The sequence below is a fragment of the Pseudomonas sp. Q12-87 genome (assembly GCF_001269755.1).
GTDB lineage: Bacteria > Pseudomonadota > Gammaproteobacteria > Pseudomonadales > Pseudomonadaceae > Aquipseudomonas > Aquipseudomonas fluorescens_S.
The window spans coordinates 1-56427 of record NZ_LHVI01000024.1 but is presented as its reverse complement, the minus strand read 5'-3'; the positions used below and the strand labels follow the sequence as shown (position 1 = coordinate 56427).

General features: G+C 60.8%; 53 protein-coding genes and 1 pseudogene (1 of these 54 only partly in view). 25 read left to right on the top strand and 29 right to left on the bottom strand.

Annotated elements, in window-relative coordinates; genetic code table 11:
- Positions 1 to 456: the 3' portion of an elongation factor P gene (locus AD663_RS18605; RefSeq protein WP_003183761.1), read on the top strand. Its footprint begins 114 nt before the window's first position; only the last 456 of its 570 coding nucleotides appear in the window; the start codon falls outside the window, past its left edge; the stop codon is at positions 454 to 456.
- Between the two features lie 102 nt (positions 457 to 558).
- Here AD663_RS18605 and AD663_RS18600 read toward each other — a convergent pair whose 3' ends face one another.
- The 3 genes and pseudogenes from AD663_RS18600 to AD663_RS18595 all read right to left on the bottom strand — a co-directional run bounded on the left by AD663_RS18600 (position 559) and on the right by AD663_RS18595 (position 2559).
- A complete protein-coding gene (locus AD663_RS18600; RefSeq protein WP_003183760.1) occupies positions 559 to 1572 on the bottom strand; it encodes an alpha/beta hydrolase in 1014 nt (337 codons plus the stop codon).
- A gap of 47 nt (positions 1573 to 1619) precedes the next feature.
- Positions 1620 to 1718: pseudogene (locus tag AD663_RS28535) on the bottom strand (organic hydroperoxide resistance protein); the annotation flags it as partial.
- Positions 1719 to 2097: 379 nt separating this feature from the next.
- On the bottom strand, positions 2098 to 2559 hold the full coding sequence (locus AD663_RS18595; protein ID WP_053214321.1) for a MarR family winged helix-turn-helix transcriptional regulator: 462 nt from the start codon (positions 2557 to 2559) through the stop codon (positions 2098 to 2100).
- 146 nt (positions 2560 to 2705) lie between these two features.
- Between AD663_RS18595 and AD663_RS18590 the strand changes: the two genes are divergently transcribed.
- Positions 2706 to 3455 (top strand): sulfite exporter TauE/SafE family protein, encoded by a 750-nt coding sequence (locus AD663_RS18590; protein WP_003183756.1) that lies wholly within the window; start codon positions 2706 to 2708, stop codon positions 3453 to 3455.
- Here AD663_RS18590 and AD663_RS18585 read toward each other — a convergent pair.
- Positions 3445 to 4299 carry a LysR substrate-binding domain-containing protein gene (locus tag AD663_RS18585; RefSeq protein WP_172680617.1) on the bottom strand — a complete coding sequence of 285 codons (855 nt, stop codon included), beginning with the start codon at positions 4297 to 4299 and terminating at the stop codon, positions 3445 to 3447. The two genes, AD663_RS18590 and AD663_RS18585, sit on opposite strands and share 11 nt — an antisense overlap.
- 97 nt (positions 4300 to 4396) lie before the next feature.
- Between AD663_RS18585 and AD663_RS18580 the strand changes: the two genes are divergently transcribed.
- Positions 4397 to 4615, top strand: a complete 219-nt coding sequence (locus AD663_RS18580) for a DUF1127 domain-containing protein (RefSeq protein ID WP_003183751.1) — start codon at positions 4397 to 4399, stop codon at positions 4613 to 4615.
- Between the two features lie 64 nt (positions 4616 to 4679).
- Positions 4680 to 5909 (top strand): winged helix-turn-helix domain-containing protein, encoded by a 1230-nt coding sequence (locus AD663_RS18575; RefSeq protein WP_053214319.1) that lies wholly within the window; start codon positions 4680 to 4682, stop codon positions 5907 to 5909.
- 133 nt (positions 5910 to 6042) lie between these two features.
- On the opposite strand, the gene AD663_RS18570 is transcribed toward AD663_RS18575, so the two are convergent.
- Complete coding sequence (locus AD663_RS18570; protein ID WP_003183746.1) at positions 6043 to 7389, bottom strand: class II 3-deoxy-7-phosphoheptulonate synthase; 1347 nt, start codon at positions 7387 to 7389, stop codon at positions 6043 to 6045.
- 155 nt (positions 7390 to 7544) lie between these two features.
- On the opposite strand from AD663_RS18570, the gene AD663_RS18565 reads away from it, so the two are divergent.
- Positions 7545 to 8300, top strand: coding sequence for a spermidine synthase (locus tag AD663_RS18565; protein ID WP_003183744.1), 756 nt, complete (start codon positions 7545 to 7547; stop codon positions 8298 to 8300).
- Between the two features lie 369 nt (positions 8301 to 8669).
- Positions 8670 to 10343: a DEAD/DEAH box helicase gene (locus AD663_RS18560; protein ID WP_053214318.1), complete on the top strand. Its 1674-nt coding sequence runs from the start codon at positions 8670 to 8672 to the stop codon at positions 10341 to 10343.
- 215 nt (positions 10344 to 10558) lie between these two features.
- Here the strand turns inward: AD663_RS18560 and AD663_RS18555 are convergent, their stop codons facing one another.
- Positions 10559 to 11326, bottom strand: a complete 768-nt coding sequence (locus AD663_RS18555) for a class III extradiol ring-cleavage dioxygenase (RefSeq protein ID WP_053214317.1) — start codon at positions 11324 to 11326, stop codon at positions 10559 to 10561.
- Positions 11327 to 11430: 104 nt separating this feature from the next.
- On the opposite strand from AD663_RS18555, the gene AD663_RS18550 reads away from it, so the two are divergent.
- Positions 11431 to 12084, top strand: a complete 654-nt coding sequence (locus AD663_RS18550) for a thiopurine S-methyltransferase (RefSeq protein ID WP_053214316.1) — start codon at positions 11431 to 11433, stop codon at positions 12082 to 12084.
- A gap of 79 nt (positions 12085 to 12163) precedes the next feature.
- Here AD663_RS18550 and htpX read toward each other — a convergent pair whose 3' ends face one another.
- Entirely contained in the window at positions 12164 to 13051 is an 888-nt protein-coding gene (gene htpX / locus AD663_RS18545; protein ID WP_003183732.1) for a protease HtpX, read from the bottom strand.
- A 304-nt stretch (positions 13052 to 13355) separates the two neighbouring features.
- Positions 13356 to 14567 carry a pyridoxal phosphate-dependent aminotransferase gene (locus AD663_RS18540; protein ID WP_003183730.1) on the bottom strand — a complete coding sequence of 404 codons (1212 nt, stop codon included), beginning with the start codon at positions 14565 to 14567 and terminating at the stop codon, positions 13356 to 13358.
- A 220-nt stretch (positions 14568 to 14787) separates the two neighbouring features.
- On the opposite strand from AD663_RS18540, the gene msrB reads away from it, so the two are divergent.
- The 3 genes from msrB to AD663_RS18525 all read left to right on the top strand — a co-directional run bounded on the left by msrB (position 14788) and on the right by AD663_RS18525 (position 16379).
- Positions 14788 to 15183, top strand: coding sequence for a peptide-methionine (R)-S-oxide reductase MsrB (msrB, locus tag AD663_RS18535; RefSeq protein WP_003183726.1), 396 nt, complete (start codon positions 14788 to 14790; stop codon positions 15181 to 15183).
- 252 nt (positions 15184 to 15435) lie between these two features.
- Positions 15436 to 15921: a glutathione peroxidase gene (locus AD663_RS18530; protein WP_003183724.1), complete on the top strand. Its 486-nt coding sequence runs from the start codon at positions 15436 to 15438 to the stop codon at positions 15919 to 15921.
- Positions 15918 to 16379, top strand: a complete 462-nt coding sequence (locus AD663_RS18525; RefSeq protein ID WP_003183721.1) for a MarR family winged helix-turn-helix transcriptional regulator — start codon at positions 15918 to 15920, stop codon at positions 16377 to 16379. Before AD663_RS18530 ends, AD663_RS18525 begins: the two co-directional genes overlap by 4 nt.
- Here AD663_RS18525 and AD663_RS18520 read toward each other — a convergent pair.
- Complete coding sequence (locus AD663_RS18520; RefSeq protein WP_053214315.1) at positions 16363 to 18684, bottom strand: response regulator; 2322 nt, start codon at positions 18682 to 18684, stop codon at positions 16363 to 16365. The two genes, AD663_RS18525 and AD663_RS18520, sit on opposite strands and share 17 nt — an antisense overlap.
- Positions 18685 to 18847: 163 nt before the next feature.
- Between AD663_RS18520 and AD663_RS18515 the strand changes: the two genes are divergently transcribed.
- Together AD663_RS18515 and AD663_RS18510 are read left to right on the top strand one after the other, a co-directional pair.
- Positions 18848 to 19738: an ATP-binding protein gene (locus tag AD663_RS18515; RefSeq protein WP_003183717.1), complete on the top strand. Its 891-nt coding sequence runs from the start codon at positions 18848 to 18850 to the stop codon at positions 19736 to 19738.
- The gene (locus AD663_RS18510; RefSeq protein WP_003183714.1) at positions 19735 to 20217 is read left to right on the top strand and encodes a GAF domain-containing protein; all 483 of its coding nucleotides are present in this window, start codon (positions 19735 to 19737) and stop codon (positions 20215 to 20217) included. Before AD663_RS18515 ends, AD663_RS18510 begins: the two co-directional genes overlap by 4 nt.
- Here AD663_RS18510 and AD663_RS18505 read toward each other — a convergent pair whose 3' ends face one another.
- From AD663_RS18505 to AD663_RS18470, 7 genes are all read right to left on the bottom strand, one after another.
- Positions 20218 to 23166 (bottom strand): HD domain-containing phosphohydrolase, encoded by a 2949-nt coding sequence (locus tag AD663_RS18505; protein ID WP_053214314.1) that lies wholly within the window; start codon positions 23164 to 23166, stop codon positions 20218 to 20220.
- 114 nt (positions 23167 to 23280) lie between these two features.
- Entirely contained in the window at positions 23281 to 26910 is a 3630-nt protein-coding gene (locus tag AD663_RS18500; protein ID WP_003183711.1) for a transporter substrate-binding domain-containing protein, read from the bottom strand.
- An 8-nt stretch (positions 26911 to 26918) separates the two neighbouring features.
- Positions 26919 to 27545, bottom strand: a complete 627-nt coding sequence (locus AD663_RS18495) for a response regulator transcription factor (RefSeq protein WP_053214313.1) — start codon at positions 27543 to 27545, stop codon at positions 26919 to 26921.
- Positions 27546 to 27970: 425 nt separating this feature from the next.
- Complete coding sequence (locus tag AD663_RS18485; protein WP_003183707.1) at positions 27971 to 29299, bottom strand: deoxyguanosinetriphosphate triphosphohydrolase; 1329 nt, start codon at positions 29297 to 29299, stop codon at positions 27971 to 27973.
- 137 nt (positions 29300 to 29436) lie between these two features.
- Positions 29437 to 29772 carry a hypothetical protein gene (locus AD663_RS18480; RefSeq protein WP_003183705.1) on the bottom strand — a complete coding sequence of 112 codons (336 nt, stop codon included), beginning with the start codon at positions 29770 to 29772 and terminating at the stop codon, positions 29437 to 29439.
- Complete coding sequence (locus tag AD663_RS18475; RefSeq protein WP_003183703.1) at positions 29769 to 30158, bottom strand: phage holin family protein; 390 nt, start codon at positions 30156 to 30158, stop codon at positions 29769 to 29771. Before AD663_RS18475 ends, AD663_RS18480 begins: the two co-directional genes overlap by 4 nt.
- A gap of 2 nt (positions 30159 to 30160) precedes the next feature.
- Complete coding sequence (locus tag AD663_RS18470) at positions 30161 to 30475, bottom strand: YqjD family protein (protein ID WP_003183700.1); 315 nt, start codon at positions 30473 to 30475, stop codon at positions 30161 to 30163.
- Between the two features lie 340 nt (positions 30476 to 30815).
- Here AD663_RS18470 and AD663_RS18465 point away from each other — a divergent pair, with 340 nt between their 5' ends.
- Positions 30816 to 32024, top strand: coding sequence for an ammonium transporter (locus tag AD663_RS18465; RefSeq protein WP_003183698.1), 1209 nt, complete (start codon positions 30816 to 30818; stop codon positions 32022 to 32024).
- 8 nt (positions 32025 to 32032) lie between these two features.
- Here the strand turns inward: AD663_RS18465 and AD663_RS18460 are convergent, their stop codons facing one another.
- Entirely contained in the window at positions 32033 to 33745 is a 1713-nt protein-coding gene (locus AD663_RS18460; RefSeq protein WP_053214312.1) for a monovalent cation:proton antiporter-2 (CPA2) family protein, read from the bottom strand.
- 189 nt (positions 33746 to 33934) lie between these two features.
- On the opposite strand from AD663_RS18460, the gene AD663_RS18455 reads away from it, so the two are divergent.
- The 3 genes from AD663_RS18455 to AD663_RS18445 all read left to right on the top strand — a co-directional run bounded on the left by AD663_RS18455 (position 33935) and on the right by AD663_RS18445 (position 35548).
- Positions 33935 to 34174: a glutaredoxin family protein gene (locus AD663_RS18455; protein WP_003183694.1), complete on the top strand. Its 240-nt coding sequence runs from the start codon at positions 33935 to 33937 to the stop codon at positions 34172 to 34174.
- A 91-nt stretch (positions 34175 to 34265) separates the two neighbouring features.
- Complete coding sequence (locus AD663_RS18450) at positions 34266 to 34586, top strand: hypothetical protein (RefSeq protein WP_033046175.1); 321 nt, start codon at positions 34266 to 34268, stop codon at positions 34584 to 34586.
- Positions 34587 to 34657: 71 nt separating this feature from the next.
- Complete coding sequence (locus AD663_RS18445) at positions 34658 to 35548, top strand: pseudouridine synthase (RefSeq protein ID WP_003183691.1); 891 nt, start codon at positions 34658 to 34660, stop codon at positions 35546 to 35548.
- A gap of 88 nt (positions 35549 to 35636) precedes the next feature.
- On the opposite strand, the gene AD663_RS18440 is transcribed toward AD663_RS18445, so the two are convergent.
- Entirely contained in the window at positions 35637 to 35858 is a 222-nt protein-coding gene (locus AD663_RS18440) for a YgdI/YgdR family lipoprotein (RefSeq protein WP_003183689.1), read from the bottom strand.
- Between the two features lie 75 nt (positions 35859 to 35933).
- Complete coding sequence (gene mobA / locus AD663_RS18435) at positions 35934 to 36536, bottom strand: molybdenum cofactor guanylyltransferase MobA (protein WP_003183687.1); 603 nt, start codon at positions 36534 to 36536, stop codon at positions 35934 to 35936.
- Positions 36537 to 36614: 78 nt separating this feature from the next.
- Here mobA and moaB point away from each other — a divergent pair, with 78 nt between their 5' ends.
- Together moaB and glp are read left to right on the top strand one after the other, a co-directional pair.
- A complete protein-coding gene (gene moaB, locus AD663_RS18430) occupies positions 36615 to 37154 on the top strand; it encodes a molybdenum cofactor biosynthesis protein B (RefSeq protein ID WP_003183685.1) in 540 nt (179 codons plus the stop codon).
- A 22-nt stretch (positions 37155 to 37176) separates the two neighbouring features.
- Positions 37177 to 38364, top strand: coding sequence for a gephyrin-like molybdotransferase Glp (gene glp / locus AD663_RS18425; protein ID WP_172680615.1), 1188 nt, complete (start codon positions 37177 to 37179; stop codon positions 38362 to 38364).
- A 58-nt stretch (positions 38365 to 38422) separates the two neighbouring features.
- Here the strand turns inward: glp and AD663_RS29385 are convergent, their stop codons facing one another.
- Positions 38423 to 38728, bottom strand: a complete 306-nt coding sequence (locus tag AD663_RS29385; RefSeq protein ID WP_256217228.1) for a hypothetical protein — start codon at positions 38726 to 38728, stop codon at positions 38423 to 38425.
- Between the two features lie 346 nt (positions 38729 to 39074).
- On the opposite strand from AD663_RS29385, the gene yegS reads away from it, so the two are divergent.
- Positions 39075 to 39992 (top strand): lipid kinase YegS, encoded by a 918-nt coding sequence (yegS, locus tag AD663_RS18415; RefSeq protein WP_053214309.1) that lies wholly within the window; start codon positions 39075 to 39077, stop codon positions 39990 to 39992.
- Here yegS and AD663_RS18410 read toward each other — a convergent pair.
- The 3 genes from AD663_RS18410 to AD663_RS18400 all read right to left on the bottom strand — a co-directional run bounded on the left by AD663_RS18410 (position 39976) and on the right by AD663_RS18400 (position 42229).
- Positions 39976 to 40635, bottom strand: a complete 660-nt coding sequence (locus tag AD663_RS18410) for a response regulator transcription factor (protein ID WP_003183677.1) — start codon at positions 40633 to 40635, stop codon at positions 39976 to 39978. The two genes, yegS and AD663_RS18410, sit on opposite strands and share 17 nt — an antisense overlap.
- Entirely contained in the window at positions 40632 to 41525 is an 894-nt protein-coding gene (locus tag AD663_RS18405; RefSeq protein WP_003183675.1) for a sensor histidine kinase, read from the bottom strand. The genes AD663_RS18410 and AD663_RS18405 overlap by 4 nt, the downstream gene beginning before the upstream one ends.
- Positions 41526 to 41758: 233 nt before the next feature.
- Positions 41759 to 42229 (bottom strand): hypothetical protein, encoded by a 471-nt coding sequence (locus AD663_RS18400; RefSeq protein ID WP_003183673.1) that lies wholly within the window; start codon positions 42227 to 42229, stop codon positions 41759 to 41761.
- A gap of 479 nt (positions 42230 to 42708) precedes the next feature.
- Between AD663_RS18400 and AD663_RS18395 the strand changes: the two genes are divergently transcribed.
- Together AD663_RS18395 and AD663_RS18390 are read left to right on the top strand one after the other, a co-directional pair.
- Positions 42709 to 43632 (top strand): chemotaxis protein CheV, encoded by a 924-nt coding sequence (locus tag AD663_RS18395; RefSeq protein WP_003183670.1) that lies wholly within the window; start codon positions 42709 to 42711, stop codon positions 43630 to 43632.
- Positions 43633 to 43703: 71 nt separating this feature from the next.
- Positions 43704 to 44513, top strand: a complete 810-nt coding sequence (locus tag AD663_RS18390) for an MOSC domain-containing protein (RefSeq protein ID WP_003183666.1) — start codon at positions 43704 to 43706, stop codon at positions 44511 to 44513.
- Positions 44514 to 44580: 67 nt separating this feature from the next.
- On the opposite strand, the gene AD663_RS18385 is transcribed toward AD663_RS18390, so the two are convergent.
- The 6 genes from AD663_RS18385 to AD663_RS18360 all read right to left on the bottom strand — a co-directional run bounded on the left by AD663_RS18385 (position 44581) and on the right by AD663_RS18360 (position 52363).
- Positions 44581 to 44865: a pyrimidine/purine nucleoside phosphorylase gene (locus AD663_RS18385; RefSeq protein WP_003183665.1), complete on the bottom strand. Its 285-nt coding sequence runs from the start codon at positions 44863 to 44865 to the stop codon at positions 44581 to 44583.
- Between the two features lie 93 nt (positions 44866 to 44958).
- A complete protein-coding gene (locus AD663_RS18380) occupies positions 44959 to 45501 on the bottom strand; it encodes an exonuclease domain-containing protein (protein ID WP_003183663.1) in 543 nt (180 codons plus the stop codon).
- Positions 45502 to 45563: 62 nt separating this feature from the next.
- The gene (locus AD663_RS18375; protein ID WP_003183661.1) at positions 45564 to 47534 is read right to left on the bottom strand and encodes an acetyl/propionyl/methylcrotonyl-CoA carboxylase subunit alpha; all 1971 of its coding nucleotides are present in this window, start codon (positions 47532 to 47534) and stop codon (positions 45564 to 45566) included.
- A gap of 170 nt (positions 47535 to 47704) precedes the next feature.
- Positions 47705 to 48862 (bottom strand): citronellyl-CoA dehydrogenase, encoded by a 1158-nt coding sequence (gene atuD, locus AD663_RS18370; RefSeq protein ID WP_053214308.1) that lies wholly within the window; start codon positions 48860 to 48862, stop codon positions 47705 to 47707.
- A 44-nt stretch (positions 48863 to 48906) separates the two neighbouring features.
- The gene (atuC, locus tag AD663_RS18365) at positions 48907 to 50523 is read right to left on the bottom strand and encodes a geranyl-CoA carboxylase subunit beta (protein ID WP_053214307.1); all 1617 of its coding nucleotides are present in this window, start codon (positions 50521 to 50523) and stop codon (positions 48907 to 48909) included.
- 49 nt (positions 50524 to 50572) lie between these two features.
- On the bottom strand, positions 50573 to 52363 hold the full coding sequence (locus tag AD663_RS18360; protein WP_053214306.1) for an acyclic terpene utilization AtuA family protein: 1791 nt from the start codon (positions 52361 to 52363) through the stop codon (positions 50573 to 50575).
- A 176-nt stretch (positions 52364 to 52539) separates the two neighbouring features.
- Between AD663_RS18360 and AD663_RS18355 the strand changes: the two genes are divergently transcribed.
- The 4 genes from AD663_RS18355 to AD663_RS18340 all read left to right on the top strand — a co-directional run bounded on the left by AD663_RS18355 (position 52540) and on the right by AD663_RS18340 (position 56398).
- The gene (locus AD663_RS18355) at positions 52540 to 53163 is read left to right on the top strand and encodes a TetR/AcrR family transcriptional regulator (protein ID WP_003183653.1); all 624 of its coding nucleotides are present in this window, start codon (positions 52540 to 52542) and stop codon (positions 53161 to 53163) included.
- 112 nt (positions 53164 to 53275) lie between these two features.
- Positions 53276 to 54058 carry an ABC transporter substrate-binding protein gene (locus AD663_RS18350; protein ID WP_053214305.1) on the top strand — a complete coding sequence of 261 codons (783 nt, stop codon included), beginning with the start codon at positions 53276 to 53278 and terminating at the stop codon, positions 54056 to 54058.
- Positions 54059 to 54127: 69 nt separating this feature from the next.
- Positions 54128 to 55141: a GNAT family N-acetyltransferase gene (locus tag AD663_RS18345; RefSeq protein WP_053214304.1), complete on the top strand. Its 1014-nt coding sequence runs from the start codon at positions 54128 to 54130 to the stop codon at positions 55139 to 55141.
- Positions 55142 to 55450: 309 nt separating this feature from the next.
- Positions 55451 to 56398 (top strand): IS110 family transposase, encoded by a 948-nt coding sequence (locus tag AD663_RS18340; protein WP_003178485.1) that lies wholly within the window; start codon positions 55451 to 55453, stop codon positions 56396 to 56398.
- The last annotated feature ends 29 nt before the right edge of the window (positions 56399 to 56427 follow it).

Here is a 56427-nt window from a genome sequence, read left to right as displayed (position 1 = left end):
ACCAAGCTGAAGAACCTGCTGACCGGTTACAAGACCGAGATCGTCTACAGCGCCGACGACAAACTGGATGACGTGATCCTCGACCGCAAGGAAGTGACCCTGTCCTTCATCAGCGGCGACACCTACACGTTCATGGACACCACTGACTACACCATGTACGAGCTGAACGCCGAAGACATCGAGGCCGTTCTGCCGTTCATCGAAGAAGGCATGACCGACGTCTGCGAAGCGGTGTTCTTCGAAGAGCGCCTGGTTTCCGTAGAACTGCCGACCACCATCGTGCGTCAGGTTGACTACACCGAAGGTTCGGCTCGCGGCGACACTTCCGGCAAGGTGATGAAGCCGGCCAAACTGAAGAACGGTACCGAGCTGTCGGTAGCTGACTTCATCGAAATCGGCGACATGATCGAGATCGATACCCGCGAAGGCGGCTCCTACAAAGGCCGCGCTAAATAAGCGAAGCCTTGTGTATGAAAAAAGCCCGACCTTTGAGTCGGGCTTTTTTATTTCAGGGCTTGCCCAGCAGCTTCCTCACCGCAAAGGCTGTGCCTGACACCATCATTTCAAATGTTGCTTGAGCTCTTCGGACGCCTGCAACATGGCCGAACGCACCGCTGGCACCTGGCTCACCACATTGAGCAGACCATAGTCATGGATCATGCCGTTGTAGCGCACGGCTGTGACAGGCACACCGGCTGCGTCGAGTTTGCGGGCGTAGGCTTCGCCTTCATCACGCAGCACATCGGCCTCGGCGGTCTGTACCAGCGCGGGCGGCAGGCCCTTGAGCTGCGCAGTGGTGGCCCGCAGCGGAGACGCATAGATCTCGTTGCGCTGTCCGGCGTCGGTGGTGTAGTTGTCCCAGAACCACTTCATCATGTTCTTGCTGAGGAAGTGCCCTTCGGCGAACTGGTTGTAGGACGCGGTCTCGAAGCTCGCATCAGTCACCGGCCACAACAGCGCCTGGAAGCGGATCGCCGGCGTACCTTTGTCCTTGGCCATCAGTGCCACGACCGCCGCCATGTTGCCGCCGACGCTGTTGCCCGCAACGGCCAGGCGCTTGCCGTCGACGTTGATCTGCTTACCATGTTCGGCGACCCACTTCGTTGCGGCGTAAGCTTGGTTGATCGCCACCGGGTAGTGCGCCTCGGGTGAAGGCGTGTAGTTGACGAATACCGCGACAGCCCCCGAGCCTGCCACCAGATCCCGAACCAGCCGTTCGTGGGTCGGGAAGTCCCCCAACACCCAGCCACCGCCGTGGAAGAACATGAACACGGGCAATTCGCCCTTGACCCCGGCCGGACGCACGATGGTCAAGTTGATCGGCTGGCCATCGACCTGGATGGTTTTCTCGCTGACATCCGCCTTGGGCAAGGACAGTTTTACCCCTGCCTGGGCCCCGACCAGTACGGCGCGGGCATCCTTGGGCGACAGCTGTTCCAGAGGCTTGCCGGTGCCGGCATTCAGGGCATCGAGAAACGCCTGGGTGTTGTGCTCCACGAGGTCGTCGGCGAAAGCGCTGCCGACGCTGAGGGCGAGAAGGGTACCGGTCAAAGCTTTGCTGAGCGTGTTCATGTATATCTCCTTGATGTTCGGGGTCAGGTGCGGGTTGGTCAAACAGTTGGGGTGGTCAGCTTGACGTCGAGGATGTTGTCGCTGGAGATGGCACGACCATCACGGTCGCCGGTGGAGGTTGAGATTGCGGTGTTGAGAGTTTGCATGATGAGAGCCTCGCTTCAGGGTAGGTGTTTCGCGCTAAATGTTTGCGCGCTAAGTAGGTGTGAGGCGAATGTATAGCGCTAATGTTTTGCGCGCAAGCTAAATTTTCGAAAAATTGCTGATATATAAGCTGAAGAGGCGTGTAGGCCCCTGGCTAGAGGGGTTTCATGATGCTAACGAAGTTTGTACCGAGGATAGGCAGGCAAGGGCAGCCGCTATCGCGAGCAAGCTCGCTCCTACATTGGCTGACGGGTATTTGCAGGGTCGCGTCATCCAGCAACCCTGCGGGAGTGAGCTTGCTCGCGATAGCGGAGGGGCAGTTGGCGGGGATATTGGATGTACCGCTGTGTTCGCGAACAAGTTCGCCAGAACACGGGACAGTCAGAGGCTTTCCTGCAAATGCCCACGCAGCGCTTGCAGGTCAAGTTGCAGCTTCTTCAACTGCTCCAGGGTCTGGCCGCTGGCGGCGAGGATGCATTGAGGAATGTCCAGGGCCTTTTCTTGCAGGGCGCGGCCTTGTTCGGTCAATTCGACAATCACCACGCGTTCGTCTTCACGGCTGCGGGTGCGGCTCAACAGGCCTTCGGCCTCCAGGCGCTTGAGTAACGGCGTCAGCGAGCCGGGGTCGGTGAGCAGGCGCGTGCTGATTTCTCCAACCGTCAAGCCGTCCTTTTCCCACAACACCATCATCGCCAGGTATTGCGGATACGTCAGGCCCAGGGCCTGGAGCAGCGGTTTGTAGACCTTGGTCATCAGCAATGATGTGGAGTGCAGGGCAAAACAGACCTGGTTGTCGAGCAACAGGGCTTCGCAAGCTTCGGGGGTGTTGCGCTGGGTACTCATGGCAGAACCTTCAATCAATGATTGGTACAAATCTAGCGGACGAATGTTTAATGCGCTAGATAATTCGGACGATCTGACCCGATGCTCCGTTTCCCCGCCGGCGCTGACTGCGTAGGATAAGCACCCTGATAAAGGGGGAGTGGTCTGTGTTCGAGTTTGCGATTTTTATATTGTTCGGTGCCGCTTTGGGCACCTTGGGGGGATTGTTCGGGATTGGTGGCGGGCTGATTGCCATTCCGGTGCTGGGCGTCTGGTTCGGCCTTGACCAGCAACAGGCCCAAGGCACGGCCCTGGTAATGGTGGTCCCCAATGTGATGCTCGCGCTATGGCGTTATCATCAGCGTAATCGCATCGAGTTGCGCCATGTGCTGCCGCTCGCGTCGATGGGGTTTTGCTTTGCCTGGCTGGGCTCGATCTGGGCCGTAGGCATTGATGCGCAAAACATGCGCATCGGTTTCGTGGCGTTCCTGATCGCCCTGACTGCCTATAATTTCATCCGAATGTTCGCCGCCACCGCGCCGGCTTCGGCAGAGATGCGTCATGGCTGGCCGTGGCTCGGTGTGCTGGGGGCAGCCTCGGGCACCATGGGGGGCCTGTTCGGTGTCGGCGGAGCTGTCGTCGCGACGCCAATCCTGACCAGCCTGTTCGGCACCACCCAGGTGGTTGCCCAAGGGTTGTCCCTGGCGCTGGCCTTGCCCAGTACCGGCGTGACCCTTGCCACTTACGCTTATCACCATGAGGTGGACTGGAGCATCGGCCTGCCGCTGGCCGTTGGTGGTCTGCTGAGTATCAGTTGGGGAGTGAAGGTCGCCCACGCCTTGCCGGAGCGTCTGTTGCGCGGGCTGTTCTGCGGGTTCCTGGTGCTCTGCGCGGTGCTGCTCGCCCTTAAAGTTTGAAGCCTTCGACGATGTGCTCGGCCAGGCACTCGGTGATCGGCGACGGATTGTGCAAGTTGCGGATCAGCATGATGCTGGCCTCGGGCAGTTCCGGCAGGTCCTCGGCCTCGCCCAGTACACGCATGTCCGAGGTCAGCAGGCTTTCAAGTTGCGCGGTGATCGCCAGGCCCGCGCCCACTACCGCCATGAGGGCCGACAGGCTCGAGCTGTTGTAGGCCACTCGATAATCGCGGCCCATGGCATCCAGCGCGTTGCAGGCCCATTGCCGACAGAAACAGTCACTGTTGAACATCGCCAGCGGCAGCGGCGTTTGTTCATGGACGTTGAAGCAGGCCGCTTCGGCCCAGACAAAACGTTCCTTGCGCAGCAACTGGCCGATTTCGTCCCCCGGTTTGCGGGTGACAATGGACAGGTCCAGGTCCTGGCGCAGTAATAACTGCTTGGACGATTCGCAATGCACTTCGATTTCGATCAACGGATAGAACTGGGCGAAGCGCTGCAGGATCCCCGGCAGGAACCGCATCACATAGTCGTCCGGCGTGCCGATGCGCACCGTGCCGACCATGTGGGGTTCGCGCAGGGTATTGAACACCTCGCTGTGCAGCTTGAGGATCCGTCGGGCGTAACCCAGCAACACTTGGCCTTCGGCGGTGAGCTTGACTTGGCGTCCGTCACGCTCGAACAAGCGCCGCTGCAATACATCTTCTTCCAACCGCTTCATCTGCATGCTGACGGCCGATTGCGTGCGGTTGACCAATTCACCGGCACGGGTGAAGCCGCCCTGGTCCGCGATGGCGACAAAGGTGCGCAGCACTTCGGTATCGATGCTCGGGTAACTCGACAATTGATCAATCTCCGAGATGTATTGCATAAGAAACATTCGTTGGATTGATCTTAGCGTTAGCGCGAGACTTGAGCCATCCCCAACGGAGGACATCACGATGAAAGGTCAGAAAGGTTATCTACTGATAGAAAAACTCTCCCACGGCTTCTCGGTCAGCGCCCTGTTGCACAAGTTTAGTCGCTGGTACGAATTGCACCATGAACGCGAATTACTTGCCGGTATGAGCGATGAGGCGCTCAAGGACATCGGCGTCAGTCGTGCCGACGTGGAGCAAGAAGTGGTTCGGCCATTTTGGGATGACCCAATGCACAAATGAGCCATCCTTCCCTACACAAACCCCTTATCGGTGAGGTAGGTTGCGAGCAGACAAGGAGATCTCCATGCCCGCGACTCTGTCCTTTACCCTCAAACAGGCCCGGCGTCTGGCGTTGTCCGCCCAAGGATTCGATGGGCGGTCAGCGTCGGCTTCGATCCAACCCTCTCGTCTCAATCGCCTGATCGAACGCCTCGGCGTCCTGCAGATCGATTCCGTCAATGCATTGGTGCGCTCGCACTATCTCCCGCTGTTCTCTCGTCTAGGTCAATACAACCCCGATTTGCTCGATCAAGCGGCCTGGAGCCAGGGACGCCGCCGCACGCTGTTCGAATATTGGGGCCATGAAGCGTCGCTGCTGCCGATGTCGATGTACCCGCTGATGCGCTGGCGCATGGCCCGTGCGTCCCGTGGCGAAGGTATCTACCAACAATTGGCGCGTTTCGGTCGTGAACGCCAGGACATCATTCGCCGCGTGCTGGATTCGGTCCGGGAGCAGGGCGCCATCGGTGCGGGCAGCCTTTCCACGCGTCGAGAAAAGGCCGGGCCCTGGTGGGACTGGAGCGCTGAAAAACATGCGTTGGAATGGCTGTTTGCCGCAGGCGAGGTCACGGTGGCGGGACGACGCGGGTTCGAGCGGCTTTACGATTTGCCGGAGCGGGTGTTTCCGGCCTCGGTCCTGCAACAATCGCAGCCGGACGAAGCCCAGGCTCAGCGCGCCTTGTTGCTGCACGCCGCTGAGGCCCTGGGCGTGGGCACCGAGAAAGATTTGCGCGATTACTTTCGCCTGGATCCTGCCGACAGCCGTGGGCGGCTGGCCGAGTTGGAGGAGGCCGGTGAACTGCTGCGCTGCGAGGTGCAGGGCTGGAAGCAACCCGCCTGGTGTCGACCCGCTGCGAAAATCCCTCGCAAAGTGGCGGCCAGTGCCTTGTTGTCACCCTTCGACTCGCTGGTCTGGGAGCGCAGCCGCACCGAGCGGCTGTTTGATTTCCGCTATCGGCTGGAGATCTACACCCCCGCTCACAAGCGGGTTTACGGCTATTACGTGTTGCCGTTCCTGCACAATGAACGCATCGCGGCACGGGTGGACCTGCGGGCGGAGCGGGCCTTGGGTCGGTTGGCGGTGCATGCGGTGCACGAGGAAGAGCCGGGGCTGGACGAGGAGGGGGTGCAGGCCTTGGCGATCAATCTGCGGCGCATGGCCGATTGGCTGGGGCTGGAGCGGGTTCAGCTCAATTGCCAGCGGGTGGGTGGGGTTCGGTTGGCGTTGGCGTTGGCCCAGATCGGTGGTGACTGAGCGGGCCTCTTCGCGAGCAAGCCCGCTCCCACAGTAGACCGGGTCGAACACACAAATCATATTCATCGCCGATCAACTGTGGGAGCGGGCTTGCTCGCGAAGGCGGTGGTTCAGTCGCTGCAAACTGAACGATTTACCGTCGAACCTGCTTCAACGTCTCGGCAATCAGGAACGCCAACTCCAGCGACTGATCGGCGTTCATCCGCGGGTCGCAGTGGGTGTGGTAGCGGTCCGACAGTCCGTCCTCGGTGATCGGCCTTGCACCACCGATGCACTCGGTGACGTTCTGCCCTGTCATTTCGATGTGAATCCCGCCGGCATAGGTGCCTTCGGCTTCGTGGACCTGGAAGAACTGCTTCACTTCGCCAAGGATCTGCGCGAAGTCCCGGGTCTTGTAGCCGCTGCTGGCCTTGATCGTATTGCCGTGCATCGGGTCGGAGCTCCACAGCACCTGCCGGCCTTCACGCTGCACGGCCCGCAACAGCGGCGGCAGATGGTCGCCGACCTTGTTGGCGCCCATCCGCGCGATGAGGTTCAGTCGGCCCGGGTCGTTGTCCGGGTTGAGCACATCGATCAGGCGGATCAGGTCGTCAGGGTCCATGCTCGGGCCGACCTTGACCCCGATCGGGTTGTTCACCCCGCGCAGGAATTCGACATGGGCGCCGTCCAGTTGACGGGTGCGGTCGCCAATCCACAGCATGTGGGCCGAGCAGTCGTAATAATCGTTGGTCAGGCTGTCACGGCGCACAAAGGCTTCTTCGTAATTGAGCAGCAGCGCTTCGTGGGCGGTAAAAAAACTGGTTTCGCGCAATTGCGGCGAGCTGTCCATGCCGCAGGCACGCATGAAGGCCAGGGTTTCATCGATGCGGTCGGCCAGGTGGCTGTATTTTTCCGCCAGGGCTGAATTGGCGATGAAATCCAGGTTCCACTTGTGCACCTGGTGCAGATCGGCGAACCCGCCTTGGGCGAAAGCGCGCAACAGGTTCAGCGTGGCGGTGGACTGGTGGTAGGACTGCAACAACCGCTCAGGGTCCGGTACGCGGCTTTTTTCGTCGAAACCGATACCGTTGACGATGTCGCCCCGGTAGGCCGGCAATGTCACACCGTCGATGGTTTCGTCGTTGGCCGAGCGCGGCTTGGCGAACTGTCCGGCCATGCGCCCGACCTTGACCACCGGGCAGCCGGCGGCAAAGGTCATGACGATCGCCATTTGCAGCAAGACCTTGAAGGTGTCGCGAATCTTCGCCGCCGAGAACTCGGCAAAGCTTTCGGCACAATCGCCGCCCTGAAGCAGGAAGGCCCGGCCCTGGGTTACCTCGGCGAACTGACGGCGCAACTCCCGGGCCTCACCGGCGAACACCAACGGCGGATAACTGGCCAGGGTCTGCTCCACCTGCAGCAGGTGCGCGGCATCAGGGTAGCGGGGTTGTTGCTGGATCGGCAGGGCACGCCAGCTGTCAGGGCTCCAGGGTTGGCTCATCATGATCTCTAGGTGATTTACGCTCGGAGGGCCATGTTATCAGCAATTAGTGCGTGACCTGTTTGCGTCGCTTCGCGGACAATCGCACCTTTGCCCGGTTGGCGTGCGGGTCCAGCGCGGTGCCGCAACCCGTCCGGCAGTTATCAGGAGACGAAATGACAGAGGAGCGCGACGAGCGTCTGCTCGCCGAGGTGCACGACGAGTTCGGCATGATCCGAGTCTTCGAAGTGGCCGATTACCGGTTTCTCGAGTTCGGCGATGCCATCGAGCAAAGCTGCGTGTTCACGGCGGATCCGAGCTGGCTCGAATACGATTACACCCGCGCCATGCTCATCGGTGCGTTGTGTCATGAACAGCCTGAGAGTGCCTTGTTCCTTGGCTTGGGCGCGGGGACGCTGACCCAGGCCTGCCTGAAGTTCCTGCCGCTGGAAGATGTCGAAGCCATCGAGCTGCGTCCAGACGTGCCGCGCCTGGCCATTGAATACCTGGGGCTGGATGACGACCCGAGGCTGTATATCCGCGTCGGCGATGCGCTGGAACTGCTCGAAACCGCCGAATCCGCGGATTTGATCTTCGTTGACCTATATACCGATGTCGGCCCGGGCGTCGGGCACCTGGCCTGGGGCTTCCTGGAAAACTGTCAGAAACGCCTAAATCCAGGCGGCTGGCTGGTGATCAACCAATGGGCCACCGATGATGGCAAACCGTTGGGGGCCGCGTTGCTGCGTGGCTTGTACCACCGGCACTATTGGGAACTGCCGGTGAAGGAGGGCAACGTGATCCTGATCGTGCCGGCGGATCTGGATCAGATGCTTGATCTGCAAGGGCTGGTCGCCAGGGCCGAGGCGTTGGCGCCACGACTGGGCTATTCGTTGCAGTCATTGATCAAGGCCATTCGCCCGGCGACTTGATCAGGGAAGCCAAGAAACCTGATGACCACAGGGGAAGCCGCCGCAAGGTGAACCGTTTTAGCCAACTGTCCCAAGGCCCAGGACAACGAGCCCCATAACGAGGTCTGGCGATAAAAAAAGCTCCCTTTTTGGGCGAATTCCGGTATAGTGCGCGCCGGCCTTTAGCCGGGCCGCGTCAAGGTAGCGCAATTCCCCGAAGTCAGCTTCGGTTGCATGTCCGCACAACGGATGCTTCCAGGACGTTCTTTTTTCATTCATTCGTTTTCGCAAATCCCCGCCGACAAAGCAGCCAGGGCGACTCTTGAGTCTCAACACGGCATGCGCAGCTTTGGAGCATGGGTCTTTGCGGATGCACTTAGAGGCAGACCCATGACCCAGGAAACCGGCGGCTTCGCCGCTTTTAATCTCAATCCGAATATTCTTGCCGCTGTCGCTGCGACCGGCTACGAAGAACCTTCGGCTATTCAGCAGCAATCGATCCCGATCATCATGGCCGGCCACGACATGATTGGCCAGGCGCAAACCGGTACGGGTAAAACCGCTGCGTTCGCCCTGCCGATCCTGCATTGCATCGATCCTGCCAAGCGCGAGCCGCAAGCCCTGATCCTGGCGCCAACCCGAGAGTTGGCGCTGCAAGTAGCAACCGCTTTTGAAACCTACGCCAAGCAAATGCCGGGCGTTACCGTTGTGGCCGTCTACGGCGGTGCCCCGATGGGCCCACAACTGAAAGCCATCCGTAACGGCGCACAGATTGTTGTCGCCACTCCGGGTCGCCTGTGTGATCACCTGCGTCGCGACGAGAAAGTCCTGGCTACCGTGAACCACCTGGTTCTCGACGAAGCCGACGAAATGCTCAAGCTGGGTTTCATGGATGACCTGGAAGTCATCTTCAAGGCCCTGCCAGCGACCCGTCAGACCGTATTGTTCTCGGCGACCCTGCCGCAATCGATCCGCGCCATTGCCGAACGCCACCTGCGCGATCCGCAACACGTGAAGATCCAGACCAAGACCCAGACCGTCACCGCGATCGAGCAGGCTCACCTGCTGGTTCACGCCGACCAGAAGACCTCGGCCGTGCTGAGCCTGCTGGAAGTCGAGGATTTCGACGCGCTGATCATGTTCGTGCGCACCAAGCAAGCGACCCTGGACCTGGCCAGCGCCCTGGAAGCCAAAGGCTACAAAGCCGCTGCGCTGAACGGTGACATTGCCCAGAACCAGCGTGAGCGCGTGATCGACTCCCTCAAGGATGGCCGTCTGGACATCGTGGTGGCGACCGACGTCGCGGCCCGTGGCCTGGACGTTCCGCGCATCACCCACGTGTTCAACGTGGACATGCCGTACGATCCGGAATCCTACGTTCACCGTATCGGCCGTACTGGCCGTGCCGGTCGCGAAGGTCGCGCACTGCTGCTGGTCACCCCGCGTGAGCGTCGCATGCTGCAAGTGATCGAGCGCGTGACGGGCCAGAAGGTGGCTGAAGTTCGCCTGCCGGACGCCCAGGCTGTCCTCGATGCTCGCATCAAGAAATTGACCAACAGCCTGTCGCCGCTGGTGGCTGATGCCGAGTCGACCCACGGTGATCTGCTCGATCGCCTGACCGCCGACATCGGTTGCACCCCGCGTGCCCTGGCTGCCGCGCTGCTGCGCAAGGCCACCAATGGCCAGGCGCTGACCCTGGCTGCGATCGAGAAGGAACGTCCACTGGTGCCGAACAACGCACCGCGTGGCGATCGTCCCGAGCGTACCGGTGACCGTCCCGACCGTGGTGACCGTGAGCGTCGTGCACCGGTCCCGCTGGCTGAAGGTCGTGCTCGCTGCCGTACCGCGCTGGGTGCCCGTGACGGCATCGCAGCCAAGAACCTGCTGGGTGCCATCCTCAACGAAGGCGGCCTGGCGCGTGAAGCGATCGGTCGCATTCAGGTGCGTGACAGCTTCAGCCTGGTAGAGCTGCCGGAAGATGGTCTGGAGAAGTTGCTGACCAAGCTGAAGGACACTCGCGTGGCTGGCAAGCAGCTCAAGCTGCGTCGCTATCGCGAAGATTGATCGGTTTGCGGGCTGATTGATCGAACAAAAAAAATCCCCGACTGGTTCGGGGATTTTTTTTGCCTGTTGTTTGGTATTCCGTCAGATGAGCGGTGTTGTCCCATTCGCGAGCAAGCCCGCTCCCACACGGGACCACGGTGCCCACAAGTGCTGTGTTCACCGCAATCCCCTGTGGGAGCGGGTTTGCTCGCGAATGGCGCGACTCGGTCTATCTCTCAGGCAAACCGATAAATGTCCATCCCCAACGTGCCCATTGTGAACCCTTGGTGAGCAACGCTGAATTCCCCACCCGCGCCCCGGGCAAAATACAGCGGCAACAGGTGCTCGTCGCTGGGGTGGCTGCGCACGGCATTAGGCGCCAGGCGACGATAGTCATGCAGCGCGGCTTCGTCGTTGGCCGCCAGCTTTTCAACGATCCAGTCGCGAAAGGATTTCGCCCAGGGCTCGATGCTTTCAGGGCCGGCATTCCAGTCCAGGTCGCGCAGATTGTGGGTGATGCTGCCGGAACCGATCAGCAGGATGTCTTCCTGGCGCAGGCTGGCAAGGGCTTGGCCGACCTGGGTCTGCAATGCAGGCCCCTGGCGGCTGGGCAGCGAGACTTGCACCACTGGGACGTCGGCTTCGGGATACATCAACGACAATGGCACCCAGACGCCATGGTCGAAGGGGCGTTGCGCATCGAGGCGTGCAGGCAACTGCGCAGCAGTGAGCAGGTCAGCGACCCGCGTTGCCAGCTCCGGATTACCCGGCGCGGGGTACTGCACCTCGTGCAAGGCTTGTGGAAAACCGCCGAAGTCATGCCATGTACGCGGCTGGGGGTTGGCGCTGACCAACAGTTCATCGCTTTCCCAATGAGCGGACACAATGACAATGGCTTTGGGCTTGGGCAATTGCCCGGCCAGGCGGGCCAGCGCCGGACCACTGTCACCCGGTTCCAGGGCAAGCATGGGTGAACCATGGGAGATAAACAGGCTGGGCAGCATGGACGGACTCCTGAGCGTTAAGATGTTGTCATCTTCCGCCAGGTCAATCATCTAAATCTAATATAAGTTTTAGCCCGTTTTGATCGAATTATCAGGAGCAAATCATGGAATCCGAGTTTTGGCACAAGCGTTGGTCATCGAATCAGATCGGTTTCCATTTGCCGGACGTGAACCCCTATCTTCAGCACTTCTGGCCGCAGTTGGGGTTGGCCCAAGGCACGCGGGTGCTGGTGCCGTTGTGTGGCAAAAGCCTGGATCTGTTGTGGCTTGCTCAGCAGGGATATCCGGTGCTGGGCGTGGAGTTGTCGGAAAAGGCTGTCACTGATTTCTTTATTGAGCATCAGCTTGAACCGAGCGTGAGCGAGGAGGGCGCATTCAAGGTTTTTCGTGCCGCTGAAATCGAGATTCGCTGCGGTGATTTTTTTGCCTTGGATCAGGAGGACCTGGCTGGTTGCACCGCGTTGTACGACCGCGCGGCGCTGATCGCCTTGCCAGTGCCGATGCGGGAACGCTATGCGGCCCATTTGCAGAAAATCATGCCGCAATGCATGGGGCTGTTGATTACCTTGGATTACGATCAGGCACAAATGCCCGGACCACCATTCTCCGTAGCGGATGACGAAGTGCGGCGGTTGCTGGGTGATGTCTGGCAACTGGAGGTCTTGCAGGAGCAGGATGTGCTGGGGGAAAGCTGGAAGTTCTTGCAGGCTGGAGTGACGCGGCTGGATGAACGGGTGTATCGGATCTCCAGGGGTTGAAGTGCATCCCCCATGCTGGCCTCATGAGACCCGGATAAAAAAGCCCGCATCGCTGCGGGCTTTTTTTATAAGGCTTGGATCAGCCGCGACGTCGCAATGCGTCAATTCGCTCTTCCAGCGGCGGGTGGCTCATGAACATGCGTGCCAGGCCCTGCTTGATGCCACCGTTGATACCAAAGGCATTCAAGGTGTCGGGCATATGGACTGGCAAACCTTGCTCGGCCCGCAGGCGTTGCAGGGCGCCGATCATGGCGCTGGTGCCTGCGAGGCGTGCACCGGCATCGTCGGCGCGGAATTCACGTTTGCGCGAGAACCACATGACGATGGCGCTGGCGAGGATGCCCAGTACCAGTTCGGCGAAAATGGTCGCCACGTAATAGGCGATACCCTGGCCTTCTTCGTTCTTGAAGATCACCTTGTCGACGAAGTTGCCGATGATCCGCGCAAAGAACATCACGAAGGTGTTCACCACGCCCTGGATCAGCGCTAGGGTCACCATGTCGCCGTTGGCGACGTGGCCGATCTCGTGGGCCAGCACAGCCTTGACTTCATCCGGCGAGAACCGCTCGAGCAAGCCCTGGCTGACGGCGACCAGCGCGTCGTTCTTGTTCCAGCCGGTGGCGAAGGCGTTGGCCTCGTAGGCCGGGAAAATCCCGACCTCCGGCATCTTGATACCGGCTTCGCGGGACAGCTGCTCGACGGTTTGCAGCAGCCATTGTTCATGGCGAGTGCGCGGCTGGCTGATGATCTGGGTGCCGGTGCTCATCTTCGCCATCCACTTGGAGATGAACAGCGAGAACAGGGAACCGGCGAAACCGAACACCGCACAGAAGATCAGCAGCTGATTGAGGTTGAGATCAACCCCATTGGCCGCCATGAACCCGTTGAAGCCGAAGAGGCTCAGGGTGATGCTGGCAATCAGCACGACCGCCAGGTTAGTGGCCAAGAACAGCAGGATGCGCATCATGGTTGTGGAAATCTCCTCATGCTAAAGATGTAGCGTTATGCGGGGTATATAAGGTGCTGCCGTAGGCTATTCAACTCGGCGACTATTTCAAACTGTGTCCTACAGGCGTCCCAAATGATTGAAAGACTTTTCTGAAAGTGCATGTGGAAAAAGGAATTTGGCGCCCCTGTCCCATGAACGTTGAGCCTGGATGCTCATCGTCCGCTCAGGCCCAAGTGTAGAAGGCCTGTCGGAGCTGGCCGGAACGGATATGTTGCTGAATCAGACAGCGTGCGAGGCGAGGACTCCTCGCACGCTGTCTGGCTTATTGGCGGTAGGACTTGAGGAAATTGCCGATACGGCCGATCGCCTGGTCCAGGTCATCGACCCGCGGCAGGGTCACGACGCGGAAGTGATCCGGCCATGGCCAGTTGAACGCGGTGCCCTGGACCACCAGCAGCTTTTCGGACAGCAGCAGGTCGAGCACGAACTTTTCATCGTTGTGGATCGGGCAGACCTTCGGGTCGATCCGTGGGAAGGCATACAGCGCGCCCATCGGCTTGACGCAGCTGACGCCTGGAATGTCGTTGAGCAGTTCCCAGGTACGATTGCGCTGCTCCAGCAGCCGTCCCTGGGGCAGGACCAGGTCGTTGATGCTCTGGTAACCGCCCAGCGCCGTCTGGATCGCATGCTGGCTCGGCACGTTGGCACACAGGCGCATGTTGGCCAGCATGTCGATGCCTTCAATGTAGCTCTGGGCGTGGTGCTTGGGCCCGGAGATGGCGATCCAGCCGGAACGGAAACCGGCGACCCGATAGGACTTGGACAAGCCGTTGAAGGTCAGGCACAGCAGGTCCGGCGCCAAGGAGGCGGTGCAGATGTGCACCGCGTCGTCGTAGAGGATCTTGTCGTAGATCTCGTCGGAAAACACCACCAGGTTGTGCTGGCGGGCCAGTTCCAGCATGCCCAGCAGCACTTCCCTGGAGTACACGGCGCCGGTAGGGTTGTTCGGGTTGATGATCACCAATGCCTTGGTATTGGGCGTGATCTTGGCCTTGATATCCGCCAGGTCAGGGAACCAATTGGCCTGCTCGTCGCACAGGTAATGCACCGGGTTGCCGCCGGACAGGCTGACGGCGGCGGTCCAGAGCGGGTAGTCTGGCGCCGGCACCAGCACTTCGTCGCCATTGTTGAGCAACGCTTGCATCGACATTACGATCAGCTCGGATACACCGTTGCCCAGGTAGATGTCCTCGATGCCGATGCCTTCGACTTGCTTCTGCTGGTAGTACTGCATGACAGCCTTGCGGGCGCTGAACAGGCCCTTGGAGTCGCTGTAGCCCTGTGCGGTCGGCAGGTTGCGGATGACGTCCTGGAGGATTTCGTCGGGCGCTTCGAAACCAAAGGGCGCCGGGTTGCCGATGTTCAGCTTGAGGATGCGATGGCCTTCCTCTTCCAGGCGTTTGGCGTGCTTGAGCACCGGGCCGCGAATGTCGTAGCAGACGTTGGCGAGCTTGTTCGATTTGCTGACCTGCATGGCGATGTGTTCCCGAAAATGAACGATCCAGGCGGCGTATGAACTACCGTACTGGGGATCCTGCGTCTGTGCCCAGGCCCGACGCGGTACATGCGTGACAATCCGTTTGAATGCGCATGACGTGACTGCCAGACTGGCGCCTGACGAGGCGCAATCATACGTGCCGCCCGATCTGCTTAAAAGCGTCGGATCGGGCTTTTTCAATTGCCGAGGTAGGACGATGGAAAAGTTGGAAAAAACCCTTGAAGAATGGCGCGCCATGCTTGATCCGGAACAGTACAACGTCTGCCGGCTCAAGGGCACCGAGCGGCCGTTTTCCGGCAAATATAACGACACCAAGACCGACGGTGTATACCACTGCATCTGCTGCAACGAGCCGCTGTTCGACTCGCAGACCAAATTTGACTCCGGCTGTGGCTGGCCGAGTTTCTATGCACCGATCGAAGGCAGTGCGGTGGTGGAAGTGCGGGACGTCAGTCACGGCATGATCCGCACCGAAGTGGTCTGCGCCAAGTGCGACGCCCACTTGGGCCATGTCTTCCCTGACGGCCCGCCGCCAACGGGTTTGCGCTACTGCATCAACTCGGTGTGCCTGGATCTGGTGCCTCGCGACTGAGCTTTGTGGCGAGGGGATTTATCCCCGCAGGTTGCGCAGCAACCTCTAAGGGTTGAATACGATCAGCCTGGGACACCGAAGCTATAGTTTTCTGGGGCTGCTGCGCAGCCCATCGGGGATAAATCCCCTCGCCACGGTTTTGTGCTCGGCGGCAGCTCATCGGTGACAAACTGACGGTTTGGCTAATTAAATTGCACGCAATTGAATCGCTCGCTATCTTCACCGCCTGTCCAACCCATTCGGAGCCTTGCCATGAGCGAAAACCTGCTGGATATCCCGTGCACCACCATCAAGGGTGAGCAAAAGACCCTCGCCGATTTCGCCGGCAAGGCGGTGCTGGTCGTCAACACCGCCAGCCAGTGCGGCTTTACCCCGCAATACAAGGGGCTTGAGGCGTTATGGCAGACCTACAAGGACCAGGGGTTGGTGGTGCTGGGCTTTCCATGCAACCAGTTCGGCAAGCAGGAACCGGGCAACGAGGGGGCGATCACTGAGTTCTGCGAGCTGAACTTCGGCGTGAGTTTCCCGCTGTTCAAGAAAATCGAGGTCAACGGTGCCAACGCCCATCCGCTGTTCGTCCAGCTCAAGCAACGAGCACCTGGCGTGCTAGGGTCCAAGGGCATCAAGTGGAACTTCACCAAATTCCTGATTGGCAAGGACGGTCAGGTGGTCAAGCGTTTTGCCCCGACCACCAAGCCCCAGGACCTGACCGGTGAGATCGAAGCGCTGCTCAAATGAATGATCTGTCGGCCGATTCGTTGAAGCTCGACAGCCAGTTGTGCTTCAAACTGTATGCCGCTTCGCGCGCAGTGATCCGTGGCTACAAGCCGATGCTTGATCAGCTTGGCCTGACCTATCCGCAATACCTGGCGATGCTGGTGCTGTGGGAATGGCAGGAGACCGCCCCGCAACAGCCGACGGTCAAGGCCCTGGGCGAGCGGTTGCTGTTGGACTCCGGCACGCTGACGCCGCTGCTCAAGCGCCTTGAACAACTGGACCTTGTCCAGCGCCAGCGTTCGCCGCGGGACGAGCGGGAAGTGCACTTGAGCCTGTCGGACGCAGGGCGAGCCTTGCGTGAGCAAGTGGGCCCGCTCAAGGCACGCCTGCTGTGCGACAGCGGCGTCGACCTGGACCGTCTGGGAGCATTGCGCGACGGTCTGGATCATCTGCTGGGGCAGATCAAAGCGCTGACGTAGTCGGCACCCACTGGTCCAGGACCGCCGCCAGTTCTTCACGGCGGAACGGCTTGGACAAGTAGTCGTTCATGCCGGCTGCGCGGCAGCGTTCCCGTTCCTCAGGCATGGCGTTGGCCGTCAGCGCAACAATCGGCAGATCCGACCAGCGTCCGCTGCGACGGATCTGACGGCTGGCTTCGTAGCCGTCCATTACCGGCATGTTGCAGTCCATCAGCACCAGGTCGAATGCTCGCCGTTCAAGCTGATCCAGGGCTTCAGCGCCGTGGGCCGCGACGGTGACTTCGCACCCAAGCTTCACCAGCATGCCCTTGGCGACCAGTTGGTTGACCGGATTGTCTTCCACCAGCAATACCTGGCCGCGCCTGGAGGGTGCCAGGCTTTCGATCCGTGCGTCGTTGATGGTGGTCGCCTCGCTTTGCATGGCGCGCCGCAGAATCTGATACAGCGCTTGGCGTGCCAGCGGTCGGGCCTGTTGTATCAGCGGTGCGAGGGCTGCGGCTTCTTCGCCGGGCATGAAGCTGCCATAGGCGGTCACCAGCAGGATCGGCGCATCAATGGTCGGTCGCAGATTGAACAGGCATTCCGGGCAGTCGGTGATCACGATGTCAGGCTTGAGTCCCAGCAACCCATCGTCGATGGAGCGCTGCACATAATCCAGGCCCCATCCCGGCAACAGCATGCCCAGCAGCTCGGCCAGCCCGCTGCTGCTGGCGGTGATCGCGACGACATTGCCGTGCAGCCGATCGACGGGTGCTGCCGGGGTATGGCAGGGCAGCGGCAGTTCAGCGCAGAACTGACTGCCGAAACCGGCCTCGGAACTGATCGTCAAGCGACCCTGCATGGCTTCGCAGAGGTTGTAGGTCAACGCCAGGCCCAGCCCGGTGCCTCCGAACTGGCGGGTAATGCCGGCGCCGGCCTGGGTGAACGGTTGCAGAATCCGCGCCTGGGCCTCCAGGGGGATGCCGATGCCCGTGTCGCAGACCTCGATTCGCACGCCACCTTCATAGGCACTCACTTTCACGTCGACCCGGCCGAAGCGGGTGAATTTCAATGCGTTGGATAACAGGTTGCTGACGATCTGCCGTACCCGGGTCGGGTCGCCGAGGACTTGCGCGGGGAATTGCGGATCGATCAGGCAGGCCAGTTCGACACTGGGTGCGGCGTTCTGGGAAAGCAGGTTGGCGGTATCTTCGACCAGGGAGCCGAGGTCGAAGGGGATGCGTTCGAGCTCCAGTTGGCCGGCGTCGAATTTCGACAGGTCGAGGATGTCGTTGAGCAATTCGACCAGGACCTTGCCCGAGTCATGGGCAATCGACAGCTGTTGCTGTTGTTCTGCCGTCAGCGGGCCATCCAGGGAGAGGGCGATCATCCCCAGCAAGCCATTGAGCGGCGTGCGGATCTCATGGCTCATGTTGGCCAGGAAGGCCGAGCGGGCTTCGGCCATGTCCAGGGCCGTGCGCCGCGCTACTTCCAGCTCCTCGTTGGACTGGCTGAGGCGGGCATTGATCGCCTTGAGTTCGGCGGTGCGCGCCGAGACGATATTTTCCAGTTGCGCCAGGTATTCGGTGAGGCGATTTTCAGCCGTGCGCCGTTGCTGGATTTCGGTGGAAATATTTTCGAACTGCTGGTTGGCGACCGACACCAATACGCCGATTTCATCCCGCTGGTGGCCGGCGGGGCATTCCAGGCGATTCTGTTCGGTGCTGCTGGGGTCGCGGCTGCTCAGCTCGCGAATGACCCGGACCAGGGGCTTGGTCAGCATCACGTAGAACAGCGCCAGCAGCAGGCCGGTCAGGATCAGGCTGCGGGCGAACCCGTTGAGCAGCGTGATCTCGGCCCGGCGCAGGAAACGGGTGCCGAACGCGTAGGTATCGACGTCCAGGCGCAGTATGCCCAGGGATTCGCCAGGCAAATGGTCCAGGTAGAGTCGGTCTTCGAACTGACGCTGGGCGCCGAACAGGGAATCGCTGATGAAGCGGTAGGTGCTCTGCAATTCGGGCCGCTTGACGCTGGCCAGCACGATATTGTTGTTGTCGATCAGCTCGGCGCCGATGATCGCCGGAGAGCGCAACAGGCCCATGGACAATTCCTGGGCCAGTTCGGCATCGATGTTATAGGCGATGCGCGAGGCCGGGTTGTGGCTGATTTCCAGCAACGACAGGATTTCCCGGTTGATCGAAGCGTCTTCGCTGGCATAATCGATGCCGATCTGCATCAGGCTCAGCAACGTGCCCAGCACGAAGCCCACCAGGACGGTCAGGCGTGCTTGCTTGTACGACAGCCGCTGGGTGAATCTGATGTCCATGGAATGATGAACCACTTACGTTTCCCTTCGCCGGTCAAGCATAGCTGATCGTCTCTGAATACCGGGATAACCGGTGTGTATTGTGTGGGGTAGACCCACGATTAGATATGGCGTTTCGTTGTGTGAACGCCATCATTACTGTGAACCTGCCCGAGGAGAAGTCGTGGACTCCCGATTGAATGCTTTTCTTGAGCGCGCCGATGCCGTGCTGGCCCGGATCGAGCCTTTGCTGCCGGCGCCCCGGCTTGACATCGATTGGACCCAGACCCTGGCCGCCCGCTGGCAGCGTGACGGGCGCAGCGGCTACCTGTTGCCCTTGCAGGTCAGCCTCGACATGCGCTTGTCGGACCTGATCGGCGTGGATCGCCAGGTCGAGCAGCTGGGCCGCAATACCCGTCAGTTCCTCGACGGCATGCCGGCCAACCATGCGCTGCTCTGGGGCTCGCGTGGCACCGGCAAGTCGTCCCTGGTGCGTGCCCTGTTGGCTGAGCATGCCCAGCATGGCCTGCGCCTGATCGAGATCGAGCGCGATCACCTCGCCGACCTGCCGCGGGTGGTCGAGCAGATTGCGAAACTGCCCCAGCGTTTCGTGGTGTTCTGCGATGACTTGTCGTTCGAGTCCGGAGACGGCGACTACCGCGTGCTTAAAAGTGTGTTGGACGGTTCCCTCGAACAGGCCCCGGACAACGTGCTGTTGTATGCCACTTCCAACCGCCGTCACCTGGTGCCGGAAAAGGAAAGCGACAACGAGAACTGGAAGCGGGTCGACGGCGAACTCCACCCCAGCGAAGCCGTGGAGGACAAGATCGCCTTGTCCGATCGGTTCGGCCTGTGGCTGTCGTTCTACCCGTTTACCCAGGAGCATTTCCTCAACGTGGTGGAACACTGGATCGGCGAGTTGGCGGCCAAGGCGGGGCTGGCCTGGCAGCGCGACGAAGCGCTGGATGTGCAGGCAGTGCGCTGGGCCACGGGGCGTGGCAACCGCAACGGACGTTGCGCTTATCAGTTTGCCCGCTATTGGGTCGGCCTGAAATTGCTGGAGCACAAAGCATGATCGATTTGAAAGGCACCGGCACTGGCCTCGACGGCTACGGTTTGTTATCGGCACAGTTGGAGTCCTTGCTGGCGGACGAGCGTGACTTCATCGCCAACGCGGCGCAGTTCTCGGCCTTCCTGTTCAGCCAGCTGGATGACCTGAACTGGGCTGGTTTCTACCTCAATCGCAATGATGAGCTGATCCTGGGGCCGTTCCAGGGCCAGATCGCCTGCGTGCGGATTGCGTTCGGCCGTGGCGTGTGCGGCACGGCGGCAGCGACCCGCCAGACCCAGCGTGTCGAGGATGTCCATGCCTTCGCCGGACACATCGCCTGCGACAGTGCCTCGAACAGCGAGCTGGTGGTGCCGCTGGTCAAGGACGGACGACTGATCGGCGTCCTCGACCTGGACAGCCCGAAGCTGGCGCGCTTCAGCGAACATGACCAGGCCGGTATTGAAACGTTGGCCGCGATATTCCTGCGCCTGACCGAATGCTGATCATGCCTTCAACCCCGCTTTGACCAGCAGGCTGTCCGGGTCGACTTCGTCGATCTGCCGCGGGTCGAGAAACTGCTCGGCGTAGCCCAGGTAGATTTTTTCGCCGATGAACAGCCCGAACAACTCTGGGTCGATGTGGGCGTCACGGCACATGGTGGCCATGATGCCCAGGGCCTCGCTGAGTTTCTTGGCTTTCTTGTACGGGCGGTCGGCCGCTGTCAGTGCTTCGAAAATGTCGGCAATGGCCATCATCCGGGCGGGCAAGCTCATCTGCTCGCGTTTGAGCCGCTTGGGATAGCCGCTGCCGTCCATTTTTTCGTGATGGCCGCCGGCGATTTCCGCCACATTGCCCAAGTGGGTCGGAAAGGGCAGTTGGCTAAGCATCAGGATCGTCTGCACCATGTGATGATTGATGACGTAGCGCTCCTCACGCGTCAGCGTGCCCCGCGTGATACTCAGGTTGTAGAGCTCGCCGCGGTTGTATTTCCACTGCGGTACGTCGAGCTGGAAGCCCCACGGATTGTCCGCCGGGATCAGTTCGGCCGGGTGCCGCTCGAACAGGTGCTCAGGCTTGTCCGCCAACAATGGCTCGGTTACCGGTAAGGGGGGCTTGGGGGTACGTGCCTGGCGCCGGTTCTCTTCCCAGGAAACCCCCAGGCGATCATCGAGGGTACGGGTCCACGAGCGTCGGGCGATGCTTTGCAGGCGTTGCAGATCGGCGTCGGCCATGGCTTCGGAGCCCAGGTTGCAACGGGCGACAAAGGCGAAATCATCATCGAGAGCGGTCAATGTCGCGTCGCGTTGCTGCGCCAGCGAGGACAACTCGCCACCCGTTGCCACGGCCTGCCAATAATCGACCCAGGCGTCGCGCTTGAGCACTTCGAAGCGTGTACGAATTTCGTGGATCCTGTCGTTCAGGGTCTCGAGCTTGGTGGCTTTGTCCACGACGTATTCCGGGGTGGTGACCTTGCCGCAATCATGCAGCCAGGCGGCGATGTGCAGGGCCTCCCATTCATCCTCCGTCGGTCGGTAGGCGTCGAATGCCGGCGCCTGGCTGGCGGCGGCAGCTTGGGCAAGCATCAATGTCAGGACCGGCACCCTCTGGCAATGGCCCCCTGTGTAGGGGCTCTTGGCATCGATTGCGCCGGCCAGCAACTGGATGAATGCATCCAACAACTGTTTTTGCCTGGCTTGCAGGCGCTGGCTTTCGATGCTGACGGTGGCGGCGCCGGATACGGCCTGCAGGAAGGCGATGCGGTCCGGCTGTAACTTTTCAAGGTCGGCTTCGGTGCCGCTGTCGCTGATCAGCAAGACCAATGCGCCAATGGTTTCCTGGTGGCGATTGCGCAGGCGAATACCGATCAGGTGAACCCGAGGAGAGTCCAGCGCCTGCAGGACGCCTTGGAGATCGGCCGCCTGTTCGAAGCCCAGGGATGTCACCACGTTGTCTGAAACGGCCAATTGCTTGAGCCATTGCGGGGTGTCTTGCGCCTGTAGCTCATGGTCTTGCAGTTTGAAGACCGCCAGATCCCGAGGGGTCCCATTGATGATCAAGCCACATGGCTTGACCCGATTATCGTCGTTCTCGCGCAGGTAGATCAGCCCGGCCTGGGCCTGGCCGATTTTCACGGTCTCGAACAGCACCCGTTCCAGCAACGGGGCGAAGCGGGTTTCTGCGCGCAGGCTGGCAGTGATTTCAAAGAAGCTGGCCAGGGTTTCTTTCATGCGGGCCATCGACACGCTCAACTGATCGACCTCCAGCACGGGCGAGCGGCGGGACACCGGATAATTGAAATCGAAGCTGCGAATGGCGTCGGCTTCCTGCACCAGTTCGCGTAACGGCTTGACCAGGATTCTCGACGTCAGCCAGCCGAGGGGCAGGCATAGCAGCAACGTGGCGAGGGTGATGAGTGCACCTTGCCAGCGCAGGCGATAGGCATCGTCCAGCAACTCGTCTTCAGGCACCAGCAACGCCAATTCCAGGCCCTGCGGCCCACCTTCCTGCATGTGGCTGCGTGAAACGATCCAGTGACGCCCGGCCGCCTCCAGGCGTGAAGTGTCAAGGCTTTCGTCCAGGGCGGCGTCGATGGCCGGGCTGAGGTCGCGGGCCTTGATCAGGCGCGACGACCGGGCATCGGTGACCAGCCGGCCGCTGTCGGGATAACCCACGGCGTTGCCTTCGGGGTCGAGCAAGACGATTTCGGTACCTGCAGTCACCTTGTGCTTGGCCAGGGTCTGGGACAGGGCCGCCAGGGTCAGGTCGGCCCCGATGACCGCCTGCCCGCCACTGCGCCGGGCGAGGGTGGTGCCGATGTTGCGGGTAGAGAAGAACACGTAGGGCTCGGTCGTGATCTGGCCGGCGCTGTCCAGGGCGCTGCGAAACCAGCCGCGGCTGCGGGGATCGTAGCTTTCGTCGGCGATGTCGGCGCGTCCTACGAGCGCGAGGTTCTCGTCATAGAACAGCGACTGGGAGTGTAGCGGGCCTCCGTCGTTTGCTCGCTCCACGGTCCAGACCTGATAAGCCGCTTGGTCCGGAGCCTTCAGGGCGGCTTTCAAGTCGGCGGTGCGCAACGGCCGGACCATCAGGAAGTTGCCATTGCTGTCGCCCAGGTACAACGACGCCAGGTTCGGGTTGTCCCGCAGCGCCTGGCTGAATGGTCCTAGCAGGGCCAGGCGTTGTTCCATCCGCGACTCGCGCGTCGCCGGGTATTCAGCCAGCAGGTCCAGCAGGTGGCGAATCGGCTCGTAGGTGTCATACAAGTCCAGGCGCACCTCCTGTTCAATGCGATTGAACAGTTTTTCACTGCTGGACAGGATGATTTGCGTCGTTTGTTGATAATTGAAAATGCCCAGCACCACTCCAGTCAGCAACAGGAGCAGGGTAAACATCACGCTGATATGCACATGCAGGGGAAACCGGCGCGGTTGCGGTCGCGGTGCGTTGGGCATTGCAGTCTCTCCATGGGTCAGGGGCGTTCTCGACGGGCTTTTCGCGCGCAGGGGAAACCGTTTGAGAACACCCCAGGTACGCACTGCTAAGGGGATAGCATAGTAAACGCTGGGTCATTGCGCCTTGGCGATGTCTCTTTGCAAGGCTCGTTGCAAAGCTCGCTCCAGCTCGGCCATGGCTTGGTCGAGGGCTTCGATGTGACTGATAAGGCCAGGCGCATGTGCTTGCTGGCAGACCTGTTCGAGTGCCTCGCACCGTTGGATCAAGGTGTTCGCCTGCACGATCCGGGCGACGCCTTTTATCTTATGCGCTGTTTCGGTCAGGGCCTGCCGGTTCCCGTCGCGGGCGACATCAAGCAACTCCTGGCGGTCCGAGCGGCTGCTGTTGAGCAATTCGGCCAGCAGGCGCCGGGCGGATGACGGGTCGCCGCCGGTCAGCGCTTGCAGGCTTTGCACGCTGAAGACACTGGGGCGGGACACCGTTTTGACCGTCTTGATCCATTGGCTCAGCGCGCTCAAGCTGATCGGTTTGAACAGGCAGTCGTCCATCCCCGCATCCTGGCAGCGTTGCTTTTCCTCGGGCTGTGCATTGGCGGTGAAACCCAGCACGGTGCAGGGCGGCCGTTGTTGTTCGGATTCACTGCGACGGATCGATCTGGCCAGCTCATAACCGCTCATGATCGGCATGTTGCAATCGGCGATGACCAGGTCGAAGTCCCCTGCATGCCAGACCTCGAGCCCGTGCGCGCCATCATGGGCAACCTGGTAGCGATGCCCGAGGTATTCCAGTTGCTGCGACATCAGCAGGCGGTTGGCGGGGTGATCATCCACGACCAGTACGTTGAGGACGTCTACCGCCGTTTCGAGCACCGGCTCGACCGGCACGCACGCGGGTGCCGGCGGCAACGCGCTCAATTGCAGGCTGACGTGGGCCTGGGTCCCGACGCCGGGTTGGCTGTTCATGCACAGACTGCCGCCCATCATCTGGCACAGGTTGCGACTGATCACCAGCCCAAGCCCTGCGCCTTTGCGAGCCATCCGCCCGGTGTTGTCGACCTGAGCAAACGGCTCGAACAGGCGCCGCAGGTCAGCCGGGCTGATGCCGATACCGCTGTCGCTGACTTCCAGGCGCAGGTGCACGCAGTCGGCCTGGGCGGCCCCGGTCAGCCTCGCCTTGACCAGCACCCGGCCCTGTTCGGTGAATTTCAAAGCGTTGCTGATCAGGTTCGACAGCACCTGCTTGAATCGCAAGGGGTCGATCAGCACGTCCGGGCAATCCTGGGCCGCGTCGAATTGCAGCGCCAGCTCCAGGTTTTTCTGCCGGGCCACACCCTCGAAGACCCGTATGACCGATTGCAGCAGCGCCCTGAGGTTGACCCGCTCGGGCGCCAGGCTCAGATGGCCTGATTCGATACGGGCGATGTCCAGGATGTCGCCTATCAGCTCGAGCATGCCGGAGGCCGATTCGTATGCGACTTCTATGGCCGGACGGTCCACCAGGCCCTTGTCGGCCTGCTTCAGGGCCAGTTCGAGCATGCCAATCACTGCGTTCATTGGGGTGCGGATCTCGTGGCTCATGGTTGCCAGGAATGTGCTTTTGGCCCGATTCGCGTCATCGGCACGCTTCTTCGACGCTCGCAGTTCCTCGAACAGTTGCCGTCGCTCGCTGATGTCGATCCACCCGCCGATGATGCCTTGCACCTGTGCGGCAGCGTTGCGGTAGGGGAGGATCCAGTGGTAGATCGTCAGTTTCCGGTCCCCGATGTGCAGGGGGCGATCCATGATCAGCGCGGTGCCTTCGGCCATCACGCGCTGGTAGTCCGCCTGGTACTCCTGCGCCTCGAAGGCATTGCTCATGGAACCGGGCATCACGCTCCTGCCGATGACGTCTTCACGGTTTGCGTCGAATGCTTCCAGGTAACTGTCGTTGCAGCTTTGCAGGACGCCGTCGCGATCTCTCACATAAATGGGATAAGGCGTGCCATTGAGCAGCGAATGCATGAATTCGAGCTGGTCGTTGAGCGCCAGCTCTGCCCGTTGGCGTTGCCTGATCTGTCGCTGCATATAGGCATTCCAGGCCAGGGAAAGCGCCAGTAACAGACCGACACCCGCGACAATCTGGAAAAACAGACGATTATAAGTGCGCCAAGTGTGTTCGAAGGGCGAGACGTACCCGCGCCAGCGGTTGTTGATCACACCCAGCTCATCGGGATCGATGCTGGTCAGGGCCTTGTCGAGAATGGCGCTCAACTCCGACGCGTGTTTGGCGGTGGCCAGGGCGAACATGGCCTGTTGGGTGCCGACCGTGCTGCTGATTTGCAACGTATCCCGCAGCGCCGGGGAGGACAGGAAATAATTGGCCATGACCAGCGAGTTCACTGCGCCGTCGACCTGACCCTGGGCGAGCATTTCCACGGCACGCAACGGGCCGTCCGTCTCGATTATCCTGATGCCCGGATGCTGGCGGCGTAGCCATTCGATGACGGGATTGCCCTGGGCGATCGCCAGGCTTGCGTTTGCGAACTGCTCGATCGTGGCGGGTGTATCGGATTGCTTTCGGGTCAGCAGTACAAATGAACTGTCGACGTAGGGGCGGCTGAATTTCAACTGCATTTGCCGTTCATTGCTGGGCAAAAGCGCCGCGATCATGTCGGCCTGGCCATTGAGGACCGAGGCAATCATATCGCTGTCATTCTGGCGGCGCTGGATGTCCAGGCGCAGGCCGGTACGCAGTCGGATCAGCTCCAGCAAGTCGGCGCTGATCCCGCGCAAATCGCCGTCCTGGTCGAAGAAAGTGAAGGGGGCGGACGTTTCGTTCACCACTACCCGAACCACAGGGTGCGCTGCCAGCCAGCGTTGCTCCCGGTCGGTCAGTTGGATTTTCGGGGCGTCGAGGTAGAGGTCGCTGCCGGCGCTCCAGCGCTTGGAGATGGCTGCCTGCTCGGCGACGGAAACCTGCTCCAGCGTGGCGTTGATGATCTCCAGCAAACCGGGATCGTTGCGTCGCACCGCGAAACCGAACCCGTGGGTTTCATGCTTGCCGAAGCTCGCCATGCGGATATTGCCCAGGTAGCCCTTGCTGATCATGTAGTGGGTAGAAAGGGTATCGCCGAGGAATACATCGGCCTGGCCGAAGGCGACGGCGTTCATGGCGTTCTGGTTGGAAGGGTAGGTGGTGATCTGCGCCTCGGGGTACAGCTTTTCAATGTCGCGCAGCGGCAGGTAGTGATAGACCATGCTCAAGCGCAAGCCCTTGAGATCCTCCGTCAAGGATCGGCTTTCATTCGTTCGGGTGACAAGGACCGGCTGGTCCACTGCGTACGGCGCCGATAGGGCGATGCCGGAATGACCGGCTTCAAACCCGTTGGCGGTGCCCAGCATGTCGATTTGTCCGTTCTGGAGCGCAGCGATGGCCGCCTCACGGGAATCGAAGCGCAGGACCCTCATGGGCAGGCGGGTCGCCTGGGCGATGATGTGGGCATAATCGGCGGTCAGCCCCTCGTAGTCGCGTCCGCTGGTGGACAGGTCGAACGGCGGGTAATCCGGTGCGGAGGTGCCCAGGACCAGTTCGTGGCGATCCTTGAGCCAGGCGCGTTGAACCTCATTCAGTTGGACGCCGAGATGAGCCGCAGGCGAACGACCGAGCAATGTGTACGGTTGCGGCGCACTCGATGCCGCCGCGAGGACTGCGGCATACAACCCCGCACCCAGCATTAGCAGACATTGAATTATGCACTTGAGCATGCTGTTTCTCACACCAGCGCGTTGCGCTTCGCCATTTCAATCAGATCCACCAATGACTTCACCTTGAGTTTTTGCATCAGCCGTTTCTTATAGGTACTGACGGTCTTGTTACTCAGGAACATGCCCTTGGCTATTTCCTTGTTAGTGCGCCCTTGGGCAAATAATTGCAGCACCATCAATTCCCGGTCATTGACGCTTTTGAACAGGTCCAACTCCAGGCTGCGAGGGTCATCCTGGCGCACCGGGTTCAATGCCTGGCTGGGAAAATAGTTATAGCCGGACAGCACGGCCTTGATTGCGCTGACCAGTTCACTGAGGTCTTCCTGTTTGCAAACGTAACCAGAAGCACCGGACTGCATGCATCGGATACCGAAGAGCGTGGGCGACTGCGCAGTCAGCACCAGCGTCTTGAGCGGCGTGGTCATGGCGTTGAAGCGCGAGAGAATTTCCAGCCCGTCGAGTTTGGGGATGCTGATGTCAAGAATGACCAGGTCCGGCATGCATTCGCGCACCATTTGCATCGCGTCGACGCCGTTATCAGTTTCCCCGACGACCTTATAGCCTTCATGCTCCAGCAGCATGCGGACGGCGAGGCGGATGACCGGATGATCGTCGACAATGAAAACGGAGTTCATGAATAAATATCCTGCGAGCTTAATAAAGGGCGCACCTTAGCCCAGTTACAGCCGAGGCCGTACGAAGAGACAGGTGCGCAACTTCAATTTCAGAAGTTTCCTACAAGAAAAGAGGCAAGATATTACGAAGTTATCGGTTTTTTAGTAGGTGGATGACAATTAAAAGAAGGAATGTTGGAACTATGTGAAAGGATATTTCCTTGAGCGCGTTGTTTATTCAAACAGACGGGAGAAGGCTTTATTCAATGTTTGCCCGCAGGCGCAGATTTTTTATCCACCCAATCCCTGGCCCGATGGCTGCGAGAACCACCGCCATCACCACTCCCCTGTGGCAGTGAGCTTGCTCGCGATAGCGGCGGGCCAGTTGATCTGGATATAGAAGTGCCATGCTCATCGCGTACAAGCTCGCTTGCGCGGCCATATCTTTATTGGCGCGTACGGCCCGTCATCTCCTGGGCCATTTCGCTGGCGTAGCTGTCCGTCATCCCGGCGATGAAATCGATCATTCGCAGGAAGGCACCATGCAGCGGGCCATTGGGGTCGGGCGCGTTGTTGCCCAAGAGGTCGAGGATGCGGCGATTCTTGAAGGACGGCGTACGGCCGCCATGCTGTTCGAGCGCGGCTCCGCAAAATCCGTTGAGGAGGATTTCCAGCGTCGTGTATGCGCCGATTTCGTGCAGGGTCTTGCGCTTGTCCTGGAAAATCTTCTTGCGGGCCATGTCCTTGGCGTTCAATACGCAGCGCTTGGCCGGGCCATGCATGTGTTCCACCAGGTCACCTGGCAGCGTGCCGGCCAGCAATGCTTCCTGCTGTTCGACGAACGCCCGGGCAGCGGCATTGGTGAGGTGTTCGATGGCCTTGCCCCGCAGTATCGCCAGTTTGCGCCGCCGTGAGTCCAGCGGCCCCAGTTGACGGTAGGTGTCCGGGAGATCGTCGCCCACCAGGTCCAGGAGCAGCGACTCGACCTGCGAGTATTCGAGCAATTCCATCTCTACGCCGTCTTCCAGGTCGATCAGCGCATAGCAGATGTCGTCGGCGGCCTCCATCAGGTACACCAACGGATGGCGTGCCCAGCGTTGGTCCTCGATCTGCGGGAGGCCAAGCTTATGGGCGATCTGCTCCAGCAGCGGCAGTTCACTCTGGTAGCAACCGAACTTGTGCTTCTTGTAGCCCAGGGAGTCAGCGTGACGGGCAGTCCAAGGGTACTTCAGGTAGGTGCCGAGGGTGGCGTAAGTCAGCCGTGTTCCGCCGTCGAATTGATGGTATTCAAGCTGTGTGAGCACTCGGAAGCCTTGGGCGTTGCCTTCGAAGTTCAGGAAGTCGTTGCGCTCGACTTCGCTCATGGCATCGAGCCAACCGCGTCCGGCGGCCTGCTGGAACCAGTAGCGGATGGCGTCTTCCCCGGAATGCCCAAACGGCGGGTTGCCGATGTCGTGGGCCAGGCAGGCCGATTGCACCACCATGCCCAGGTCGCTGGGTTCGCACCAGTCCGGCAGGGCGTTGCGGATAGTCTCCCCGACGCGCATGCCCAGCGACCGCCCGACGCAACTGACTTCCAGGGAATGGGTCAGGCGTGTGTGGATGTGATCGTTGCTGGAAACCGGATGCACCTGCGTCTTGCGTCCGAGGCGGCGGAAGGCGCCGGAGAAAATGATGCGGTCGTGGTCCTTGTGGAAGGGGCTACGGCCCAGCTCTTGCGGGCTGTGCAGCGGTTTTCCGAGGCGTTCGCGAGTCAGCAGGGTGTGCCAATCCAAGGCCGGGTGCTCCGTCTGATAAGGTCGAGTGCCCTAGCTTCCCGGTTAGTGGGTTGCCGTGCAAGGGCTATGGCCCTGCACAAGAACGGGATACGCAAACCTTGTGGCCAGGGAGCAAGGTGCCTGGCCACAGGGTTTCAGGGTTTGCGCAGCGTCTTGGCCAGCTTGATCAATGGCAGCAAGGTCGTTGCCAGGCGGATCAGGCCTGTTACGCCGCCACCACCGCCATGGCGGGTCCGTTTACCGGTGATGAAGCCCAGCAGGGACACCGCCGCCACGCCCCAGAGTGGCGCATGCTTGATGCCGAAACCCTCATGCCAGCTTTGCGTCAGGCCGCGCACCCGTTGCAGGGGATGCAACAACTGGCGCGTTTCCTGGCGAATTTCCTGGCGGTGCATCTCCATGCGCAGGCGTACCAGCGCCTTGCGCATTTCCTGTCGTGTCCGTGCTTGAGGAATATCTGGCAGGCTCATGGCAGCAGGCGCTCCCGGTCATTGGCGAGTTCTTCAAGGGTGGCATGGAAAGGCGAGGACTCGTCGTAGATCGCTGCCTTGAGCCGCAGCCCGCAGAACAGCGCCGCCAACAGATAGAACAGGCACAAACCGATGATGCCCGCCAGGCGATAGGTGTCCCACACCAGGATCAGGACCAGTGCCGAGAGCCCGACCAGCAGCAGCAAACCGAACACCAGCGCAAGGCCGGCGAACAGCAGCAGGCTGACGGTGCGGGCCTTCTGTTCCTGCAGCTCCATGCCGAACAACTCGACATGACTGTGCAGCAAGCCAAGAAACGCCGCGCCCAGGCGTCGCGCTGTAGGTTGCGTGCCCGATTCGGGCGAGCCGGATTCGTCGATGCCCATCATCAGCGCCGTGTCGCCAGCAGACCGATAAGAAAGCCCACGCCAGCGGCAATACCGACGGATTGCCAAGGGTTGGCCTGTACGTACTCCTCTGTGGCGACTACCGCCGCCTGGCCACGCTCGCGCACCGAATCCTCGGTCAGTTTCAGCGTTTCGCGGGCGCGCAGCAGGGTTTCGTGGATCTGGCTGCGCAGCACGTCGGCCTGATCGCCTGCCAGTGTCGCGGTATGGTCCAGCAGCCTTTCCGTGTCGCTGACCAGCGTCTGGAAATCTTCCATCAGGGTTTCTTGAGCAGTCTTTGCCTGGGTTCTGGCCATCGGTGAATCTCCGTAAGTGACGTCTGAAGCGTTCGAGTATGAGCCTTGCCGGAAGGTTCAGTGAAAGTGGCTGGTACAACTTTTGCTCAGGATTCTGCCATGTACTGGTGCGTGAGCGCGTGCCGGTGCGCTGAAGCTGGGCGCAAGCCGGCAAAACCTTAACCCAAATAATCAAAACCCGCGAAGCACCTCGAAGCGGGGCTAGCGTTTTCCCTTTTCGTTGCACCAAAGCGGTTCATGGACCTGCGCCGGGTCAAACGAGCCGTTTCAACTTGGTGCGCCTCAAGGGCGAGCGAACCGGTTTGGTGCTTTTTTCAACTTTTTCAGGTCTGCCAACCTCATGGAAAATATGCAAAGTGCCGTGGACAGTCTCGTCCACAGCTCCAACACGCTGTTCATCCTGCTCGGTGCGGTCATGGTTCTGGCCATGCATGCCGGTTTTGCCTTCCTTGAAGTGGGAACGGTCCGGTTGAAGAACCAAGTCAACGCACTGTCTAAAATTCTCAGCGATTTCGCTGTCTCGACCTTGGCGTATTTCTTTATAGGCTATTGGGTGTCCTATGGCGTGACCTTCCTGCAACCGGCGGCGGCCCTTAGTACCGATCATGGCTATAGCCTAGTGAAGTTTTTCTTCCTGCTGACCTTTGCCGCCGCGATCCCGGCCATCATTTCTGGCGGTATCGCCGAGCGTGCGCGTTTCGCGCCACAGTTGTGCGCCACGGTGCTGATCGTGGCGTTTGTCTATCCCTTCTTCGAAGGCGTGGTGTGGAACGGCAATTTTGGTGTGCAGGCCTGGTTGCAGGCCCGGTTCGGTGCCAGTTTCCATGATTTTGCCGGTTCCGTGGTGGTACACGCCATGGGCGGCTGGCTGGCGCTGGCCGCCGTGCTGTTGCTCGGGCCGCGTAACGGTCGCTACCGGGACGGTCGCCTGGTGGCGTTCGCGCCCTCGAGCATTCCGTTCCTGGCCCTGGGTTCGTGGATCCTGATTGTCGGTTGGTTCGGTTTCAACGTGATGAGTGCCCAGACATTGCCAGGGGTGAGTGGCCTGGTGGCGGTCAATTCCTTGATGGCCATGGTGGGCGGCACCGTGGCGGCGTTGGTTGTCGGGCGCAATGACCCGGGCTTCCTGCACAACGGCCCATTGGCCGGTTTGGTCGCGGTCTGTGCCGGTTCCGACTTGATGCATCCGGTGGGCGCGCTGGCGACCGGTGCGATTGCCGGGGCCTTGTTTGTCTGGTGCTTCACCGCGGCCCAGGGCAAGTGGAAGATCGACGATGTGCTCGGCGTCTGGCCCCTGCATGGCCTGTGTGGCGTCTGGGGCGGGATCGCCTGTGGCATCTTTGGCCAGGATGCGTTGGGTGGCCTGGGTGGGGTCAGCCTGGCCAGCCAGTTGATCGGCACGGCGCTGGGTGTCGTCGTTGCCCTGGCTGGCGGATTCGCGGTCTATGGCGTGATCAAGGCCTTGCTGGGCCTGCGCCTGACCCAGGAAGAGGAGTATTACGGTGCCGACCTGTCGATCCACAAGATCGGCGCGGTCAGCCAGGACTGACCGTCGCATCAAGGCTCCTTGTCCTGGTTGCCAGGATAAAAGCCGTGCAGCAGGCGATAGCGATCGTGACGGACCTGGTCCACGTGATGTTGGACCTGCTGTTCGGGCAGCCCGAGCATGATCAGGGCATGGGAAGCCAGCATCAGGCTCGACTCCAGCAGCTCCGGAACCACTTCGGTGGCTCCGGCAGCCTGCAACTCGGCCAGTTGGCTGTCATCACGGGTGCGCACCAGGATCGGCACCTGCGTGCTGACCCCTCTGGCCGCCTTGAGTACGGTGATGGCGATGTCAGTTTTGTCCACCGCGATCACCAACAGCCTGGCGCGGCTCAAGCCAACGGCAGCGAGCAGGTCGCCTCGTCGCGAATCCCCGTAATGCACGCATTTTTCCCCGACGGTGGCCTCCTGAATAATGACCGGGTCGTCGTCCAGGGCGACGAACGCCTGGTTTTCCCGGCGCAGGAACCGGCCGATTGACTGGCCGACGCGCCCGTAGCCGCAGATCACCACATGCCCCGACAAGCCGGCATTGAGTGCACTGATCTGATCCAGTTGCGCCTCTTCGTTGGGCTTGCGATGCAGGCGGGCGGCAATGCGCGGCGCGGCGCGCAGTAACAGTGGGGTCAACAGCATCGAGCAGAACGTTGCCGCCAGCAGCAGGCCGCTGATCTCGGCGGGCATGAGGCGGTTCTGCTGCATTGATGCCATCAACGCAAAACAGAATTCGCCACCTTGGGCCAGGGCCAGACCGCTGCGCCAGGCCGTTTCACCATCGCTGCCGCGCCATTTGACCAGGGCGGCGACCACGCAGCCCTTGATCAGCATCAGGCCGAGGCAAAGCCCTAGGATCAGCAGGCCATCGGTGATGAACAGTTGCAGGTCGATGAGCATGCCGATACTGACGAAAAACAGCCCGAGCAGGATGTCGCGGAATGGGCGTATATCGGCCTCGATCTGGTGTCGGTAATGACTTTCCCCAAGCAGCATGCCCGCCAGGAAAGCCCCCAATGCCGGTGACAATCCCAGCAGGTGGGTCAGCCACGCCGTCAGCAGTACGATCACCAGGGCCAGCAGTACGAACAGTTCCGCGGACCGGGACGCGGCCACCTCGTGAAACAGTCGGGGCAATACCCAGCGGCTGGCCAGCAGCAGGCCACCGAACAGGACCAGGGTCTTGCCCAGGGTCACAGGCAGTGCCCAATACCACGGGTGTTCGCTGCTGCCGGCGAACACCGGCACGAGGGTCAGCAGCAGCACTGCGACAACATCCTGGAATAGCAGGACGCCAATGGCGTTCTGGCCATGGCTGCTGAAAATTTCCCCGAGGCTGGTCAGTTCCTTGCTGACAATGGCGGTGGAAGACAAGGCCAGTCCCGCGCCGAGCAACAGTGCGACGACTACCGGGGCACCGGCCAATGCCAGCAGCGCGGCCAGGAGCGCTGCTGAGCACAACACCTGCAGGCTGCCGAGGCCGAACACCACTCGGCGCAGCTCCAGCATCTTCGACAGGGAAAATTCCAGCCCCAGCGAGAACAGCAGGAACACCACCCCGAGTTCGGCCAGGTCCGGCAGTTCTTCACTGTCGTTGATCCAGTCCAGCGCGGTCGGTCCGACCGCCAGCCCGACGCAGAGGTAGCCCAGCACCGGGGGAAGGCGTAGCCGCCTGAACAGGGCGATGACCACCAGGGACGAGGCGAGGATGATCAGCAGGTTGGCAAACAAGGGGAACTCCATTTCAAGGCTGCAACGCACAGCGTAGAGGGGAAAATGCGACAAGGGTCGCCGCAAAAGCATTGGCGTCCAGTGATTTGCATCAGCGTTTTACCGAAACACCTTGACGCGGGCTCGCAACTCGACGGTTTCCAGGGGCAGGCCTAGAATGACCGTCTCTCTTTTTTGGGTCTACCTGCCATGCTTCCTGAATGCCAGTTGTTCGGCACCCTGGGTTGTCATCTCTGCGAAGTCGCCGAAGCCATGCTGATGCCTTTCGTTGTTGAAGAACACTTACTGGTGGAACTGGTGGACATTTCAGAAAACGAAGCCTGGGTGGACGATTATGCGTTGCGTATCCCGGTGCTGCGCAGGCTGGATACCGGGGCCGAGCTGGAGTGGCCCTTCGAGACCGAACAGATCGCCAATTTCCTGCGTTGAGCGTGCGTCCGTCGGTTCCTGATACGACGATTGGCGATAACCGGGTGTTTCGGTTACTGTATGCCCATACAGCTATCCGGAGTGTGCCCCCTTGGTCAATGTCGAACAACTAAAAAGCAGCGTAAACAGGATGTCCGCGGACGTTGTGCACGAGGCGGTCCTGGAATTGCGCCTGGATGGATTGGTTACCGAAGGCAAGACGCCCTTCAATAAACTGCATTTCAATACCTGTTTCGCCGAGATCGAGGCACTGTTCCAGCGTGCCGGCTATCACAAGCAGCTGGACGTGGTGGGTTACCAGGGCTTGTTGTACGCGTTGTACGATCCGGGTCGCTGGGAGGCGGTGGACGTGCTGCGCTGGCTGAAGGAATTCACCGAGGCGGCGGCAAAGCCTGCTTCACTCCCGGCATGAAGCAATAGCGCTGGGCGGGCTTGCGTGACTGGCGGATAATGCCGTCCTGCAAAAAACGTCAAGAGTCTTCAATGTCAGGTTCATCGTTTTCCGCCGCTCACCATCAGGCCAGCACTTTGTATTTGCCGCCCGGCTCATGGCCGACGGTGCTGGAGTGCCTGTGCGAACATTTCAGCGCCATCAGCCGCGAGCAATGGCTGGACCGGATCGCCCGGGGCCGGGTTTTGGACGGAGAGGGCAGGGCCATTCGCGCCGACTTGCCTTACCGTGAAGGCCTGCGCATTCATTATTTCCGTGAAGTGCCCGACGAGAAGCCAATCCCGGTGGTGGAGTCGATCCTGTACGCGGACGAGCATCTGGTGGTGGCGGACAAACCACATTTCCTGCCGGTCACGCCGGCGGGCGAATATGTCGAGCAAACCTTGCTGCGACGCCTGATCCGTCGGCTGGACAATCCTCATCTGGTGCCTTTGCATCGTATCGACCGGCATACCGCCGGGCTGGTGTTGTTTTCGGCCAACCCCCACACCCGTTCGGCGTATCAATCGCTGTTCCCGACACGGCAGATCGAAAAGCGCTACCAGGCCATTGCCCGAGCGTTGCCTGGGTTGACCTTCCCCCGGGTGCATAGAAGCCGGATGATCGATGGTGAACCGTTCTTCCGAATGCAGGAAGGGCCGGGCGAGCCCAATACCGAAACGGCCATCGAAGTGCTGGAACGCAACGGTGGGCTGTGGCGTTATGGCTTGTACCCCGTCACGGGCAAGAAGCATCAGTTGCGGGTTCACATGAGCGCCCTTGGGGCTGGGATCTGCAATGATCCGTTTTATCCTGATGTGCTTCGGGACGTTGAGGATGACTATGCCAACCCATTGAAACTGCTGGCTCAGGGGTTGCGTTTTGTCGATCCGGTTTCGGGTGAAGAGCGCGTGTTCGAGAGCAGTATTGTGTTGCAGTGGTAGTTGCCCAAAACGAAGCCAAAAAAAACGGTGCTTTCCTCTTCAGGAAGCACCGTTTTTTTTAGCTACATCGGGGCAGCAGCGTTACAAATTACAAATCCTTAACAGTACGAACCTGATCCTTGTTCACGCGGGTCTGCTTGCCATCCAGCTGTTCGAATTCGTAGAAGCCGCTTTCTTCGTCGTACTTGGGGGTGTCGACGGCCTGGATTTCGCGACCGTCATTCAAGGTAATCACTGTAGGCGATGCGCACCCGGCGAGAGTGGCGAGGCCCAGAGCGAGCATGAAAGTGGCGAGGGTCCGTTGAGTCATGGTGTTTCTCCGAAATGGATTCTTCAAGTTACTGACCTTCAGACGTATACAACGCGCGCAAGTTCCTGGCTAGTGTCAATCTGACACGCCTTTATGCTGCGCCAGCAATTGCGGCGTATTCAGATTTGCCAGCCGCGGATCGTCGGCAGGGCATTGCAGCGCAACGGCACGAAGGGTGCGCATGATACGGCCGGGGCTGCGTTCGCCTTCGTTCCAAGCCTGTTCGAAGGTCGCGGCCAGGGTTACAGGAATGACGCACAGCAGAGGCTCCCAATGCTCGCCTTGTCGCACCATCAGCGGTGTATACGGGTGTTGGCTGGCCGTTATGCGCATGCTGTCGAGCAGGCTTGCGTCGATTTGCGGTACATCGCACGGCAGCACCAGCAGATACGGATGCCGGGCAGTCTTCAGGCCCGCCCGAATGCCTGCCAATGGCCCGGGAAAATCTCCCTCATCGTCATGCACCAACTGATCGGCGTACAACGCGTAGCGTTCCCGGTTACGGTTGCAGGAAATAATCAAGTCATCGCTCATGGCCCGGGTCTTGCGATGCAAATGCGCGATCAGCGGTTCGCCTTGCCACTCCACCAGGCCTTTGTCCTGGCCGCCCATGCGTTGCCCGCGCCCGCCCGCCAGGAGCAGGATGGAGCAGGGCGACAGGGGTGTGTTCGGGCTCATGGCGTGTCTCCGCAGGGGCGAAAAAATGAAGCGCTGTGATATAACACCAGGCTGTTTTCCCTACAACTGGAAGAGCCTATGAAAGCCAAGGCTGATGTACCTTTCGTGCCGCTCAATATCGCGGTGCTGACAGTCAGTGATACCCGTACGCTGGAAACCGACACCTCGGGGCAGGTCTTCGTCGATCGGCTCACGGCGGCCGGCCACAACCTGGCAGAGCGGGTCCTGCTCAAGGATGATTTGTACAAGATCCGGGCGCAAGTCGCGACCTGGATTGCCGAGGACGTCGTGCAAGTGGTGCTGATCACCGGTGGCACCGGTTTCACCGGGCGTGACAGCACGCCGGAAGCCGTCACGTGCCTGCTGGACAAGCAGGTGGATGGCTTTGGCGAACTGTTCCGGCAGATTTCGGTGGCAGACATCGGTACTTCCACCGTGCAGTCCCGGGCGCTGGCGGGCCTGGCCAATGGCACGCTGGTGTGCTGCCTGCCAGGGTCGACCAACGCGGTGCGTACCGGGTGGGACGGGATCCTGGCCGAGCAGTTGGACGTGCGCCACCGTCCCTGTAATTTCGTGGCTCATTTGAAACAGGCTGCACCTTGTGAATCCCGTGGGTAAACCGGGCAAGGCGGGCGCCTTGATGGCCGTCGAGGTTGCGTTGGAGCGATTGCTGGAGATGGCGAACGCCACGCCGATCCTGCAGCGCGAGCGCTTGCCGTTGGCCTTGGCACAGGGGCGGGTGCTTGCCGAGGATCTGGTATCGACCCTGGACCTGCCCCCCTGGCCCAACAGTGCCATGGACGGTTATGCCTTGCGACTGGCAGACTGGAAGGGCGAGCCGTTGGCGGTCAGTCAGCGGATTTTCGCCGGACAGGCCCCGGAGCCGCTGGCCCTCGGTACCTGTGCGCGGATCTTCACTGGGGCCCCGGTTCCAGACGGCGCCGACTGTGTCGAGATGCAGGAAAACGCCGTGGTCGATAGCGACGAGCGGGTAAGGTTTACCGAGCCGATGCGCAGTGGGCAAAACATTCGTCCGCAAGGACAGGAAACGACCGTGGGTGAGCAAGTTCTCGCTGCCGGTACGCGCCTGGGGCCGATCGAGCTGGGGCTGGCGGCATCCCTGGGTTGTGCATCGGTGGAGGTGGTGCGCAAGGTCCGTGTCGCGGTCCTGTCCACCGGTGATGAGCTGGTCGAGCCCGGGCAGGCACTGGGCCCCGGCCAGATCTACAACAGCAACCGCGTGGTGCTGTGTGGCTGGCTGCAAGGCATGGGCTGCGAGGTGGTTGATGCGGGCATCCTGCCTGACGATTTGCCGGCTACCCGCGCACGCCTGGCGCAACTGTCGGAGGTCGACCTGATCCTGTCCACTGGCGGGGTATCGGTGGGAGAGGCGGACTTTCTCGGCATAGCCCTGCGCGAGGACGGTGAGCTGGCGCTGTGGAAACTCGCTATCAAGCCTGGCAAGCCGCTGACGTTCGGGCATTACCGAGGCGTGCCGGTGATAGGCCTGCCTGGAAACCCGGCTTCGACCCTGGTGACCTTCGCGCTGCTGGCAAGGCCTTACCTGCTGAGACGTCAGGGCGTTCAGTCGGTGGCGCCGCTCACGTTCAAGGTGCCGGCCGGTTTCGCCTGGCCGAAGGCGGGCAGTCGGCGGGAATACCTGCGAGGCCGTATGGAAAACGGTCGAGCGATCATCTACCGCAATCAAAGCTCCGGTGTGCTGCGCAGCGCGGCCTGGGCCGACGGCTTGGTCGAAGTACTCGAAGAGCGGACGCTGATGGAGGGCGATGAAGTAGGCTTCATTCCCTTGAGCGAGCTCCTGGGCTAGCACGTTGGCAGATGTTCATGGCCCGAGCTGGATGCCCGGGCCTGTTCCCTCGCCACGCTTATCGCGTGAGCAGCATCACCAACTGATCGAAACGGTTGTTCGCAACCCACCCCAGCAGGCCGAGTACCACCGCCGCCGCGCCGGCCGAATAGGCCAGCCTGTGACGGATTATCTTCACGTCGGTACGAATTTCATCCATGTCTTTACGGATGTATTTAAGGTGGGTTTCCAGTTCAACGACGCGCGGTTCCAAATCGATTCCTCCAATGGGACTACTGCAACTGCATTCGTTTCGAGTATCGGCCCGCTTGTTTCCCAAGGACGGGATTTGCGGGGGAGAGAGCTTGTATTCATGGTTACGCATGGGACGGTTCATCCCCTTGGCCATGATTGTTCGAACCACTGATCCGGCCCCAGCGGGGCGCGATGTATCCATCCATGGGTGAGTACTTCCTTGTGCTGGTTAGATTTTTACCGGTCCGGCAAAACAGAATGCCAAGGTGTCTCAATACCGACGGAGGGTCAATTGAGCTGATTCGCCAGATCTTGTAAGAAAACTCTTCGAATGCAGAAATCCCGATCGAATGAGCGGTTCCGTAGGTTTCTTCGGTGGCCGGCGTGACTATTTTTTATTTAGATCGAATGCTTCGGGCTTTTTCGGCGCATCGAGCGGTCCCATTTCCTGAACCTTCCAATGACGGAGAAAACGCATGAGCAAAGGCAAGGCGCTGTTGATTTTGCATGGCAAGCAAGCGCTCAACGAAGAGGTTCGCGCAGCGGTAATGCTCAAGCGCAAGCAGGGTTGGGACCTGGCGGTACGGTTGACCTGGGAAGCCGGTGACGCCCAGCGATGCGTTAACGAGGCCCTCGATGCCGGTCATACGCATCTGATCGCCGGCGGCGGCGACGGGACCTTGCGTGATATCGCCGAAGCGATTGTCCAGCAGTCCGGTGGCGCCAGCCTCGTCCTGCTGCCGCTGGGCACTGCCAATGATTTTGCCCGGGCGGCCGGCGTCCCGCTGGAACCGGAACAGGCCCTGGATTTGCTGGACGTCGCGCCGCAGCCCATCGACGTGGGCGAAGTTGGCGGTCGGATCTTCCTGAACATGGCCACGGGTGGCTTCGGCAGCCAAGTGACCGCGAACACGTCGGAAGACCTGAAAAAAGTCTTGGGAGGCGCCGCCTACCTGTTCACCGGTTTGTCACGGTTCAGCGAGCTGAGCGCCGCCTATGGCGAACTGCAGGGCCCGGGTTTTCACTGGCAGGGCGATTTGCTGGCGCTGGGCATTGGCAATGGCCAGCAAGCGGGGGGCGGCCATGTACTGTGCCCGGAAGCGGTAGCCGATGATGGGCTGCTCGACGTCAGCATTTTGCCGGCGCCCCAGGAAGTGGTCAGTACGTTGAAGGATCTGCTGGCGGGCGGGCTGGGCATCGACAATATGTTTGTCCGGGCCCGCTTGCCCTGGATAGAAATCAAGGTCGCGCAAGGCCTGGACATCAATCTGGATGGCGAGCCGTTGCAGGTCGACACCTTGCGTTTCACGGTACGCCCGAAGGCTTTGCGTGTGCACCTGCCAGCCGGTTCGCCTCTGTTGGGGAACTCGGCGGCGCTCAATCGTCCAGGCTGATGATCTGTTCGCGCACGGCGAACAGCACGAGGCCGGCCACATCATGGATCTGCAAGCGCTTCATGATTTGTGCCCGGTGGGTTTCCACGGTCTTGATGCTCAGGCTCAGGCCGTTGGCGATTTCCCGGGTGGACTTGCCGCGCACGATCAGCCGCAGGATCTCCAGTTGGCGCGCCGTCAGATTATGGGTCTGGGAAGGATCGGGCTGATGTTTCTGAACGCGGGTCAGGGCTTGGTTGATCACAGTGTGGGCGATGGCGGGGCTCAGGTAGCGTTCGTTGTTGCGCAGCGCTTCCAGGGCGTGTTTCAGCTCGTTGGGGGTGGTGTCCTTGAGCAGGTAGCCATGGGCTCCGTACTCCAGCGCCTGCATGATCAACGCGGGATCCGTGTGCATGGACAGGATCAATACTTTGCTGTGGGGACGCACGCGCTTGAGTTGCTGCAAGGCATCCAGGCCGCTGGTGTCCTTCATGGAAATGTCCAGCAGCACGATATCGGGTGCGAGCCGTTCCACTATCTCCACCAATTGCGTGCCGTCATTGGCTTCGCCGATGACGGCATAGCCGGGGATATCCATGACGAGGGCGCGGACGCCGGCCCTGATCAGGGAATGGTCGTCGACCAGAAGCAAATTACAAATCAATGGAGAACCTTATTCTTGCTGGCTCGTTCCAGGGAACGAGGGGCCCAGGGGAAGCGTGCTTCGATGTGGGTGCCCTTGCCGGTTTCGCTGACGACCTTGAGGGTGCCGCCCAGCTGTTCGACGCGCTCGGACATGCCGGCCATGCCGCGTTGACCTTCGCGGGCAGGATGGCTGGCCGGGACGAACCCCTGGCCATCGTCGCTGATCAGCAGGGTCAGGCCATCGGGTTGGCGTTGCAGGCACACCAGCAGGTTTGTCGCCTGGGCATGGCGCAAAATGTTGGTGACCGCTTCCTGGGTAATTCGGAAGACCGCCATCGATATTTGCTCAGGAATGCCCGTCATGCGCTGCTGGCAATCGAGGCTCCAGTTCACCGGGGCGTTGGCCAGGGTTTTTAGCAGGTGCGCCCGCAGGCTGGCTTCAAGGCCCAAGCTGGCCAGTTGCCTGGGGTTGAGGATTGCCGAGACGTCGCGGACCTTGTCGAGGGTTTCATCCAGGGTCTGGCAAAGAATCGTGCATTGGCCCTGCAACTCCTCGGGCATCCGGCGCTTGAGCCATTCGCTTTGCAGTTTCGCCGCCGTCAGCAATTGGCCAATGTCGTCGTGCAATTCCCGGCTGAGGCGATGGCGCTCGTTTTCCTGGACTTCCAGCAGCCGGTCGGCCAGTTCCTGGGGCTGGAACTTGATGGACTTGCGCGACAAACGGTGGTGGATCCAGACACAGGTCATGGCTGCGACATTCACGACCAGCAGGCTCAATGGCACCGTATGTGCGAACAAGTAACTCAGCAGGCAGCCGACTGCCGAGCAGATGCACAACAGCAATGTGAAACGACGGGCATTTTCTCGGGAGGGAGGCCAGGTGAGGAAAGACTTGAGGCTGGCGTGCATAGCGGATGGAGCCAATGAATGTTCGCTGCGGGCAGGCCCGTCAGCGCATCTGACAGGCCGGGTCGGGTAAACGTTTAAGGTCGAACGCGGCTTCGGTTGGCGGCGCTTTGGCGCTGTCTCGAAGCGAGTGACGCGGGAGATAGTATCACTTCATATATCGTTGGTCGCGCTCGGTATGCCAGGGTGAAGACAAGCAGGGCAGGCTCGACGCGCCGGGTTTTGCAACATCGGCATCAGGCCTGTTTCTGGGGGTACGCTACCAGTCCCAGCGGACGTGACGCTGCCAGTACTTGGCTGGGGCTCTGGCCGATCTGGAAGGCAAACGCTTCGATCAAAGACACCTGTTCGCTGCTGTCCAGGCCGAGTTGGCCAGTGGTTTGATCGACCAGTTCCAGTTGCCAGGCCATCAGCGTGAAGCAATCCTTCAGCGCATCCAGGGCCTGGTCGTGCAGCTCCATGTGGTTCTGCGCATGAGTAAGCAGGCCATGGATATGCAACGAGAATTCCGAAACGGCTTCCAGCGCCAGGGTGTTGGTTTTGTTTGCCAGTTTCAACAAGGTGCTGAGCATGCAGTCGATGGCATCCTTGTCATTATTGATCAATTGCAAATGACTCAGGCATTCCTCCGATTTGGCCAGAAGCGTTTCGGCCTCGATCAGCAATTCGGGCAGGCGCTGGTTCCAGTTCCTACGGTCGTTCGGCATGCTTATCTCCACAACATCATGTCAGGCGAAAGAAAACCGCGTACGGAGAACGGCTGGGTCTCAAGGTCTGCAACAGGCGGATACACGGCGGCACGTGCGTGCGATTCAGCGAAGGCGAACTCGCTGATTAATGCACTGGCAAGATCGGCCGAAAGACAGTAGGTCCGATGTCCCGTGGTCGCGCACAAAAGCCTGACTCCGTTCAGCAATGAGAATGGCGTCACATTAATGGCTATTGCATAGCGGGAATATCAGGTTGGACCTGATTGTGCCTAGGGGAATCCCTTAGGCAGCGGAACTTTGTGCGCAAACCGGAGTCGCGCAGCGAAGAAAACAGCGGGTGAAAGCAGGAAGCCAGTAAAGCATGATGTTAATGTGACATCAATGCTTCCCGTGCTTATTTTATGCGGGTCAAGATTCGGCTGACGTGGCCGATATCTCGTTTATTGGATTCATCCGAACAAGCCCAGGAGTCATCGATGGCCGGCATTCTCGACACAGTAGATCAACGAACCCAATTGGTGGGTGAGAATCGCCTGGAAATTCTCATGTTCCGCCTGGCGGGTCGGCAATTGTTTGCCATCAACGTGTTCAAGGTCCAGGAAGTGTTGCAACTGCCCAAGTTGACGCTGATGCCCCAGCGCCACCCGTTCGTCTGCGGCGTGGTCAATCTGCGGGGCCAGACGTTGCCGGTGATTGACTTGTCCCAGGCCATCGGCATGCGTCCGCTGGTGCCGGGCCCCAACAGCACCATCATCGTCACTGAATACAACCGCTCGGTCCAGGCGTTCCTGGTGGGCGGCGTCGACCGTATCGTCAACATGAACTGGGAAGCCATCCTGCCACCGCCGACCAGCGCTGGCCGCGAGCATTACCTGACGGCGATCAGCAAAGTGGACGATCAGTTGGTGGAAATCATCGACGTGGAGAAAGTCCTTGCCGAAATCGTGCCGTACAACGCCAAGGTCTCGCGGGACAAACTCGAAGACCCGGTGCTGGAGCGCGCCCGCGGTCGCGAAGTGCTGCTGGTGGACGATTCCAACGTCGCGCTCTCGCAACTGCGCGACACCTTGGGTCAGTTGGGCGTGAAAATGCACATCGCCAGCGATGGCCTGAAAGCCCTGAACATGCTCAAGGCCTGGGCCGATACCGGCGAGGTCATGACTGACAAATTGCTGATGATCTTCACCGACGCGGAAATGCCGGAAATGGACGGCTACCGCCTGACCACCGAAATCCGCAACGATCCGCGTCTGCGCGGGCTCTACGTGGTGCTGCACACCTCTCTGTCCGGCAGCTTCAACGATTCGATGGTCAAGAAGGTCGGTTGCGACAACTTCCTCTCCAAATTCCAGCCGGACAAGCTGGTCGACGTGGTTCGCCAACGGCTGATGCTCGACTGAAACCGATGTTGGTTTGCTTCGATGGCGGGCTCGTATAAGGTGGCGTTTTTTCGCCTCCAGGGAAGTTGACCATGTTGCGGTTGAGCGCGCTGTATCGGTATCCGTTGAAGTCCGGCAAGGGCCAGTCCCTGCAAGGGATTGGCCTGGACAAGCTGGGGCTGGACGGTGACCGGCGCTGGATGCTGGTGGATGAAGGCACCGGTCGTTTCCTGACCCAGCGCGCCGTGGCGAAAATGAGCCAGCTCTCAGCCTTGTGGAACGAGGCGGGCGGGTTGACGCTCAGCGCGCCGGGCCACGGCACCCTTGACGTGCCGCTGCCTCCCAGCCTCGAGGAGCAACTGCGCGGCGTGATCATTTGGCGCGACACCTTGCGTGTGCCGGATGCCGGTGATGAGGCGGCGGCCTGGGTCAGCGAATTCATCGGCAATCCGACTCGGCTGGTGCATGTGCCGGTGGAATTGGCGCGCACCACCGCAGTCGGGTATGGCAAGGACGACGACAAGGTCGCTTTCGCGGACGGCTTCCCTTTGCTGCTGATTGGCCAGGCTTCTTTGCACGACCTGTCGAATCGGGTCGGTCGCCCGCTGGAAATGCTGCGCTTTCGGCCCAACCTGGTAATCGAGGGCAGCGAGGCGTTCGCCGAAGACGGCTGGAAGCGCATTCGCATCGGCGAGGTGGAGTTCCGGCTGGTCAAGCCATGCTCGCGCTGCATCATGACCACGGTCGATCCTCAAACCGGCGAACGCGATCCGAATCGCGAACCCTTCGCCACGTTGCAGCACTACCGTTCGACACCGGACGGGGCGATGTTCGGCCAGAACCTGGTCAACGACAGCAACGGTCGGCTGGAAGTCGGCATGGCGGTCGAAGTGCTCGAATAAGCACTGTGCTTGATAAAAAAATGCCCGTGTCGTTGGACACGGGCATTTTTTTTATCGAGGTGCAGACTCAGCCGCGATATTCACACAGATAGGCAGTGTCGACGGCCACTTTGAGCTGGAACTTGCTGTTGGCCGGTACATTGAACTGGCTGCCGGCAGCAAAGGTTTCCCAGTCGGTGCTGTCGGGCAGTTTTACGGTCAGGGCACCGGAGACGACGTGCATGATTTCACGCTGGGCCGTGCCGAATTCGTATTCGCCCGGAGCCATGACGCCGATGGTCGCGGGGCCTTCGGCAGTGCCGAAAGCGATCGACTTGACGGTGCCGTCGAAGTACTCGTTGACTTTAAACATGGGCGATTCCTCGAAAAAGGGGCTGAAAAAGGCCGGCCAGTATGCACAAGCCTTCAGCGTTCGTCATCTGCCGCACCGACGCGTGCCCGGCGCTCAACCGGGCAGCACCAGGGGTAACAACCGTGCCGTATTGCGCGCATCTTCCAGCGCGCGGTGTTGTTGACCGTTGAATTGCAGGCCAGCCAGTTGCAACGCGCCGTTGAGCCCCGTTGGCCGTTCCAGTCGGCGCGCTTTGGCGAAGCGCTGCTTGAGGTTCATGTGCGGGAGCTGGACGAGAACGCTGTGCAACTGTTGATGCTGCCATTCCTGGAGCAATTGCTTGCGATCGTAGTCGCCCCAGCTCACCCAGCCCTCCAGGTTCGCGTGGTAGGGCGCCAGCCAACGCTCGAACGCCGGCCAGACCTCGGTCAAAGGCGCGGCGCTGTCGATGCTGGCTTGGGTGATGTGGGTCAGCTCGCGGCAGAAAGGTGTGAGCAGCGGCCGTCTCAAGGGCCGCACGAAGCGCTGGAAGTGGTCCACTTCGCGACCGTCACGATTCACCAACGTGGCGCCGATTTCAATAATTTCCATTTCGGTTACCGGCCAGCCACCTTCATCGGTGGTGGCCTCCAGATCAATCACCAGCCAGTGAGGCATTGCAAGGTTCCCGGTATCGGCGTGTCGATAGGTTTGAGCGTAGTCAAACCCGGCGCATCCGCCTAGTCACCCGTTTCCACGACCAACAAAACCTGGCGGCTCTTCACTTGTTCGCCCGGTTTGACCCGCAATTGTCTGATTATGCCGTCGACGCTCGCCTTGAGCGGATGCTCCATTTTCATCGCTTCGAGCACCACCAACAGTTGGCCCTGGCGTACCGCGCAGCCTTCGCTGACCAGCACCTCGACAATGGCGCCGTCCATGGGCGCCTTCAGCGTACCGTCTTGCAGGCTGGCCCTGGGCACGACGGCAGCGAGGGTCCGGTCCTGAAAGTGCAGGCCGCCGGGGCGAGTGGACAGCCACAGCTCAGTGCCCTCGAGGCGCCAGGCATGGTGTTGGCGAATGCCATTGATCATCAGCGTGGCGCCACATCGATCGACCTCAAGCAGCTTCAGCTCGATCAAATGCTCGGCAACGTGGATGCTCAACGTTCCATCTGTTGCAGCGGCGAGGGTTAGCGTCCAGTCGCGCTCTCCCGCGCCAATCCGGTAGTGGCGCGCCGTGCCGGCATTGTTGCTCCATCCAGCCAGATCGGGTGCATGCCGCGCCTGGGAGGCTTGATAAAACACCGCCGTGGCAATCGCGAGCTGTTCGGTTGAGGGCTCTGGCTCTTGCCCCTCGGGGAGCCCGGCGAAATGCTGCCCGATGAAACCGGTGCCGAAGTCGCCATCGATGAACTGCGGATGGGCCAGCAAGCCGGCGAGCAATCGCAAATTGCTCTGCACGCCGAGCAGCAGGCAGTCTTGCACCGCCCGCAACAACCTGCGTCGAGCTTCCTCCCGAGAGGCCCCGTGAGCGATGAGTTTGCCGAGCATCGGGTCGTAGAATGGGGTGATGAGCTGGCCTTCCAACAGGCCATGATCGATGCGCAGGCCCTCCCTGGAGGGCGGCGTCCAGCCGATCAGACGGCCGGTCTGAGGCACGAAATTCGCCGCCGGGTCCTCTGCATAAAGCCGTACTTCCATCGCATGGCCGCGCAGTTGTACCTGGTCCTGGGTCAGAGGCAGCGGCAAGCCTGCGGCGACGTCCAGTTGCCAAGCCACCAAGTCCAGGCCGGTGATCAACTCGGTGACCGGATGTTCGACTTGCAGGCGGGTATTCATCTCCAGGAAATAAAAACGGCCGTGCGCCGCGAGCAAAAACTCCACGGTCCCGGCACCGACATAATTGACTGCGCGCCCCGCCTTGAGCGCCGCTTCGCCCATGGCCTGGCGCAGCTCGGCGGTCATGACCGGGCAGGGCGCTTCTTCGATGATTTTCTGATGGCGCCGCTGGATCGAACAGTCCCGTTCCCCCAGGTGAATCAGATGACCGTGCTGGTCGCCAAAAATCTGCACTTCCACGTGTCGCGGGTCGATCAGGGCCTGTTCAAGGATCAACTCGTCATTGCCGAAGCCATGCAGGGCTTCGGAGCGCGCGCTGTGCAATTGTTCCGGCAGGTCCTCGGCGCGCTCGACCAGGCGCATGCCTCGCCCGCCGCCACCGGCACTGGCCTTGATCATCAGCGGGAAGCCGATGCGCCCGGCTTCCCGGCACAGCGTGTCGTCGTCCTGGGCGGCGCCTTGATAGCCGGCGATACACGGGACGCCGGCGGCGAGCAGGGCGATTTTCGAACGTCGTTTGCTGCCCATCAGCTCGATGGCGTCGGCGCTGGGGCCGATAAAGACGATACCGGCCTCTTCGCAGGCCCGGGCGAAGCCGGCATTTTCCGAGAGAAAACCGTAGCCGGGATGGATCGCATCGGCACCGCTGCGCCGGGCCGCGGCGAGAATGGCCGACGGGTTGAGGTAGGACTGTTGCACCGGGGCCGGGCCGATCAGCAGCGCTTCGTCGGCCATGCGCACATGCAGCGCGTCGGCGTCGGCCTCGCTGTACACCGCGACCGTGCGGTAGCCCTGTGACTGGGCGGTGCGCTGGATCCGGCAGGCGATTTCGCCGCGGTTGGCAATGAGGATTTTGCTGAAGGCGGGCATGGCTTCATTCCTGGTTTTTTTGCGGTATCTGGGCGGGCGCCTTCGCGAGCAAGCCCGCTCCCACAGTTGATCTTCAGCGAACAGCAGATCCACATAAAACACAGCACTCCTGTGGGAGCGGGCTTGCTCGCGAAGCTTCTCTGAACCTCACAACATCGGTGGCCAGCCATTCACTTGTTCTTCCCCGGCAAAGTGCCCATGAACTTGCAGATGATGCCCAGCATGATCTCGTCCGCTCCGGCGCCGATGGACACCAGGCGTACGTCACGATAGGCCCGGGCCACCGGGTTATCCCACATGAAACCCATGCCGCCCCAATATTGCAGGCAACTGTCGGTGACTTCCCGGGCCAGCCGCCCGGCCTTGAGCTTGGCCATCGACGCCAGCCGCGTAACGTCCTGGCCGCCGATGTATTGCTCGGTGGCCTGATAGACCAGCGCCCGCAGGCTCTCGATCTCGCTGGCCAGTTCCGCCAGGCGAAAGTGGATGACTTGGTTATCGATCAGGGCCGTGCCGAAGGTCTTGCGCTCCTTGCAATACTCGATGGTGCTGTCGATGCAATGCTCCAGGCCCCTGATCATATTCGCCGCGCCGAACAGTCGTTCCTCCTGGAATTGCAGCATCTGCATCATGAATCCGGCGCCTTCCTGACCGATGCGGTTGCGTTGCGGCACGCGAACATCATCGAAAAACACCTGGGCCGTTTCCGAACTGCGCATGCCGAGTTTGTCCAGGTGCGGGCCGAGGCTGACGCCGGGGCTGCGCATCGGCACGATGATCAGCGATTTGTTGACGTGAGGCTTGTCGTCGGAGGTGTTGGCCAGCAGGCAAATGAAGTCGGCGCTCGGGGCGTTGGTGATCCACATTTTGCTGCCGTTGATGATGTAGTCGTCGCCATCCTTGCGTGCGGTGGTCTTGAGCCCGGCGACGTCGGAGCCGGCACCGACCTCCGAGACACCGATGCACCCCACCTGTTCGCCGCGGATGGCCGGGCGCAGGAATGCTTCGCGCAGTTCATCGGAGCCGAACCGCGCCAAGGCCGGTGTGCACATGTCGGTCTGAACGCCGATGGACATCGGTACGCCGCCGCAATGGATGGTGCCGAACGCCTCGGCGGCGACGATCGAATAGCTGTAGTCCAGGCCCATGCCGCCGAACGCTTGCGGCTTGGAAATGCCCAGCAGGCCGAGTTCGCCGGCCTTGCGGAACACCTCGTGGATGGGAAAGCGCCCAGCCTTTTCCCACTCGTCGACGTAGGGGTTGATGTCGTGCTCGACGAACTGGCAAACGGTACGCCGCAATGCTTCATGTTCCTGGGTGAAAATCATTTTTATTGTTCTCCTGGGGTGGCGCTCAGCATTCCTTCATGCGGTCAGAAACGGGCCACGCCGAAGCTGTTGGCTTGCAGCGGCCGGAGCTCGGCTTCGTGGCAGATGTCCAGCAGGTAGCCGAGCAGCGTGCGGGTGTCCCGGGGGTCGATGAGCCCGTCGTCCCATAGATTGGCGCTGCCATAGAGGGCGGTGGATTGGCTGTCGAGTGTCTGAGCGGTGGATTGTTCGAGCAGATCGAGCATCTTCGGATCGGGAGGCGTGCCGTTCTTGAGTTGCGTGGCCTCGGTGACAATGCGCAGCACCTTTCCGGCTTGGGCGCCGCCCATCACCGCGGTGTGGCTGTTGGGCCAGGCGAAGATAAAGCGTGGGTCCAGCCCACGGCCGCACATGGCGTAATTGCCGGCGCCATAGGAACCGCCTACTACCACGGTCAATTTGGGCACCCGGGCATTGGCCACGGCCTGGATCATCTTGGCGCCGTGCTTGATCACCCCTTGTCGCTCCGACTCGGTGCCGACCATGAATCCGGTGGTGTTGTGCAGGAACAGCAACGGTGTGCGGCTCTGGTCGCACAGCTGGATAAACTGCGCGGCTTTGCTTGCGCCCTTGGGCGTGATCGGTCCGTTGTTGCCGATCAGGCCGCAGGCATGGCCGCGAATGTGCAAGTGGCCGCAAATCGTCTGGGTGTCGAATTCGCTTTTGAACTCGAGGAAATTCGAGGCGTCGGCGATGCGGGCGACTATTTCCCGCACGTCGTAGGGCTTTTTCGGATCGTCGGGAATCAATCCCAGCAATTCTTCGGGCGGGTACAGCGGCTCCATCCAACTCCGTTCGGGCTGTGCTGGCAGCTGCGCGTTCCAGGGCAGCGCGCTGAGGATTTCCCGGGCCAGGCGCACGCCGTCGGCATCGTTTTCGGCCAGGTATTCGGCGGTGCCCGCTACCTGCGCATGCATCTGTGCACCGCCCAGCTCTTCCTCGTTGGCGACCTCGCCGGTGGCGGCCTTGAGCAGCGGCGGCCCGGCCAGGAACAGCCGCGCCTTGTCGCGCACCACCACGACATAGTCAGAAAGCCCCGGCTGATACGCGCCGCCCGCCGTGGCCGAACCATGCACCACGGTGATCTGGGGCAAGCCCATGGCCGACATCCGCGCCTGGTTGGCAAAGCTGCGCGCGCCTTCGACGAAAATCTGCGCGGCATAATTGAGATTGGCACCGCCGCTTTCGGCGAGCGTGATGACCGGCAGTCTGTTTTCCATCGCGATCTGTTGCAGGCGCAGGGTCTTGTGCAGACCGCTGGGAGAAATGGTCCCGCCCTTGATTGCGCTGTTGTTGACCACCACCAGCACCCGCACCGCGCAGACGTAGCCGATCCCCGCAATCAGCCCGCCGCCGGCCTGGCTGCCGTCTTTATCATCATGGAGCTTGTAGCCGGCCAGGCTCGCCAGTTCGAGAAACGGCGCGCCTGGGTCCAACAGCAGGTTCAGGCGCTGGCGCGGCAGCAGTTGGCCGCGCCGGTCGAACTTGGCCTGGGCCTGGGCGGCTTTCTCCAGCACGGCCTGTTCGAGCTGGCGCAGTTGCTTCACGCCGGCCAGCATCGCCGCGTGATTGCGGGCGAACTCGGCGCTGTGCGGGTCAAGCTGCGATTCGATGACTGGCATGAATTTCCCTCGTGCTTGAGTCGAGCCCTTGGCCAGGGAGCAAACTCCCTCAGTTGACTTGATCGGCAATGTGTTGCGGCACCGGTATCTGGATCTCCAGCAACTGCTGGGCGAACGCCTTGCCTTGCGGGTCGATGCGCAGGCTGGCGACACCGCCGCCACCGAGGGCGTTCTCCAGGAGGAAATTCAAACTGTGGGTGCCCGGCAAATACCAGCGCTCGACACGGCCCAGCAGCGGATCGATCACGTGGCTCATCCAGTCGACGATGACTTCCGGCGTCAGCGCCTCGGCGATCCACGGCAGGTATTCAGGCTCGCGGGCGATCACGCCGATGTTGCTGTGGTTGCCTTTGTCCCCCGAGCGCGCCACCGCCAGCTTGATCAGCGGCACGCTGGCGTCGGCGCGGCCCTGGGGTTTGGGCAGGTCCGGGGTCACCGGCAAATCGCTGGTTTCCAGCGGTTCGAGGACGGGCAGGGGACAGGGGAGACGCTGGCCGGCGAACTCGATTTCGAGCTGGCAGGCGGCTTTGTCGATCAGAAACGAGAACAGGCGGATCAATGGCGACACCGTCGGCCGGCCACCGACCATGCCCGTCAGCCCCGGCGCCATGCCGGTGGCGGCCTGGGCAATCTCCCTGGCAAACAAGTCCAGCGCTTGCTTGTCCGGGTGCCGTACCGCCAACTTGATCACCACCTCCCGGCTGTCTCGGCGCTGGCCATGCTGGCCATAGGTGGCTTCGCTGCCCAGCAGCTCGACGTTCACTTCGCTATAGGGCGCCCAGCCGCGCTGCAGAAACAATTCAGACGTCTTGGCAATGATCGCCTGGCTGACCCTTTCGGCCTTGGCCACTGCATCGATGCCGGCAATCAGGCACGTGGCCGTGCAGCGAAAACCGTCCGGCCAGGTGGCGCAAACCTTGTATTGATCGGTTGGCGGTAGGCCTTTGGCACCCTGCACGCGCACGGCGTGCTTGCCTTGCTGGATCAACCTGACCTGGCTGAAATCACAGATCACGTCCGGCAGCAGGTAGCCTTGCGGGTCGCCGATTTCGTAAAGCAATTGCTCGCCGACCGTCAGCGGCGTGACCAGGCCGCCGGTGCCTTCGGCCTTGGTGACGATGAACTGACCGTCGGCGCTGACTTCGACGATGGGAAACCCGATGCGCTCGTAATCCGGCACGTCCTGCCAATCGGTGAAATTGCCGCCGGTGCATTGGGCGCCGCATTCGATCAGATGCCCGGCCAGCGCGGCCTGGGCCAGCTTGTCGTAATCGTGCCAGGCCCAACCGAATTCATGCACCAGGGCGGCGCTGACCACGGCGCTGTCCACCACCCGACCGGTGATCACTACGTCGGCTCCCTGTCCCAGCGCCTCGACAATGCCGGGTGCGCCGAGGTAAGCGTTGATGGATAAGCACGTCGGCGGCAGAGAGGCGCCGTCGGACATCTCGCGGATATCCTGGTCGGCGAGCCGCGCCCGTTGCGGTTGCAGGTCATCGCCCAACAGCACGGCGATCTTCAGCGGCACGCCGGCCTGGTCACACGCCGCTTGCAGGGCGGCGGCGCAGGCCTGGGGATTGACCCCGCCGGCGTTGGCGATGACGCGAATCCTGCGCTCATGCAAATGCTGCAACAACGGTGAAAGGACTTCGATAAAGTCTGTGGCATAACCGGCCAGCGGATCCTTCATGCGCTTGGCGGCCATGATCGACATCGTCACTTCGGCCAGGTAATCGAACACCAGGTAATCCAGCGCCCCTTGCTCGACCAACTGCGCCGCAGCGGTACAGGTATCGCCCCAGAAGGCGCTGGCGCAACCGATACGGATCGTTTCTGGCATGGGACTCCCTCCTGCACAGGTGAATCGAGCCTACCAAGCAAGCGCTTGGTCTGTAAATGGGCGCAGGTTCCGTTACCGAGCGCTTGCTAGGTTGTCCCGCTGGGCTTAAATTGCCCGCGCCACCTTGGTGGGGTGGGAGTGTCCGCGCGTTGATCATCGACTGTAGGAGAGATTGGGTGGACGAGCAAAAAGCCCTGGGTGTCATGCGTGAACTGGTCGATAACGGGCAACTGACCGACCCGGACAGTGCGCGGGGCAAATTGCTCCAGACCGCCGCCCACCTGTTTCGCAACAAAGGCTTCGAACGCACCACGGTACGCGACCTGGCGAGCGCGGTGGGCATTCAGTCGGGCAGCATTTTTCACCACTTCAAGAGCAAGGACGAGATCCTGCGGGCGGTGATGGAAGAAACCATCCGCTACAACACCGCATTGATGCGCGCTGCCCTGGCCGAGGCGGGCAGTGTTCGTGAGCGGGTGCTGGCGCTGATTCGGTGCGAATTGCAGTCGATCATGGGCGGAAGCGGCGAGGCGATGGCGGTGCTGGTCTATGAGTGGCGCTCATTATCCGAGCAAGGGCAACGGCAAGTGCTGGCCCTGCGCGATATTTATGAAGACTTGTGGCTTGAAGTATTGGGCCAGGCCAAGGAGGCCGGGTATATTCGAGGGGACGTATTCATCACCCGGCGTTTTCTCACCGGCGCGTTGTCCTGGACCACCACGTGGTTTCGCGTCGAAGGCAGCCTGAGCCTCGACGAGCTGGCCGAACAGGCCCTGATCCTGGTGCTTGAAGAAAAATAATAATCACGCGGCGCTTTTAATCTGGCCGTAAAGCTGGCTAAGCGGCTGAAACCGCCTAGCTTGACTGTATCGATGGGTACTTTGGGGAGTGGTTATCTTGACGTTTTTGCCGATGGGGATCACCTCGCGTGTGCTGCTGGCTGCTCTTGCCATCTTGTTGACGCTGCCAGTCGAGGCGGCGCAACTGGTGCGGATCGGCGCCGCACACTTTCCGCCCTATACCGTTCGCCCCGAAAATGGCGCCGATACCGGGTTATTGCCGCAACTGGTGGAAGCCCTGAATCAGTCGCAGACCGACTACCAGTTCGTACTGGTCCCCACTTCGATTCCACGCCGCTTCAACGATTTCAAGCAAGGGCGGGTGGACATGGCGATCTTCGAGAACCCGGAGTGGGGCTGGCAGGATGTGCCGCATACCTCAGTGGACATGGGACTGGAAGATGCGGAGGTCTTCGTCGCCCAGCGCGAACCGGATCGCCAGCAAAACTACTTCGCGGACCTGAGGGGCAAGCGCCTGGCGCTGTTCAGCGGTTACCACTACGCCTTTGCCGAATTCAACGCCGACCCCAAGTTCCTCGTTGGTCAATACAACGCCACGCTGACCTATTCCCACGACAGCAATCTGTTGATGGTGCTGCGGGGGCGAGCAGATATTGCCCTGGTGACCCGTTCGTATCTCAACGACTACGTGCTGCGCAATCCCGAAGTCGGCCCGCAGTTGCTGGTGTCCCAACGTATCGACCAGCTTTACCACCATTACGCGCTGATCCGGCCGCAGGCGCCCATTTCCAGCGATGCGTTCGGGCAATTGCTGCAAACGCTACGGGACAATGGCCAGTTGCTGAAAATCTTCAAGCCTTACCAGATCGATCTGGTGACGACGCACTCCCATTGAAGCTGGCCTAAATTTCCCCTCCCGGCTCACGTCCCACGTTGACTACCGACGAATACGCGAGTCCCTTTCATGTCCTCTCTCAATCACTCGGCGGCGCTGCCCATGCCCGGCGGTCGCCGCCTCGGCGCCGATGAAACCGAACGCCACCTGAGCCTGATGCTTGAAGGCGCGCCGCTGATCCGGCTGCGCCTGGAGCGTGGCCCCGAGCTGCACGTGCATTTGCAGGAAATCAATGATCGACCGATGGGGCCGGCGCTATGGGCGGCCTGCTATTGGCTGCTTGCCCGCGATCCAGACTGCCAACGCCTGGCCTGGCATCTCGATGAGCGCCCCGGCGAAGCCTTGCTCAGCGGCTTGCTGACGGGCACGGCGCGCAAGGGTGAATACGTGTGCGAGCGCGCGATGTTCTGGCAATTGCCGCAGCCTTGGCTGGGGGAATCGTTCAATGGCAGTTATCCACAACAGATGACCATCACCGATGGCCGGCGCCATCCACGCCGGCCCGTGAAACCACGTGGCGAAGTGTACCGGCGTTTCGATGCGCGACTCGGGGCCTGGGTGTCCTTGCGGACCGTGGAGATCGAGCAGGACCTGATGCGTTTCAACCGCTGGCAGAACAATCCACGGGTGGCGAGTTTTTGGCAGGAGGAGGGCAGCCTGGAACAGCATCGCGAATACCTGGACAAGCTGCAGGACGATCCGCGGGTCTTGACCTTGATCGGTTGCTTCGATGACCAGCCGTTTGCCTATTTCGAAGCCTATTGGGCGAAGGAAGATCGCATCGCGCCGTTCTATCAGGCTGGAAACTATGATCGCGGCATCCACATGCTGGTGGGCGAAGAGCAGCACCGCGGACCGCACAAGGTCGCGAGCTGGCTATCGGCACTGGTGCACTACCTGTTTCTGGACGACCCACGCACCCAGCGCGTCGTGGCCGAGCCCCGGGCCGACAATGCGCGGATGATCGGGCATTTGCACAACCAGTGCTTCCACTGTGAGAAGGAATTCGATTTCCCCCACAAGCGCGCCGCGCTGATGATCCTGGGACGCGAGCGGTTTTTTGATCGGTGTGCGTTGGTGTGAATTGCGCCGCGAATGAAACCCTGTGGGAGCGGGCTTGCTCGCGAATGAGCACTAACATCCAGCACCAATGCAAACTGACCCACCGATATCGCGAGCAAGCTCGCTTGTATGGTAGGACTTGAAGGGAGGAGGAGGGACAAAGCTCGATTCTGACTGTTAGCCGCAGTACAGACCGTGGGAGATTTCACCCCTCCTCCTTTCACCCAAGCGCCGATAAAGAATGCATCTGGCCTAGACCGACGATAGGAACAAGCCTGCGCCTCTGGGTGAACCCTTCAAGTGTTCAAACCTTAGCCCGGAGGATTTTCAATGGCAATGCCGGTTTCTGTCGTAAAGCCGATCGTGGGTGTTGATGTCGCCAAGGATGAGTTGGTGATTTATCACGCAGAAACAGATCGACTCGAAGCGATCCCCAACACCAAAGCTGCGATCAAGAAGTGGCTCAAGGCGTTGCCCGCGCCAGTGGATGTCGCCATCGAAGCCACCAATATCTATCACCAGGAATTCGCCGACCTGGCTTATGCGCAAGGTTGTGTGATCTACATGATCGGCGGCTACGAGCTCAGCCATTACCGCAAAGGTGTGAAAGTTCGCGCTAAAACCGATGCGCTGGATGCTCGGTTGTTGGCTCGTTACTTGAACAACGAAGGCCACCAGTTGCACCCATGGACCCCGCCATCGCCCCTGTATTGCCGGCTTATAAGCCTTTTCCGGCGCCGAGCAGCCTTGGTTCAGGCGCGTGTCAGCCTCAAGCAAAGTTGGTCCAACGAACCGTTGCTCAAAACGGCGTTTGAGCACCAGATAAAGGCCATGCAACGACTGGAAATCTTGCTCGAGAAAACAATCCAGACGCAGTTGGAAGCAGCTGGCTTGAGCGCTCAGCTCAAGCGTTGCATGAAAGTCGAAGGTATCGGCCTATTGAGCGGTGCCCGTTTGCTCACGTCGTTTCAGCGTGGGGATTTCAGAAATGCCGATGCCTTCATCGCTTTTCTGGGCCTAGACCTGCGTATATCGGATTCAGGGAAAAAGAAGGGACGCCGCTGCTTGTCTAAGCGAGGTGACCCAGAGGCACGTCGATTGATGCATAACGCCGCGATGTCGGCGAGGCGCACAGCGGCATGGAAGGGTTTTTATGAGGCACTGAGGGCCCGGGGACTCAGCACAACCGAAGCATTAGTTGCACTGGCCCGCAAGCTTGCTCGAGTGGTATTCGCCCTGCTGAAGAACCAGAGCGAATACTTACCGAAAGGCATTTAAGGGGTAGCCCCGCACCATAGAATCTCCCA

Bases quoted from the DNA above. Each gene is read 5' to 3' on its own strand.
- AD663_RS18345 (WP_053214304.1), top strand. From the start codon at position 54,128: ATGTCCTCTCTCAATCACTCGGCGGCGCTGCCCATGCCCGGCGGTCGC.
- glp (WP_172680615.1), top strand. From the start codon at position 37,177: ATGGCCGTCGAGGTTGCGTTGGAGCGATTGCTGGAGATGGCGAACGCC.
- AD663_RS18455 (WP_003183694.1), top strand. From the start codon at position 33,935: ATGCTTCCTGAATGCCAGTTGTTCGGCACCCTGGGTTGTCATCTCTGC.
- atuD (WP_053214308.1), bottom strand. From the start codon at position 48,862: ATGATTTTCACCCAGGAACATGAAGCATTGCGGCGTACCGTTTGCCAG.
- AD663_RS18540 (WP_003183730.1), bottom strand. From the start codon at position 14,567: ATGCAGGTCAGCAAATCGAACAAGCTCGCCAACGTCTGCTACGACATT.
- AD663_RS18380 (WP_003183663.1), bottom strand. From the start codon at position 45,501: ATGCCTCACTGGCTGGTGATTGATCTGGAGGCCACCACCGATGAAGGT.
- AD663_RS18440 (WP_003183689.1), bottom strand. From the start codon at position 35,858: ATGACTCAACGGACCCTCGCCACTTTCATGCTCGCTCTGGGCCTCGCC.
- AD663_RS18510 (WP_003183714.1), top strand. From the start codon at position 19,735: ATGATCGATTTGAAAGGCACCGGCACTGGCCTCGACGGCTACGGTTTG.
- AD663_RS18395 (WP_003183670.1), top strand. From the start codon at position 42,709: ATGGCCGGCATTCTCGACACAGTAGATCAACGAACCCAATTGGTGGGT.
- AD663_RS18465 (WP_003183698.1), top strand. From the start codon at position 30,816: ATGGAAAATATGCAAAGTGCCGTGGACAGTCTCGTCCACAGCTCCAAC.
- AD663_RS18495 (WP_053214313.1), bottom strand. From the start codon at position 27,545: ATGAACTCCGTTTTCATTGTCGACGATCATCCGGTCATCCGCCTCGCC.
- AD663_RS18405 (WP_003183675.1), bottom strand. From the start codon at position 41,525: ATGCACGCCAGCCTCAAGTCTTTCCTCACCTGGCCTCCCTCCCGAGAA.
- AD663_RS18500 (WP_003183711.1), bottom strand. From the start codon at position 26,910: ATGCTCAAGTGCATAATTCAATGTCTGCTAATGCTGGGTGCGGGGTTG.
- AD663_RS18390 (WP_003183666.1), top strand. From the start codon at position 43,704: ATGTTGCGGTTGAGCGCGCTGTATCGGTATCCGTTGAAGTCCGGCAAG.
- AD663_RS18375 (WP_003183661.1), bottom strand. From the start codon at position 47,534: ATGCCCGCCTTCAGCAAAATCCTCATTGCCAACCGCGGCGAAATCGCC.
- AD663_RS18530 (WP_003183724.1), top strand. From the start codon at position 15,436: ATGAGCGAAAACCTGCTGGATATCCCGTGCACCACCATCAAGGGTGAG.
- AD663_RS18350 (WP_053214305.1), top strand. From the start codon at position 53,276: ATGGGGATCACCTCGCGTGTGCTGCTGGCTGCTCTTGCCATCTTGTTG.
- AD663_RS18600 (WP_003183760.1), bottom strand. From the start codon at position 1,572: ATGAACACGCTCAGCAAAGCTTTGACCGGTACCCTTCTCGCCCTCAGC.
- yegS (WP_053214309.1), top strand. From the start codon at position 39,075: ATGAGCAAAGGCAAGGCGCTGTTGATTTTGCATGGCAAGCAAGCGCTC.
- AD663_RS18475 (WP_003183703.1), bottom strand. From the start codon at position 30,158: ATGGGCATCGACGAATCCGGCTCGCCCGAATCGGGCACGCAACCTACA.
- AD663_RS18570 (WP_003183746.1), bottom strand. From the start codon at position 7,389: ATGAGCCAACCCTGGAGCCCTGACAGCTGGCGTGCCCTGCCGATCCAG.
- AD663_RS18360 (WP_053214306.1), bottom strand. From the start codon at position 52,363: ATGCCAGAAACGATCCGTATCGGTTGCGCCAGCGCCTTCTGGGGCGAT.
- atuC (WP_053214307.1), bottom strand. From the start codon at position 50,523: ATGCCAGTCATCGAATCGCAGCTTGACCCGCACAGCGCCGAGTTCGCC.
- AD663_RS18470 (WP_003183700.1), bottom strand. From the start codon at position 30,475: ATGGCCAGAACCCAGGCAAAGACTGCTCAAGAAACCCTGATGGAAGAT.
- AD663_RS18525 (WP_003183721.1), top strand. From the start codon at position 15,918: ATGAATGATCTGTCGGCCGATTCGTTGAAGCTCGACAGCCAGTTGTGC.
- AD663_RS18595 (WP_053214321.1), bottom strand. From the start codon at position 2,559: ATGAGTACCCAGCGCAACACCCCCGAAGCTTGCGAAGCCCTGTTGCTC.
- AD663_RS18385 (WP_003183665.1), bottom strand. From the start codon at position 44,865: ATGTTTAAAGTCAACGAGTACTTCGACGGCACCGTCAAGTCGATCGCT.
- msrB (WP_003183726.1), top strand. From the start codon at position 14,788: ATGGAAAAGTTGGAAAAAACCCTTGAAGAATGGCGCGCCATGCTTGAT.
- AD663_RS18580 (WP_003183751.1), top strand. From the start codon at position 4,397: ATGAAAGGTCAGAAAGGTTATCTACTGATAGAAAAACTCTCCCACGGC.
- AD663_RS18550 (WP_053214316.1), top strand. From the start codon at position 11,431: ATGGAATCCGAGTTTTGGCACAAGCGTTGGTCATCGAATCAGATCGGT.
- mobA (WP_003183687.1), bottom strand. From the start codon at position 36,536: ATGAGCCCGAACACACCCCTGTCGCCCTGCTCCATCCTGCTCCTGGCG.
- moaB (WP_003183685.1), top strand. From the start codon at position 36,615: ATGAAAGCCAAGGCTGATGTACCTTTCGTGCCGCTCAATATCGCGGTG.
- AD663_RS18400 (WP_003183673.1), bottom strand. From the start codon at position 42,229: ATGCCGAACGACCGTAGGAACTGGAACCAGCGCCTGCCCGAATTGCTG.
- AD663_RS29385 (WP_256217228.1), bottom strand. From the start codon at position 38,728: ATGCGTAACCATGAATACAAGCTCTCTCCCCCGCAAATCCCGTCCTTG.
- AD663_RS18340 (WP_003178485.1), top strand. From the start codon at position 55,451: ATGGCAATGCCGGTTTCTGTCGTAAAGCCGATCGTGGGTGTTGATGTC.
- htpX (WP_003183732.1), bottom strand. From the start codon at position 13,051: ATGATGCGCATCCTGCTGTTCTTGGCCACTAACCTGGCGGTCGTGCTG.
- AD663_RS18505 (WP_053214314.1), bottom strand. From the start codon at position 23,166: ATGCCCAACGCACCGCGACCGCAACCGCGCCGGTTTCCCCTGCATGTG.
- AD663_RS18555 (WP_053214317.1), bottom strand. From the start codon at position 11,326: ATGCTGCCCAGCCTGTTTATCTCCCATGGTTCACCCATGCTTGCCCTG.
- AD663_RS18560 (WP_053214318.1), top strand. From the start codon at position 8,670: ATGACCCAGGAAACCGGCGGCTTCGCCGCTTTTAATCTCAATCCGAAT.
- AD663_RS18445 (WP_003183691.1), top strand. From the start codon at position 34,658: ATGTCAGGTTCATCGTTTTCCGCCGCTCACCATCAGGCCAGCACTTTG.
- AD663_RS18520 (WP_053214315.1), bottom strand. From the start codon at position 18,684: ATGGACATCAGATTCACCCAGCGGCTGTCGTACAAGCAAGCACGCCTG.
- AD663_RS18480 (WP_003183705.1), bottom strand. From the start codon at position 29,772: ATGAGCCTGCCAGATATTCCTCAAGCACGGACACGACAGGAAATGCGC.
- AD663_RS18575 (WP_053214319.1), top strand. From the start codon at position 4,680: ATGCCCGCGACTCTGTCCTTTACCCTCAAACAGGCCCGGCGTCTGGCG.
- AD663_RS18565 (WP_003183744.1), top strand. From the start codon at position 7,545: ATGACAGAGGAGCGCGACGAGCGTCTGCTCGCCGAGGTGCACGACGAG.